Here is a 40,501-nt window from a genome sequence, read left to right as displayed (position 1 = left end):
GTACATAAAAATGGTGTTGATGGATTTCATCCATCAACACCAAATATCATAGAACCAAAAGAAATCGGTTCGCAGTGCCCATCAAGGACGTTGCGGACCGATTTTGAGTTGAGTGGGACAAGGAAGGTAAAGGAAAGATTCTGTCTAGCTGCATAGTTGTGGCCGGCGAATCATGTCTGCCGGCAACTATGGTTCTCATTTTAGGCCGATTCGCGCGGAGCACAAGCTAAGCGTCTTACAAATTAATTTATGATGGGTGGACAGATACAGTGCAGAAACGGGCACCCCAAGGCAGCCAGCTCCGCTTACGGCGTTACTACGCGTTGGCGCACGCTACTTACTTGTATTTAGCTTCTAGTCGACTCATCCACCAGCCTAACGCGGCCCCGGCGATGCAGGCGACCAGACTAGCCAGCCAGGTGGTCAACGTCACGTGGGCGTAGGAGATACTTTCGGCGGCGGAAGGGTTGGGCACCAGGATCAGGACAGTGCTGGCCACGACTAGGCCCAGGATAAAGTGGTGAACCCGGGAGTGGTAATGCTGGAGTAAGAACTCCACGCCTTTGGCGAAAACGGCCAGCGTGATCAGGGCACCAATGGCGATGGGCAGGTATACGCCCAATAAGTCGAAGCGCTTGAACCCGGTCAACATTGGCCCGAACAGCCCCAGAATCAGTAAGAGGTTAGACGGGCTCAGGCCAGGGACCAGCACCCCTAAAGCAATCAAGCCGCCGGCCACTAGGAAGCCAATGAAGTTGGCGGGGAGGGTGCCCAAGAGGTCACTCATAAAATACAGGCCGAAGCCCCCGATGACCAGGGTTCCCAGGAACCAGAGCCAGTCGATCCCGTCACGGGGCGACCGAGCGGTTGCCGTGGCGGTCAGTGCGGGCAGGGTTCCGATGATGGCGCCCGCGAAGCCCCAGAGGACCACCACTTGGGCGTGGGTCAACAGGTAGGCTAGGGGTGCCGAGAGTAGGGCGATGCCCAACAGGCCGCCGATACCCACGGGGAGAAAGAACGGAAAGTCCTCGCGCCAGCGCTTAGTTGGGTGGGCCATGAAACTGAGTAGGCGTTCGTAAAGGCCTAGGATGGCGGCTAGGACACCGCCGGAAACACCGGGGAGAATGAAACCGAGGGCGATGATCATGCCTTTCAGGCAGCGGCTTACAAATCCGGATTTACGTTGCGTCATAGGGTCCTCCTTGGCACCGAAAACGGTGGTCGTCAATGACGTCAGTGTATCAAGGTTAGCGGGGGGAAGCAACAGAATTCGTCAACCGGGGTATAAATTTAGCCTTTTCTTGAAAAAGGCGTGCGCTCCAGCGAAAAATCAACCCGCATTGCCGGAACTAGTCTTTGTCCCACATAAGAGGTGTTCATTCGTCTTACCGGGTCCCCAGAGTTGGGGGCTCCCATCCGGTCTCGCCAGCCGATTGGCAGGGCCGTGACGCCAGTGGGCACGACTTTGAGCTTCGCCAAGACCGCGAATCTCAAAGCTCGGCCTTAGCCTAAGGCCAGAAGCCCGCTGGCCTAACGCTAATTTCACTGGCTGGGCCCTATCGGCTGGCGAGACCGCACACAGTAAATATTTCTAACGGGGATGCCCCCCATTACCCGTACAACCGTAAGCCGTGAGGGTCCCCAGACAGGGCTCAGCCGTGAAATTATTCTTAGTCGGTGTTCCTTAGCCGGCTTAGAATAAGGCCCAGCTTCGAGACCGCTCTTTGGCTCGAAGTGGTGCCCACGGCGTTCCAGCCCTGTCTGGGGACCCGGTAAGGCGAATGACAACGCACATCGACGCCAACAAAGCAAACAAAGCCATCAAAAAGGCCGGCAAACAAAGCTTGCCGGCCAGAAAAATCAATTAGTTTTTGGGTGCCTTCCAATAGTGCGCGTTGGTCAATAAGTCACGGGAGCGTTCATCCGCGGGAACGAACCCTTTATTGAACAAGTGCTTGAAGTACATCATGTTGTAGATGAACCCCCACAGAAGTTCCAGGCCCAGTTGAACCAGGCCGACAATTTCGGCGTTATTGCCGACAGTCATCATCAGAATCATCTGCACGCCGGCATTGACCCCTAAGATACACAGGAGGTTGTACCAGTCGGCCCGAAAAATGGGCGGAACGACGGGGAATAGAAGGGCAATCCACGCAAAGCCGACTTTGGCGATCCGCATGTTCCCGGTCTCCGGGTTCACCACGGTCGCGTAGTTCGGGGGCAACGGTAGTCCTTGAGGGCCATTACCGTTGTTATTGTCGTTGTTATCGTTAAAGCCCTTAAAAGGATCTTGCATGTCATTAGCCAACTTTCTAACTAAAATCGTTAATAAAAGTCTAACACGAAATGCGAGAACTGCCTATTAATCTATCGTTGCGACAGCTTGACGACGGCTTCACAGCGTGCCGTCTGGGGCATCATGTCGACGGATTGAATGTAGTCGACGCGGTAATCCTCGGTTAGCGTGACCAGGTCTTTGGCTAACGTGGACGGGTTACAGGAGATGTAGACCAGCTTTTCGGGGTGGACGGCTAGGATGGTGTCCATCAGCGTCTCGTCCAGGCCGGTGCGGGGCGGGTCGACCACGATGGCGTCCGGTCGGAAACCAGCCACGGCCCACTGGGACATCACGTCTTCGGCGGTCCCAACTTCGTAGTGGGCGTTGGTGATGCCGTTGGCTTCCGCGTTAGCGTTGGCGTCCGCGACGGCTTCGGGGATGACGTCCATCCCCCGGACTTCCTTGGCGGTGTTGGCCAGGGATAACCCGATGGTTCCGATTCCTGAGTAGGCGTCCACGACAGTTTGCCCCGGTTGTAGGTCTAGGGCCTTCCGGGCCTGGTCGTAGAGGACTTCGGTTTGGGCTGGGTTCAACTGTAGGAATGCCCGGGCGGACAGCTTGAAGGCCAGGCCGCCCAGCTTTTCGGTGATGGCGTCTGCGCCAGCCAGATGCAGGGTCTGGTCGCCCCAGATCAAGGACGTCTTCCCCGGGTTCACGTTCTGCATCACGGACGTGACTTGCGGTAATTCGTCGGCGATCCGCAAGAGCAGTTGGTGCTTGTGCGGGAGCTTTTGGGAGTTGGTGATGAAGACCACTTGCACGTCGTTGGTGTTGGCGGCCGCGCGGACCACTAGGGTCTTAACGATACCGGAGTTGTGTTCCTCATCGTAGATCGGCACCTCGAGGTCTTGGAGCATGGTGACCAGGGCGCGCATGACCGTCATGGTCACGGGCATCTGGACGGAACAGGTCGGCAGGTCGACGAGGTCGTGACTGCGTTCGGCGTAGAGCCCGGCTTGAACGGTCCCGTCAGCGGTCTTGCGGACCTGGAACTGGGCCTTGTTCCGGTAAGCGTAGGGGTCGGCCATGCCCAGAGTCGGTCGAACATCGTAGTCCTTGAAGCCGCGGGGCTGGTAGCGTTCCAGTGACTGACGGACGATGTCGCGTTTGAATTGTAACTGTTGGGGGTAAGCTAAGTGTTCCAGTTCGAACCCGCCGACTTGATCGGCGTAGCTGTCGCGGGGTTCCACCCGGTAGGGGCTGACCTTGCGCAGCCGGTGGATCTTCCCGCGTAAGAACCGGTGGGCAACGGTGGTGACTTCGACCACGGCTTCTTCGTTGGTCAGTGCGCCGGGAACGAAGACCGCCATGCGCTTGTAGTACCCGATACCTTCTCCGTTGATGCCCATACGTTTGATGGTCAGGGGGAAGCGTTGGCCGACTTCCACGTCGATCTGCGGGGTTTCGTGCCGGTCGTGACGCTGGTGACCGGAGCGGTAGTTGGAACGGTGTGATTCGTATTTTGCCATTTAATTTCTCCTATATACTGTTGACGTAAAACCTAATAATCCTGCCCCATTATACCAGAGATTCCCACTAGGCGGGGGCTTAGCGATTAAGGGGTGAAAAAGATGAAAAAATGGAGCCGCTTCCATAGAAAAATGGCGGTCGCTTGGGTACAATTAGAGTATCAACTCATTACTCAAGGGGGCTTTCTTATGCATCATCGTAAAGTGGCGTTGGTCACGGGCGCGTCTTCGGGAATCGGGAACGCCATTGCGAAGAGTCTGCATCGTAACGGGGTCACCGTCTATGCCGGTGCCCGGCGGGTCGAACGGATGAACGACCTCGACGACCTGGGAATCACCACGTTGCCGCTAGACGTGACCGATGCGCAGAGTGTCGAGCACACGGTCAATCGCATCGTCAGTGAGACGGGGCGGATTGACATCCTGGTCAATAACGCCGGCTTCGGCCTCTTAGGGGCCCTAGAGGACCTGACCATCGACCAGGCCCAAGCCCAGTTCGACGTGAACCTGTTCGGTGCCGCCCGGTTGATTCAATCGGTCCTGCCCATGATGCGCCAGCAACACGCCGGCCGGATCATCAACGTGACTTCGGTTGATGGCAAAGTAGCCCAGCCGTTGGCGAGCTGGTACGTGGCTTCCAAGTTCGCTTTGGAAGGCCTGTCGGATGCCTTGCGGTTCGAACTGCGGCCCCACGGCATTGACGTGGTGGTGATCGAACCCGGAAGTATCCAATCCGAGTGGGCCGATATTGCCAGCGACCATTTACAAGCCGCGTCGGGAACGGGACCTTACGCCGCCACGACCACCCAGGCTGTGGCAATCTTAAAGGCTGCCAAGCGCTTTGCGAGTGGCCCCCAGGTGATTGCGCGCTTGGCGGACCGGGCGGCCTTATCCCGGCGGCCCAAGACCCGCTACCACGCGGGTGCCGGAAGCTCGATTCTTTGGTTGCGGCAGTGCTTGAGTGACCGGGCACTCGACCGCATCTGGCGGGTAGTTGGTCAAGCCGCCCAACGGATTACCCGTTAACGCGAGAACCGTTGACGCCGTTGACCAAGACGGATATGCTAAAGATAATCTAACACTAGGGGTGCCCGTCACGGGCTGAGATGCAGAGCTGCGATCCCTTGGAACCTGTTCAAGTTAAGACTTGCGAAGGGAACGTGTTTTGTGGAAACAACGCCACCAGACCACGACCTGTTCGTGAGCTGGTGGCGTTTTACGTTTAGGGTTAGACCAACGGCGTGCCGGGGCCGAAACGCGTTTGGAACTGGCCGCCAACTACTTAATACGGGGAGTAATACTTATGAAGTTAACTTTACTGGATCAGTTACGCGAACAAAATCCAATCGTTTTTAACATTTCCAACTTCGTCACGGTTCAAGACGTGGCCAACGGGCTTAACGCCTTGGGGGCGTCACCCATCATGTCCGAAGAGGTTGCCGAGGCCGGTGAAATGGTCGGCCTGGCGGGGGCAGTCTGCCTGAACCTGGGGGCGTTTACCGTACCACAGGTCAAGCAGATCACCGCGGTCGGTCAATTGGCCAACCAGGCCCACAAGCCGCTGGTCATCGACCCGGTCGCCGTGGGCGCGGTGGCTTACCGGAAGCAGGTCGCCACGGAACTCTTGCGGACCGTCCACCCCGACGTGATTCGGGGAAATGCGGGCGAAATCGCGGCTTTAGCTGGTCTGGACTGGCAAGCCAAGGGCATCGATGCCGGCGAAGGCGCCGGGGACCTGGTCACGATTGCGCAGACTTGTGCGCAGAAGCAACGGTGCGTGGTGATTTTATCCGGGCCGACCGACGTCATCACTGATGGGACGCGCACGGTCCAGGTGGAAAACGGTACGCCACTGTTCCAGACCCACGTGGGATCCGGCGACATGCTGTCTAGCATCGTGGGGGCCTTCTGTGCGGTCGAAGACGATGCCTTTGAAGCGGCCCAGACCGCGTGCTTAGTCTTTGCGGCGATTGGCCAGTCGGTGGCTAGCAGTCAGGACCGGATGGGGTCGGGAACCTTTATCGTGAAATTATTAGATGCCTTACAATTCACCACGGTGGCGGAGATTCAAGCCATCGCTAATTACCATTAAGTAGGGTGCAGGAAGGATGAGTAAGTATGACCAATGAATTTCCACAAACACTAACCATCGCGGGAACCGATAGTGGCGGCGGTGCCGGGATCATGGCCGACTTGAAGACCATGCAGGAGCGCCACGTCTTCGGGACGGCGGTGGTCGTGGCGGTGACGGCCCAGAATACGTTGGGGGTCCAAGACTTCATGGCGTTGCCTAAGCAGCTGATCGACGAACAATTCGCGTCTCTGGCCGCTGATTTTAAGATTCGGGCCTGCAAGACGGGGATGCTGGCGGATGCCGAACACGTCCATATCGTGGTCGAGAACTTGAAGAAGTACCACTTTGGCCCGTTGACGGTCGATCCCGTCATGATTGCTAAAGGGGGCGCGGCGTTGTTAGCCGATGACGCGGTTGCCACGGTCCAAAAGGAGCTGGTGCCACTGGCCGACGTCTTGACGCCCAACCTGCCGGAAGCCCAACGCCTCACGGGTCTGACCATCACCACTTCGGAGGAGATGGAACAGGCCGCCGTTAAGCTCCAGGAGATGGGGGCCAAGAACGTCCTGATCAAGGGCGGTCACGAGGCCACACCGGACAAGGCCAGTGATTTCGTGTTGTTGGCCGACGGGCGGTCGTTCTGGTTAAGTGCGCCGCGAATCGATACGGTGCGGACTCACGGAACTGGCGACACCCTGTCATCGTGCATCACGGCTGAACTCGCCAAGGGTAACGACTTTGAGAGCGCCATTCGATTAGGGAAAGACTACGTGACCGCAGCCATCGCCCACCCAATTGAGGTGGGCCACGGGCACGGACCGTTGAATCATTGGGCTTACGGACAAGGAGGCACCATCTAATGTCAGTGACGTTTGAACCAGGCCTATTACGGGCCTACTTTGTGGCGGGGAGCCAAGACGTTCCCGGAAAAGACCTCCGCGTGGTTCTAGCGGAGATGTTACAAGCCGGCATCACGGCTTACCAGTTCCGCGATAAGGGCGCCAGCACCCTGACACCCGCGGAACGACTCGCGCTAGGCCGCGACTTACGCGACCAGTGCCGGGCCGCCAGCGTGCCGTTTATCGTCGATGACGACGTCGACATGGCCCTGGCGTTGGATGCGGATGGCGTCCACGTGGGCCAGAGTGACGAGCGGATCCAACAGGTCTTGGCGGCCACGAAGGACCGGCAGATGTTCGTGGGACTGTCCTGCTCGACGTCCGCGGAAGTCGCGGCGGCGAACCAGTTAGCGGGCTTAGCCTACATCGGTAGTGGGCCCATCTACCCCACGGTCTCCAAGGACGACGCCGACCCCGTGATCGGAACGGCGGGTCTGCAGGCCTTGGTGGCCCAGGCTAACGTGCCAATCGTGGCCATCGGCGGGGTCACCCAAGAGTCGTTGCCGGCGATTGCTCAGACTGGTGCGGCGGGGGTCGCGGTGATCACGCTGCTGACTCGCAATCCGCAACCAGAACGCGCGGTTCAGGGGATGCTGGCGGCGTTTTAGGGTGCGAGGTGCCGGTGAATTAATTGCTTTTAGCGGGTAAAAAGGTTATCGTGTAGGTCATTATGTTTTTAAAGGAGTTTAATCTATGAGCTTTCTAGAACTAAAGGATATCCGCAAGTCCTACCGGATGAACAAGTCAGAGTTCCCCGTGTTAAAGGGCATCAGCCTTGAGTTCGACCGCGGCGAGTTCGTGTCGATCTTGGGCGAGTCCGGTGGCGGGAAGACCACTTTGATGAACATCATCGGTGGGTTGGACGCCCAGTATGAAGGGGATGTGCTGCTCAACGGCCAGTCGTTGCGTCAGGCGTCCACCAAGCAACTGGATACTTACCGGCGCCAGACGATTGGGTTTATCTTCCAGAACTTTAACCTGATTAGCCACTTAAGCATCCTGGATAACGTGATGGTCTCCCTCCAGATGACCAAGCTCAGCCGCAAGGAGCAACGCGACCGGGCCACGGACCTACTGGACCAGGTCGGCTTAAAGGAACACCGGCACAAGCACCCCAACCAACTGTCCGGGGGCCAGAAGCAACGGGTCGCCATCGCGCGGGCGTTAGCGTCGGACCCGGACATCATCATCGCCGACGAACCGACCGGGGCGCTGGATTCCCAGAACACGAAGGAAATCTTGGCGTTGATGGACGACATCGCGGCCAGCGGGAAGTTGGTCATCTGTGTGACCCACTCCCAGGAAGTCGCTGACCACGGGACGCGTATCGTGCACATGGCCGACGGGGTCATCGACCACGATACCGCGCTAAAGGATCCGTTCCCGGTTAAGGACGGCGCTGAGATGCCGGCCAAACACTTGGGCTTCGGCGCCACGGTCCGGATGGCCCTGCAACATATGCGCTATAACCTAGGGCGTAACCTGTTGATCATTTTCGGAGCCTCCATCGGGATCTTCAGTGTCATCCTGATGCTGGGACTGGGAAAAGGGGTCAAGGGCTACATTAATCACGAAATCTATTCGCAGATTAAACCCACCGCGGTTCAGGTGGCCCAGAAGACCGATAGTGAGAACGTCAAGAAACTCGAGATCAAGGACGCCGACGTGCAGCGACTGAAAAAGCTGTCCCACGTGAAGAAGGTCCAACTGGGCTTCTTCACCCAGGGTGCCCAGGTCCAGAGTAACGGGACCACCTCGACGGCGCAGATGGTTCAGACGGTCAGTGACCAGTTGCTGGCTAAGAGCGTCAAGAAGGGGACCCGACCAGCGACCGGTGAAGTCATGCTGGGCAAGGCCTTCGCCCAGAAGTTCAATAAGAAGCATCCGTACCGCCTGATCGGTAAGAAGGTCAAGGTCTCGTTGACGGCGATGGATCAACACCATTTGCCAGTCGTGATGACCAAGACGCTTAAGGTCAGCGGGGTCAGTGACGGGAGCGGCGGTCAGGTTCAGACCAACCTCCAGACCATCAAGAACATGTACCAGAGCAAGAACTTGACCTTCCGGGCCAACTTCGCGACGGTCATGATCGATTCCTTGAGCAACGTCACGAAAGTCCAAGATAAGATTCGGGCGATGAAGAACAGTGATGGCAAGGCCCAGTATCAATTAACGGGGGCGGGCGCCATCGTCTCGACGCTGAACACCTACATCCAGTTGGCGTTCTACGTCTTGGCTGCGATTGCCGGAATCTCGCTGTTAGTCTCCGCCATCATGATCATCGTGGTGCTGTACATCAGCGTCTCCGAGCGGACCAAGGAAATCGGGATTCTGCGGGCGTTAGGGGTCCGGAAGCGCGACGTCAAGAACCTGTTCTTGTCGGAAGCCTTCTTCCTGGGACTCTTCTCCAGTATTCTGGCATTGGTCTTTACCGAGCTAGTCGCACTCTTCGCGAACAACATCGCGAACAAGTACATCGGCTACGCCATCGTTTCCGTGACGGGCAATTACCTGGTCTTCGGGATCGTGGTCTCCGTAGTGATCAGTCTAATCGCGGCCCTGGCACCGTCCAGTCGCGCGGCTAAACTGGATCCCATTGAAGCCTTAGCTTACGAATAAGCATGCGTTACGAAAAGCCTTGAGGGGCAGGACTCCTCAAGGCTTTTTTACATGGTTTAAGGACTTATCGTAACGGTTGAGTAAAAGTGTCACCCCAAAAAGTAAGCGAAAAAACAACCAATCACGCCACAAGATAGGTACGGTGGCGTGATTGGCTACGGTGTTATAAATGAGAAGTCAGGATGACTAAACCCGGCTTTACAAGTACATAGTAGCATGAAACCGCTTCATTGCCAATTAACTTGGCTCGCTAAAAACCGGTCCGCGAGAACGTCTAGGCAATTAAATCTTGCACAAACTAGTTTAGGGAATGAAACGGCTGATGGCTGGCTGATTAAGGGCCTAATGAACCGCTAAAAAGTCGTGACGGGGGTTGGTTAAGTGACCGATGAAACCAGCACCAGGATCGGGTTCGGGGCGGACAACCGAAAATTCTGGGGGTGTTCCCGTGTTCCCCGCGCGAGGAGCGTGCTAGAATGGAAGAGTTGTCGTCAACTCACCGGCAGTTATTCGGAAGCTGACGACACCCCCGGTCACAGGTTCCGCCTAAGCGGGCGGGTCGTTCGAACCGGAGCTGACCACAAGCTGGTCTTGGTAACGTTGATCAAGTTGTCGTCTGTGTGGCCGACCGTTCACCGGGAAGGGTCGGCCAGGTGTGAAGACCAGATTGTGGGACGCCTGGTGGTGGGAAGCCACCCGCCACTAGACCGGAAATCACGTCGGGATAACGGGATTTCTACGACGAACCGCCGCAGTACTCAGGGATTGAGTGCTGCGGCGGTTTTTTGTGGTTAGTAAGTCTTTTGCGTCGTCTTCATCACTTGGGCGGATCGGTTGGTTAAGAGGTAGCCGGTGCCGTTGCTGGTGAACTGGAGTCCTTCGAACTCACGACGGCCGTTGAAGTTGGTGGCTTCGACTTGGCGAGCTTTGAGGTGCCCCAGTTTACTGACAGGGATGGAGGAGATACTGCCATCGCTGACGAAGTAGAGCCGGTTACGCTTGGGATTGTAAGCCAACGATTGGTTTTTGGTTCCGGGGCGGTGCCGGAGACCCTGCATGATTAAGTGAAACTTGACGGATTTTTGACCAATTTTTCCTTGGTAGAGTTTAACGGTGCCCTTAGGTGCCCAGCCGCCGTTAGAGTAGGTGTAGAAGTAGGCGTTACCGTGTTTGTCAAACGTTAAATTTTCTCCCATTGGAACGGTATGCTTTAAGGTGAAGTTGATGCGTTTGATGGGCTTGAGGGTCCTGGTACTGACCTGCTGAACGTTACTATGAACGGCCTTGGCGCCTACAAACCAAAGCTGGTGGTTCTTGGGGTTCAAGGCTAGTGACTGACCGTGACCGCAAGCAAACGTGGGGCCGATATGGACGTGCTTTAAGATTTGACGGTCTTTAGGCGATAAGGACTGGGTCGCGTGGTCTGCGCCAGCGGTGGCCAGTGCAGCGACATGTTGGCCCGTGATTCCCAGCCGCATAAGAGCGGCGAGGTCGTACTTGGCGATGAATCCCCGGTTGGCGTGATTGGTGCTTAAGATGTAGAGGGTCTTGCCGTTGGGGGTTAACACCATGCTTTGCGGGTTACGCCAGTTCTTAGCCGAGCGGTCATAGTCTGAGGGGAGGAGAAAGTTAGTCTTGAAGGTGGCACGTTTGCCCCGGGTACTGGTAACCGTTGAGCCCGTTCCTGTAAAGGCGTAACGCTTAACGAAAAGGTTACGGTTATTGACGGTTGAATAGCGCGAAACGTTATAGGCCCGCAAGGCGTTACCGGATTGCGTGTAGGTCTTGACCGCGGCTGTTGCGGTGGTGCCGCTTAAGTACAGGGCGCCAGCCAGGGTCGCGGTTAACCAGGCCAGCTTGATGAGATGTTGCATTGATCATCGTCTCCTAAAAATAATTTATGTGCTTCTTTAGTTATACCACAACCTAAAAATTTAATTGTAGCAATCGGGACGCCGATTTGCAGAAAAAACGCTTTCGGAGGTGCGGGTAGCAATCCCTAATGGTTAGCCAACCGTTGGAGGCTATACGAATAATTTAATTTTTAGACTCCTAGATATACGGTTTTACCCGTCAATGCCAGTGGTTCGCGGTGGTTGGAGAGATTCGCTAAACTGGTCTCGACCATAGCGCTATGGATCATCAGATAAAAGGATGGTTCAAAAAAATGACGAACAATACCGATGCCGTGGCGTATGCCTTTCTCTTCAGCGGGGACCACGAACAGATTATTTATGGTGCCCTGAGTCGCTTACACCTCTCGCCAGTTCATGCCGACTTTGACGACTACGTGCAGGAGTGCCGCTTGGCGTTTCCCGCCATCTACCGGGCCTTTCCGGAGGACCCGCAGACCAAGCCCCACCAGTTTTTAGCCTACGCCCAGCTAGCCCTGTACCGTCGAATCCTGGACCAGTTGCGGAAGGCTTGGCGCCACCAGGACCACCAGGAGACAGGCGACCCCGAGCTTGCGTTGGCGGCGGTCCCCGTTGCCGAACGCTTAGAGGACCTGGTCCACGCCCGGCAGTACCGCTTGCGGCTCTTACAAGTAGTCGGGACCACCGGGACGCTGGGGGAATGGCGGTACCTGGTGGGTACGTTGATCGACCACCGGAGCGCTGCCGAACTCGCAGCCCACCACGGGGTCAGTCGCCAGACCGTTTACCGTTGGCGGCGGGCCCTCTTACGCCGGGTGACCCAAGAGTTTTTCGACCAATTTTAAAAAAGTGGGAATTGGGGGTGACAAACGTCCCGCGAATTTCGTTAGTAGGCATGTAAGGGTTGGCCAACCGACTTACACACTACGGATTCGAGAGGAGATTCACCCATGCAAAGTACTTGGAAGAAGACCACCATCACGTTCAACCTGGGCACCGACCCGCAACATCCCATCCGCATCACGCTGGCTAACGGGATTGCGAACCCCACGCCCGAAGCCGTTGAGACGTTTGGCGGCTATCTCGCCACTTTGACCGGCCTGCCGTTCCAACATGCGGCGGTCACCACGCAAAATGACGTTGCCTAGGGCCTAACGAAAGGAAGATTCCATGAAAACTTTAGAAATGAGCTTCAAGAGTGCCGACACCCGGATCAAGTACCTGCGGTTGAAATACGTCAACGAAACCTTGAGTGCCGAAGACGTCCAGGAGACCATGTTGAAGATGGCGGCGGCCAAGTTGTTCGCCAAGGGCGACGTAGCCCTCTACGACCAACCTGTCGCGGCCAACATCGTTGAGACTACCAAGACCCCGTTCCCAGCGGCGGAGCCCGTACCAGCCGCTTAACGCTGGCGGTCTAGGAATTAAGTCCGTAAGTCAGATCAGAAATATCGCGACACAACCGAGAAAGTCGGTCATCCTGGGGATGGCCGACTTTTTTGGTTAACTCATATGGGGGTGGTGCAAGATCTTATCCGGGTAATGCTGGGTCACGTAGCTGGTGATGGCCTTAATCATTTTAGCGGTCGATGGCGCCTTGGCCTGTTCACTGTTGACCACCAGGCAGATGGTCCGGTAGAAGCGGGTGTCAAACGGGTAGACGTTGACGTCCCCGCTGATGCGCTCGAGGGCCAGTTCTGGTAAAATGCCCATGCCCATACCGGCTTCGACCATGGCCAGGATTGATTGGTCGTCGATGGAGAAGCGCAGGGCGTTGGGTTGAATCTGGTAGTGGTCCAAGGCGGCTTTGGTGTCCTTGTCGTAGTCGCCCCGTTGGAGGATGAAGTTCTGGTCGACCAGGTCGGCTGCGGTGACCGTGGTCCGGTTGGCGGGGATGAAGTCGGTTGGCGTGATGCAGTAGATTTCATCCTTGATCAGTGGTAGGACCGTTAGTTTTTCGGTCACCGGTAATGCGGAGAAGCCCAGGTCGAGACGGCCGGTCTTGACCGCGGAGGCGATGCTACTGAAGTCGGCCTGTTCGACGTTGATGGCGATTTTCGGGTAATCTTGTTTGAAGTTTTGAATGATGGGGGGCAGCCAGTTGATGCAGACTGACGAGAAGGCGCCCAGCCGTACGGACCCGGCGTTGAGCCCCTTGATGTTCGCGGCGGCTTGTTCCAGCCGGTCCTCGGCGTTGATGATGTCCTGGATCAGGGGCTGGATGGCCTGGCCGTCCGGGGTCAGTTCGACGCCCGAGCGACTGCGGATGAAGAGGGTGAAGCCCAGCTCCTTTTCCAGTTGGTTGACGGAATGGCTGATGGCCGATGGGGTCACGTTTAGGACCTGCGCTGCCCGATAAAACGTATGCTCTTGAATAATGGCCTGAAAGACACGGTAGGCAAAGGGAAGCACGCCTAACACCTCCAAAATTAAGGTTGAATAAAGTTCACGTAAAAACGGTACACATGAATTGTACTTTCTATTAGAAGTATTCTATCATGATTGGTAACAGGATGATAGTCCACAAGGATGGTTAGGTCAGCGTGTGACCCGACCCAGAAAGGTGTGTCTTCTCAATGAAAGAATTATTAGCGCAACGGGTGAACCCGGATGTTTCTTCAGCGTTAGCGGGGTTGTTTCCTAAGGACCCGGATCCTTCGGCGGTGACCTTTGCGGCCGGGAGTCCGAACGAGCAGTTGTTCCCAGTTAAGGCCGTTCAGGCAGCGTTCAACACGGCCATTGAGACCCAGGGCGCCCACCTCTTTCAGTACCAGTCGTCACAGGGGAACCTGGCGTTACGTCAGAAGTTAGTGGCGCGCATCGCGAAGTGGGGCCAGGTGACCACTAAGGCGGAGAACATCGTCTTGACGGTCGGGGGTCAACAGGGAATCGAGCTGGTGGCCAAGGCATTGCTGGATCCGGGGGATGACATCGCCGTGGAAGTCCCGACCTACATCGGGGCGTTGGCGGCCTTTGACCTCTATCAGCCACACTACCACGCGGTTCCGCTGCAAGCGGACGGCCTGGACTTGGACGCCCTGGAGGCGACTTTGAAACGCTACCCTAAGACCAAGCTCCTCTACACGGTCCCGGATTATCATAACCCGACTGGTATCACCATGAGTGTGGCCAAGCGCCAACAGCTGGTCGCCTTGGCGAACCGGTACAACGTCGTGATCTTAGAGGATACACCGTACCGGGACTTGGGTTACGAAAGCACGCCGTTACCGGCAATCAAGAGCTTCGATACGGAAGGGCGGGTCATCTTCTTGTCCAGTTTTTCGAAGATCCTGATGCCCGCCTTGCGGACTGGGTGGCTGGTGGCCGACGGTGATATCTTGCAGGCCATCTTAAAGGTCCGGTTAGCCAGTGACCTGGAAGCTACCGGGGTGACCCATGCGGCCATCAACGCCTACATGGACGCCAACGACATCGACCAGCACATCGCCCACATGACGACCCACTACAAGCAACAGCGGGACGCCATGTTGCGTGGGTTGGCGGCGTACTTCCCGGATGGGGCAACTTACACCAAGCCGGCCGGGGGCTTCTTCGATTGGGTCACCTTACCGCAGGGCATTGATGCGGATCAGTTGATGTATGACGTCATCAGCCCGCAAGCCCACGTGACCTACGTGCCGGCGACGAATTTCTACCCGAACCGTGACGTGCACAACGCGTTGCGCTTGAGCTTTAGTGGCTTGGCGCCGCAGACCATCGATAGCGGGATGCACCGGCTGGGTGACCAGCTGAAGGCTGCTATTCACGCGGCGAGTCCCGTGATTTAACTTAAAAATGCTAAACGAAAAGCCAGTGACCACAACAGTCGCTGGCTTTTTAACGTATACTTTTTACTTCAAAACGGGGGAAACAAAGCGCTTGTTCCCGGTCAAATACTGGCCGTTGGTGAGTTGGTAACGGGTAGTCATCCCGTGGTGGACCAACTTTTTGACTTTAACCGTGGTGCCAGGCTTCAAGAACTTTCGCCGGTTCTTTTGGGTGAAGCTGGTTCCCCGGTATTGGTAAGCGCCTTTAGGGGTGGCCACGGTCAGCTTGGTGGAATGGATGCCTTGCCAGTAAAGGTTGGCAACGAACCGTGGTTGAGCCGTGATGTAGGTGCCGTTGGCCAACTGGTACCGAAGAAGGCCTTGCTTGGACCGCGCTGTGCCGACTACGGTCAAGGTTTGGGCCTTGACCCGGGGCCGTTTGACGTAGTGCTTGACCCGTTGGTTGGCTTTAAAAGTCGGGTGCCGGTAAGCATAAAGGTTGTGCTTGACGTAGAGCTTGAATGGCTTAAAGGCCGCTTGATTAGCGTTAGAACTTGGCGTTGTCGTTGAACTCTGGGCACTTGATGAACTGGTAGTCGCCGCGGAAGACGTCGGCGTAGTTGGACGGTTGACGGGTGCGGGAGTACTACTCGAAGTAGTGGCGCTACTGGTGCTGGTTACACTGCTAGTCGTGTTGGAGCTAGTACTAGTGGTGGCACTGCTAGTGGCGGAACTTTCGCTAGAGGTACTTACACTAGCGCTACTGTCACTAGCGGAGCTTTCACTGGAACTACTCGACGAGGAAGAAGCCGGTGGTGTGATCGGGTCCGGGTTCTTCTGGTAAGTGAAGGTCAGTTCCTGTTTAGCGGCGGTAAACGTTGGCGTCAAAGCAGCCTGATTCGGCGTGTAGCCGTCAATTACTGGGGCCGTGATGGTGGTCGATGAGTCCGCGGGTCCGTGGTAGAGTTGGTCGGCCTGGGCCGTCTTGCCATCCGCGTATTGGTAGTGCACCAAGATCACGCTGTCATCTTTGGGGATGATGGTGTAGGTGTGGGTGGCTTGCCCGTCTAGTGGAACCGGAAGGACTTCGTTGAAAGGCACACCAAAATCTTCCGTAAAGTTTTCGGAGATCAAGCTAACGGGATCACCAGTAGCGTCGACGATTTTAGCGGTCGTCGGGTCGAACGGCACTCGACTGGCGCCCACCACGAAGTTCGCGTGGGTGTCGGCAAGCCCCATCAAGCGAAATTGTTTAGTAGTCGGCGTTGTCGTAGTCTCATCGTGGAAGACGGCCGTCGTTGCGCCAGTACACTTTTCAGCTTGCATGTAGTAGTTGAGCGTCTGATGGTCGACGGACCACTGGGGATGACTCGCGAGGAACACCTTCTGGTTAGCAGCCGTGACCACGTAACCCTGGAACTGGTCAGTGAGGGTCTGAAAACGTTCGCGGAGGGATTGCACGTATTCGGGAATCGGTTTTGCGGTAGGATCCGCCCGAAGAGAGAGCACGTAGACGTCGTCGAAGGTGAAGTCGTTGTTGCCTAAGTCGTTGGCGTAGGTGAAGTCGATGGAATAGGTGGCCAAATCCGAATACTGGAAAGCGGGATTATCCAGGACACTGGAAAAGGGGGTGTCCAGGGTAATGATTCCCTTTGAATTGGGATCCGTCAGTAGGGCGGTGGCGGGTTTGCCGGCTTTCGCGGCGGCGACACTTACGGGAGCGTAGAGATTCACCGTCGTTGAGGCGTGAACTGGTGTGGGGGCCAGAAAGCTCAGTCCGATAGCCAGGAGGAACCCTAGCGAGAATGACCAAAACGTCCGGTAAAATCTTCTCATGTTTGTCAGTTCTTTCTATAAAATAGTTTCTAGACAAGTCAAGTCTAACCCCAATCGTGTTGAATATAAACTATTTGGTAAACCGATTACAAAACTGATGATACCGGCGTTTAGGTTCCGTTACCTGAAACGAACCCAGAAAAGGGCCGTTAAGTCGGCCGGTAGCGTCCCACCGACCCCCTGGTCCGCTAGTTTAGTGGGGAGTGGGGCAACGAACATCTGGTGTCCGGCCGGAAAATCAGATGCCCGGTTTAGCGGACGCTACGCTTAAACTGGGGGATTAAGGCTAAGCTCAATGTAATAGTAGAAAAGGGTAAAGTGGTCAGAAAGTGGGCTCTGACAAGAGATGGTGAGGACTTGACAGCGAAGCGGGTAAGCTTAAAGAATTTTAAGATAACCTCGAAATCGCGAATGAAGTCGGTGGCTTAAATGACAAATGAAATACTTTAAGATCCCCTTATAATAGGAAAAAGCCCACCCGGTATGCGTAGTCGATGGGACGACCAACGCATACCGGGTGGGCGGTTGGTGGGTTGAGCTCTCAGTCCAACGCCACTGACAGATCAGGCCATCAACGGAAGAGAATCTGGTACTTCTGAGTACCATCGATACTGCGGACGGTCTCTTCTAAGCCGTCGGTCAGCGCGCCTTCGTGCCAGAAGCTCGGGTGGGCGTGGCCCGTGAACGTGAAGGTATACCGGTCGGCGCCATCGGTTTCGGGTTGAACGGACAGGTAGCCGCGGTCTTGATCAGACAACTGAACAACTTGATTTTGCTTCTTAGGATCAACGTAAATGGTTAACATATCCCGCACCTCCAGTGATTAGTATAGGTAGCTACGGGTAAAGTTACAATGAATTGGTGTTTAAGATTAGGGATACCTCAACTAATTAACCAATTAAAAATAGGCAAACTAAAAGGCCGGCGAGATCATTTCGCCGGCCAATCCTGAAGGTTAATCGTTTCCGTTCTCCGCGGAAGCGATGACCTTAAGGCTATTTCCTGTAGCCAAAAAGCATCACCCCCTTTCATAAGATATGGTCAGTCTAGCAGTAAATAGAATGAAGAACAAGTAAAGAGATTCTTTTCAAAGCGGGGGTTAGTGAATATGGAGGCTAGACATAACTTAGCCTTAAGATTATTGGTTTCTTAAATAAGCATCGTAAACAGGCTGAATATAACAGGTTTGTTACAAGACGACTGTTTTTATTTCAATCGAGCTACAATACAAGCGGATTCCTTGTCTAATTGCGAAGAACTAGCTATAATTTACCTGTAGTTGAGTAGTGGTAAACGTTTATCAGGTTGGTTGGGAATATAAATCTTAACAAATTTTCTGATTTAATGTATACTATTACTGCTTGATAGATTACATACAATATGTTTGGAGGAAAATAGATTATGCAATCAAGTTTAAAGAAATCTCTTTACTTGGGTCTTGCTGCATTGAGTTTTGGTGCCGTTGCAACGGTTTCCACGACTGCTTCAGCTAAGTCCTACGCTACTGCTGGTGCTTACAGCAAGCTGACTACTGACGCTACTAAGCGTAACGTAGAAGCTACTGGTACTAACGCACTTTACACTAAGCCTGGTACTGTTAAGGGTGCTAAGGTAGTTGCTTCTAAGGCAACGATGGCTAAGTTAGCTTCTTCTAAGAAGTCTGCTGACTACTTCCGTGCTTACGGTGTTAAGACCACTAACCGTGGTTCTATCTACTACCGTGTTGTAACGATGGACCAAAAGTACCGTGGTTATGTTTACGGTGGTAAGGTTGCCGACACCTTTGGTGGTGGTATCAAGGCTGCCGAAACGACTACGACTGCTACTAACCCAACTCGGACTATTGGTTACTACTTGAAGGATGTTACTAAGAACACTCTTTGGAGTGCTCCTAAGTACACTCAATACAAGGCTAAGAAGGTTAACATGTACGGTGCCAAGGCTACCGATACTTTCAAGGTAGACCAAGCTGCTACTAAGACGCGTGAAGGTTCATTATACTACCACGTAACTGACGTTAACAATTCTGCTATTTCCGGTTGGATTTACGCTGGTAAGGGTTACGTTGCCAACGCTACGTCTCAAGACCTTGGTGGCCTTTCCTTGACGATGGCCGATGCTGCTGCTACTAACGACAACAGTGTTAAGGTTGTTTACCGTGCTAACGGTGCTCAAGTAGCTACTGCTACTTGGATCACTAACGCTTCTGGCACTAAGGCCGGTGCTACGGTTGGTACTGATGCTACCAACGCTGCTGGTACTAAGTTAGCTGAATTCGTTACTAACTCATTACCAAGTGGTTACACGACTACTGGTACTGTAGATACTTCATCTGCTACTTACGGCAACACGGTTTACGTTGACGTAACGGCTGCTGCTACTTCTAAGGTACAATTGATTGCTGATAAGGTTGACAACACGGCTGCTACTGTTGCTAACCCATTAGCTGTTGGTGCTAAGTTATCTGCTTCTGACTTAACTGCTACCTTGAGTGATGCTGGTATCAAGGCTTTGACTGGTACTAAGGGTACCCAAATTGGTGACAACTTGGCTACTATCCAAAGTGCCTTCGGTACTGCCGCAATCACTGGTACGAAGACTTATTATGCGGATAATGGTGATGCTTACCACTACGTATTTACCTTCGAACCAACGAACTTCACTTCTGACAACCGGACTGCCACTTATGGTGACAATTTGACTGCCAGCTTCTCAGCTGTTTTGACTAAGGGTGCTCCTAAGAACACTTCTTCAAACAGTAACTGGATTGCTTAATTTAAGTTAACAGTACAGTGAGAAGGTTTGTTGTCGGTGTATACTGATAATAAATCGAAAAGGGATTCAATTCTTAACAGAATTGAGTCCCTTTTTATTTACCAAAAAATGGTTTTAAAGTTATGAGAGGAGGGTTAGTGTTGTCGACACAAGTGTGTGAGATTATAAAGAGGGCGCCGAGGTTACATAAAGGAATTGATGAAGTTTTTATGTGTCTGGTATTTGCGATTATTGTTGGATGGAGCGGCATTTTATATCAGAAAGGAGTTGTTGCAATAGTAGGCCTAGTTATTGGTTCTTGTGGTTTTGTTTTATTGAGACGCATGGTCATTTATGATCATCAAGCAATTAAGAATTATACATCCTATCTAAAAGATGATGTGCTCAGCGGGGTTCCAAGTGAGAAAAAGATTGACTATTTGGATAAGATATTGGATGAGCTGAGAGAGGGCCGTGTTCTGACCCAAGTAAGCACTTGGTTTACTTGGATACTGACATGTCTGGTTGCGATACAAGCTAGTTTGTTAGCCTTTGATTCAGTCAGGATAAGTGCAGTGATTGCCGCGAGTGGAAAAAATCGAGCTTCTATTTTGACTGATATAATTTCGGGAATGAGCACAGACTACGCGACTTTTGTAACCGTATTTGCGAGTGTAATAATTATTTTAATTGTATGTGGAATTTATTCGCGTTTCTTTTCGAAACTAACTGTGATTCGAAAATCTATATATGAAGTCATCTATGAATTGCTTAAGAAGTAGTCGCTAATGCTTTTGTTTAAGTGGCTCGCCCTTAATAAAATTTTAGAGTAAAGTTTTTGCGATGTAATTTGACGAGAGTTTTTAAATAATCTAACGCTTCTGTAAATTATCTGATATACTTAGGTTCGTCACATACTTTAATTATTACCAGAGGAGAGTACATCATGCAATCACGTTTAACTAAGACATTGTACCTTGGTTTAGCTGCATTAAGTTTGGGTGCCGTTACGGCGGTTTCTACAACTGCTAACGCTGCTTCTAAGGCTAAGGTCACTTCTACCAAGAAATTAAGTTCAGCACCAGAAACTCGTAATGTTGTTGCGACGGGTAAGAATGCACTTTACACGAAGCCAGGGACGGTCAAGGGTGCCAAAGTTGTTGCTTCAAAAGCCAAGATGGCCAAATTAGCTAATTCCAAGAAGTCTGCAGACTATTTCCGGGCTTATTCCATTGCAACGACGAACAAGGGGTCTGTTTACTACAAGGTCGTTACCATGAATGGTAAGTACCGGGGCTACGTTTACGGTGGTAAGAACGCTGATGCATTTGCAGGAGGGATTACTTCTGCAGAAACGACTAAATCAGCGGCATTACCATCACGCACTGCTGGCTTTAAGCTAACGGATGTTAAGAAGAACACTTTATGGAATGCACCTAAGTACACGCAATACAAGGCTAAGAAGGTTAGCATGTATGGTGTGAAGGATACGGATACTTTTACGGTTTCTAAAGCTGCTACCAAGACCCGTGAAGGCTCTTTATACTACTACGTGACTGACGCGCAACGTCCATCTGTTTCTGGCTGGATTTACGTCGGTAACGGGTATCAGGATGCAACTACGGTAACTTTGGGTGGACTGACTTTAGGAACTGCTGAAGCGGCTGCTACAAACGATAACAGCGTTAAGATTGTTTATCGTGATGCTGCAGGTCAATCGGTAGGTAATGCTACTTGGATCACCGCCGCTGCTAAGACTAAGGCCGGAGATAAGGTTAATGATGCTAAGAACGTTGCAGGTGTTAGTCTGTCTGACTTCATTGCCAACTCCAAGCCAGCAAATTACAAGTTGAATGCTACGGTTGATACAGCCAATGCTACTTACGGCAACACCGTTTATGTTGACGTGGTAGCCGCTGCAACATCTAAGATTCAGATGGTTATTGATAACGTTGATGCCAAGGCCGGGACGGTTACAAATCCACTTGGCGTTAATGATGTATTATCTGCCAGTGATTTATCAGCAACGTTAAGCACGGCTGGAATTAACGCTTTGACGGGGACGCAAGGCCAAGCCTTCTCAACTACTGATCTTAATGCTGTAAAGACGGCCTTGGGTGCTAATAATGCGGTTAAGGGTGCTAAGGTGTACCATGATGCTAATGGCAAGTCTTACTATTACGAATTTACCTTTGAACCTGAAAACTTTAACGGCGATAACCGGACTAAGAATTACGGTGACACGTTGAAGGCCAGTTTCAAGGCAACTTTGGTTGAAGGTAAGCTGAATACGACTACCTCAAATAGTAACTGGATTGCTTAGTTAATTATTTTTATAGTGTAAATGAATGGCATGCTGGCTTTGGCTGGCATGTCATTTTGTTTTGGAAAATTTAGGAGTTGTCTTGAAAGCATTAGTTTCGGTATAATTTGCTTCTGTGTTTAAAATTGAAGTACACCACTTAAGTAATAAGGCTAAAAATCATGACAAAGCTCGCCATTTTGTCATGATTTTCTAGTTACGCATTTGCTTTTAGAGAGGAATAGCAATGACCGTGGATGCTTTAGCGAAGCGCATCATCGGCGTTGTACGGCAACGTAATGTCCCGGTGACCAATCTGCAGTTACAAAAGGTTCTGTTCTTTACACTAAAACAGGCGCTTAACCAGCAACTACTTAATGAACCTGCGATTGAAAAGACTTATGATCAGCCGTTTGAGGTTTGGCGGTACGGGCCAGTTGAGCGTGAGATTTACGAGAAGTACAAGGTCTATGGTGCTGATCCAATTACGGAGCGAGACACTGAGAATTCTGAGTATCAGGTATTGAATTCTGTGATTTTTCAATTTTTGCAACGGGACACTTTCGAGCTTATCCATATTTCACATCAGGAGAAGTTTTGGAGTCAGCATGAAACGCATCTAATCGGTTGGCGAAGTCAGATTGCCTATACTTTGGACGACGTTGCGATGGAAGATTAATTTTGATGATCAAGCCAATGCAAAACTGAAATTCAGATTGATAATCAAAAGGCACGATTCTCAGACGGAATCGTGCCTTTTTAACGTGCCAGCCAACTTAGCCACACTCAGGGGGTTAATGGTTGTTAGACGACTTGAATAGTATAGTTACTGACCTTACGAACTTGGGTATGGTCAATCGATTTGTTGGTGGGTTGATTGCTGGAGGGCGAAGCGCATCAGCTGGTCTAAGTCGGGCGTTTGGGTGAACGTGGTCAGGTCGTCGGTGTTGAGGAGGGTGCAGAGCCACTGGTCGATCTCGTCGCTAAGCGGAATCAATCCTACCTCCATCTGCCAGTAAAGCAGATCGGGAAGCTCGAAGTAAGCGGCCATGTGGGCGACCGTCCATTGGGAAGCCAAGCGGACGTAACGCAAGATATCCTCCGGCCGGTGCGTGGCCTCAGGCCTGGTCGTGGGGTCCGTCAACTGGGCGGCGGTCATAGCGCTATCCGGCCAAGCTAACCGTTCGCGACGGTGTTGCCACTGCTGGTGCGCCCGAATAGCTTCGGTGTGGGCGTGAACCGCGGCGGAAAGGTCGGGGGCAACCTGGAGTTGCGCGAAGCTTTCCGGAGTCAGGTCATAGATCTGGCAGACCAGCGCCAGACGTTCCTGGTCCAATTGACCCGCTCGTTGGCGTTCTAGGTACCAATAAGCCCAGGGTTGAATGTCATAGATGGTGCGGATATCGTACTCAAAGTCAGCGGTGCCGGCTGAGTCGCCATATTTTTCGAGGCGCAGGGCCTTCAGTACGGCACCAATCGTATGTTTTGTCATGGAACAGCTTCCTTTCCTATTTAGCACTTCCCATCATATCAAGTCCGGTCAGCAAGTTCATGTGATTTCGTTAAGAATTTACGAAGAAGTCGAATATTTCTTTTATAAATATATTTATAGTTCGTTGTACTAGTGATTGAAATGTTGTGCCTAAACACTTAGATAGCCCAACAATATCAATCCCTGTGCAAATTACATTTTAAATAACAAATGAGCTAATATCTTGCCATTGTTCGTGATTTATGACATTATAGCGGTGGTAAGGATAACTGCTTAGGCAGTTAAATACCCTTACCGGTCAGGTTGAAGCAAGGAGTTTTTGGAGGCGGTTTCGATGATTTCTCTTAGAGGACTCACGACTGAATTCCGGACAGGACTTCAACGAACGGGGGTCTTAAACCTTGTGGATTTACATCCAGAAGATGTGACGATTGAAGTTCCTGGTGATGATCCTGAGATTGATTGGGAACATGTGCTGTATATCAAGAATTGTCGGGGATATGACAAGTATTCGGGCAGTATCGTTTGGACGACTACTGGAGGGTTCTTCCGGACGCCGTTAAGTGCGATTAAGGTCATTAATCTGCGGGCTAATACCGGTGTTGTTTGCTGGTTAGACATGAAGGTGTATCGCGACCTGATGAATCGGGAGTACCTGCACCAACAAGTCTCGACGTTGCCCTATGTTTTAGGGAATTTGCAACTGGTAACGATTGGCGCAAAAGTCAACAGTCAGTACAGCTGGCTGAACTGTACGATTATCAACACGATTAATCGAACAGCTTATGAGACACATTCAGAGGTTTTATTGGATGATGGGTTTGATGAGAGTTTAATGATCGAAGTAGGAGAACGTCCGGGTACGTTGAAGAAGAAGGCTCGTTGCGCAGCTTATATTCATCGTAATGAGCAACAGCACCTCGGGTTGATTCAAGCCCAACATCGGGCTGGGTACGGTGTCCGTCGTGGCGCTCATCCCAATGATACTTATCTGGCCGATATTCGGGCCGCGTTACACGCATTACATATCAGTCGGGATGTTAGGTTAGTTCGTCAGGCTTTTGATAATATTCAATATCCGATGCCGGATGATCAATTGCGTAAATTAGTGATTACGATTCGACAGGACGAACGCTTAAATTAATGAGAGCTAAGAATCCACTGGAGGAGATGACCGCAGTGGCTGGATTAGAAATCAAATTTGAGCAAAAAATTCACACTCCCGTGATTTTTTTACAGTGTAGCTGTTTGTTCTATGTTACAATACGAAGAGTATCAACTTAGTCCATCAGTATTTTGGGTTCTAGGTTGGTTTGCGATGACTATGTTTTAGCGGCCATGGCTGGGCCAACCACCTAGGCCATGACTGCCATGAGGAGGAAGAGCGTCATGACAGATGTTGACGAAATGGCCGTAGACATCGAGCGGATTCACCAATTGAATTCGGTGCTACGTCCCTTTATTAAGCGGCCAAGCAGTGGGGATGCGGTCACTTTTGAACAATACCGGATCTTACATGAATTGATGAAGGAAAAGACCAGTACCAGTGAATTATCCCGGCGGTTGAACGTCGGCCAATCGATGATTTCCATTCAAATCAGTCGGTTGCTGAAGAACGGGTACATCCAAGACGAAACGTTACCGACTGATCGGCGGTACCACGTCTTCCAGATTACCGAACGCGGAGAAGCGATTCACGAGCACGTTAGTCTGGTCTTAGCCCACGAATTGCCGCAATTGATGTCAAAGTTATCATCATATGTTAAGTCATAATCAAAAAGCGCTGGTAGACGAATTGTCCATCAGCGCTTTGTTGTGTGTTCAACGAAACTTATTCAGCGGCCTCTAACTTTTCTTCTGGTTCTGGTAAGGGCGCGCCATTCTCATCGACTAGTTGTAATTCGGTTTGCCGAATGACCACTAAGTCCCCGAAAGAGTCAATTTTATCGGTTTCCTTTTTCTTCAGTTGGTCTGGTTCAACTTTGACCAACGCAGCGTGTTCGTAGATCTTGGTGATGGTGCCGTAAAAGGCATCGGAAAACAGTTCGGTTTCCTTGCAGTAAACCCGGTCATTTTCGTGTAAAGCCATGAATGATCGTCCCCCATTGAAAGTATTTCTAACAGGGTAAAGGTAAACCGCGAAAATGTCAAGGAATAATCTTAAAATTGTTCGAGAAATCTAACTGGCCGGGCTAAGTGGGGGAACGGCGCGAAGATTTACTTGCGTCGCAACCGTTCGATGCGGGCTTGTGTCTGGAAATTCTGCAGGGTTTCGGTCTGCTTGGCGACCTGAGCGGCCATGTCCGTAAGGAAGGTGATCTCCAGGTCGTCTAGGGGCGCCGTCTGTTGCGCGGCGTCTAAGAGTTGATCCATGCGGACGGTCAGGTCCTGGGTGGCTGCCTGGAGGGTCGCGAAGGCGGGGGTGCCCACTAATCCCGTGGCGGGCAACGCGGTGGTCCGCAGGGGTTGGGTGACGCGCGGCGTCGCGGCAACGGGCCGGCTGTTCGCCGTTACCTGGACGTTGCTGGGCCGGGCAGGTGCCGCGGCCGCTCGTTTGGGTTTGGCCGCCGTTGCGTCAAAGTAATAGTAGACTTCGCGCGGTTTTAGGGCCGCTTTCTTGATACGGTGGTCGATCGACGGGGCGGCGGAGACGGCCCCCATCACCACGGAAGCCACGTAGCCCTGTTCCCCCAGCATCTGCCGCAACTTGACGGCCCGGATGCCCCGAATCCCCGGGAACTTTTGCTCGGAGACCGTTTCGACCTCTTCTGGATCTTGCAACCAGGCGATGATTTGTGCGCGAATCTTGGCCGCCTGGCTATTCTTGGTGTTTGCCACGAAATTCACCCTCCAATGTGGAATTTAGTCATTGGTTCTATTAGACCATGTTTAATTGGGTGGGTGCAAGCGTCGGTGCCGGGTTTCCGTGGTTTTTTCGCGCTTTTTTAGCCGACTGCCAAAATTCGCGGTGAAGTATGGTACAATCGACTTACACAGAGAATTTTAAGAGTCGTGTCGGGTCTACGGCACAGGCTGAGGGTTCGTGGCGTCACGGCACGGATCCATGACGGGAAGCTTCCACATAAGCGCCAATGCGGGGAGGCCGCACAGTGACGTGCGCCTGCCTTTTTTGTTTGGGACGTCGTCAGCCAGCTTGAAAGAATATAGGAGTGAACGATTTTGCATATTTTTAGAGATGAAAACGGTATTCGCCTCGTGGTGTCACACCAACTGGGTCACTTTGCCGCCCGTTTCGCAGAGTACGCCCCTGAACAGGAGTTTATCAACTACGCACTACGTAAGGATGCTAAACGTGGCCGTTATCATCTGACCATTGAAAAGACCAACGTTCCCGAATTAGACCAAAACGTCTTCAAGCAAGAATTAATCTTCGGTGACTTGGGAGACAGCCTCACGCCAGTTCCAGGCGTTACGTTAATGTTAATCTAGGAATTCACGACCAGCCGGTTTGACGGCTGGTTTTCTTTTGGCCTCGATTTACTGATAAAAAGTTAGCCATTTGGCTTGCATACTGTAATTATTAGCGTTACAGTATGGTCAGAAACCAATAGAAAAGGGGTTATCTTATGACAAATATCCTAGTTCTGGGCGCCCACGGGAAGATCGCCCAATTGGCCACGGCCATGATGGTCCAGCACCACGACCTACACCTGACGTTATTCTTGCGGAACGCGCAACGGTTGGCGGACCAAGCCAGCGACCAGGTCAAGGTCGTTGAAGGCGACGCAGGTCAACCGGCTGACCTGAAGGCGGCCATGACGGGAATCGACGTGGTTTACGCGAACCTCGCCGGCAGCAATATCGAAGACCAGGCCAAGAACGTGGTGGCTGCGATGGACGCGGCGGGCGTGAAGCGGTTGATCTGGATTTCCACGTTAGGCATCTACGACGAAGTACCGGGTAAGTACGGTGAGTGGAACCACCAACAACTGGACGGTGGCTACCTGGAGACCTACGCGGCAGCGGCCAAGGTCATCGAGGCATCGGATCTGGAGACCACCGTGATTCGGCCGGCCTGGTTGAGCAACCACGATGAGATCAACTATGAGACTACTCAAAAGGGTGAACCCTTCAAGGGAACGGAAGTGTCTCGTAAGAGTATCGCGGATCTGGTCACGAAGCTAGTGCTGGACCCTAGTCAGGCGATTCACGAATCCCTGGGGGTCAACAAGCCCAACACCGATGGCGATAAGCCGGCGTGGTATTAAGCTGGCGGTCGTCCCTAAGCTAAACGTGTGCAATACCGTAAGTTTCGCGTTATAACGAAGGTGAGTGGTGAGTCCCACCACCTAGAGACGCGTTTCTAATTAACGCCCGGTCAGCGCCTAAGCGGCTAGCGTCACTTTTCCTCCAAACAAGACCCCATAGCGGGGGCGCTCCACGGGTGTCCTGTACTGATGATTCGCCGATGACGGATCGTCAGTATTTTTTTATTTAGCGGGTGGTTTGGGGGTTAAACTGTCCAGGAAATTTTTTGTGTCTATTCTGTTGCAAACGCTTACAGCATGTGGTATATTACCAGTGTAGAAAGGATTAGGAGTTGCGATTCACAGCAACACTTGATCTAGTTGATACACTGCTTTAGTTAGAAACAGATTTCCGTTTTCACGTAAGTCTGAGTCAACAAAGTACCAGTTCCAGAATGCAACACATGTACCAGCGCACCAAGCTTAGATGTTTTAGGTTTCAGGTTTAGGCAACAGTAGAGGTACCTTTTCGAAACATGTAAGACAGGTAAACCTTCTAACGAACTCTAGAAGAATCAATTGGCAAGACACTTCACAGAAAATTGAATAGCTTTGTGGTAACTGAGATGTTTTAAGATTTAGCAAACAGAGTCACGAATGCAGTACTAGAGCTCGAATGTTGGTCTGGCAGGCAGCACAAAGATTTCAGTAAGAATCGTTACCAGTGACAGTTGGTCAGAACCAATGAAGGAATTAAGTTCTTCAGTATCACCGAGACGGTAGTCAGAAACTAAACAAAATGAAGAACGACTGCGGCAGCTCGGGAGAAATTAAAGTTTATGAGGCGATTAAGGATTAATACGATTACGAAACGGAAATTAACGGATCGCAACCTCCTTTCTACGAACTAATGGACTTCAAGCTGATTCCTAACCTTGCTTGAAGTCTATTTTTATGGTTTAGCTCCTCGGCGCAATTTGGATACATAGGATTTTGAGAATTGCTTCGCGGATTGTCAAAAATGAGAAAGGGATTAGTGTCATAGGTAAATCCTTTTAGCAAACACTGAGCAGGGATTGAGAGCGGTAACAACTTCCGAAGCCAATCGGTGAGTCTCTCAGATAATGTTCGGGAAAAATGCTTTTTCTTAAGTTTTCCCGCGAGAAGCATTTACAGCCCTCACCGGAAAAGGTATATTATTACTAAGGCCGGCGCGGGAAAGCGATTCTTTCTTGTCGCCGATGAGAAAGGAAGGGTGTCCGTTGGCTTTTCATCGCATTTTTGTCTTAGACCTTGCCGGTGTCGGCATGGGAGAAGCCCCCGATGCCAACCGCTTTCAATCCGTGGGTGCGGATACCATTGGCCACGTTGCCCAGCAATGGCTCGGAGACCTGAGTCTCCCAACATTACAGCAATTAGGCTTTGGCAATATTCGGATTACGAACCCAATCCCCGGAATTCCACCCGTGGAACAACCGACTGGTTATTTTGGTCGCTTGCACATGGCTGCACAAGATAATCGGCGGGCAACGGGTCTACGAGAGATGTGGGATTACACGGGTCCGATTCGTACCGAAAGCGTCTTCACGACGTTAACGGCGGCGGGGTACTCGGTAACCTTAGCCGGGCCGTTCTTGAGCTACCTGGCGACCCAGACGCCCGCTGAGCGGTTCCAAGTTGGGACCAATCAAGCGGCCTTCCAGATTTTATATGATCGGTTGAACGCCCCAGTCTCTGGTTTGACTTACGTGGTCTTGCCGGAATTTCGCTTTGCGGGGGAACATCAGGACTTGGAGGCCAGTGCGCAGGCGTTGCAGATGACGGATCAACATTTGGCCCAGGTGATTCATGACTTGGGGGCCAACGACCTGTTGATTCTGACCGCGACCCACGCCGCCGACCCAACCTTTGGGCCGACACCGACCCGTGAATACCTGCCTTTGTTGGTGTATTCACCATCCCGGCAAGCAAGTCACGCGTTGGGCATTCGCCGGACGTTAGCGGATGTGGGGGCTACGGTCCTCGAGAACTACGGCGTCGCCCCGACGACGACCGGACATAGCTTATTGAATGAATTAACGCAATAAATGAAGAAAACTGAAAGGGGGTGGGGCAACGAGTTCCAACCGGATATCGAATGATCACGAATGCAAGGGTTAGCGGTTACTGTCATATCACTTATTTTTTCACCAAAATCCCGCTAAGTTTCGTGGTCGTTGGTCACCGGTTTGTTGGTCGTAACAGAAATTATGCGTACATAGTTTCTGCAGCAGCATCGTGTCATAAACGTTGAACGTGGGGCGCCACGTTGCGTTAAACAATATCGGAAAGAGGTATTTTGACCAATGTTAGTCGCAATTAATATTTTAGGGGTAATTGTTTACCTCGCTATCGCTTTCCTGTTCTCTAAGGACAAGAAGCATATCAACTGGCGGTCTGTTGGGATCGTTTTAGTCATCAACCTGTTACTGGCCTGGTTCTTAACTGGGTTCCAGATTGGACGGGACATCGTGCAAGGTGCCGCGGACGGGTTCAACTGGTTGGTTGAAGTTTCCTACCAAGGGATCATCTTTGCCTTACCTAACTGGGTAACGCCAATGTATGGTGGGACTGCGAAGTCCATGAACTTCATTACCAGTGCTCTGCTACCAATCTTGTTGATTGTTCCACTGTTCGATATCCTGACTTACATCGGGGTATTGCCTTGGATCATCAAGTGGGTTGGTCGTGGCCTGTCCTTCGTTACCGGTCAACCTAAGTTCGAATCATTCTTCTCTGTTGAAATGATGTTCTTAGGGAACACGGAAGCCTTAGCCGTTTCCAAGTTGCAATTACAGACCATGCGTAAGGAACGTGACTTAACCTTAGCCATGATGTCGATGTCTTGTGTCACGGCGTCCATTTTGGGGGCTTATACCCAAATGGTGCCTGGTCAATTTGTTTTGACCGCCGTTCCACTGAACATTTTGAACGCGATTATTATTACCAACATGCTGAACCCTGTTAAGGTCGCACCTGAAGAAGATACGATCGCCAAGGTCGGCGGTGCTGGTGCTGCTTCTGAAGCTGCCGAAGCCGATGGGGCCGAAGAAAACGGGAAGCGCGAACCATTCTTCTCCTTCTTGGGTGACTCCATCTTGGGTGCCGGTCGTCTGGTTCTGATCATCACGGCTAACGTTATCGCCTTCGTTGCCTTAGCGGCCATGATCGATAAGATCTTGATGCTGTTCAACCCATGGCTGACTTTGGAACACATCTTGGGTGTAATCATGTTCCCATTTGCTTGGTTAATGGGTCTGAACGTCCACGACGCCTTCCAATTCGCCCAATTCATGGGTACTAAGTTAGTCACGAACGAATTCGTTGTCATGGGTAAGTTGGTCGGCAAGATCAACAACCCAGACCTCTTCTCCGCTCACTACCGTGCTGTTCTGACCGTCTTCATCACGTCATTCGCCAACTTCGGGACGACTGGGATGATCATCGGTGCCTTCAAGGGTATGGTTGACCGTGAAAAGAACGATTTGATTTCCAAGAACGTTGGTTACATGTTGCTTTCCGGGATTCTGGTATCCTTAATGTCTGCCGGGATCGTTGGTCTGTTCGTTTGGTAATCACCGTTTAACATCTGATTGATAGACAATCAGTGATATAGCCCAGAGGCGCTTAGTTTCTGGGCTATCTGTGTCTAATGGGCCCGTCGATTTAGGGGCTTGACGACCGTTGTGGGTTCAGTCTATGATGGTTGCACGGGTGCCGACCTTCCTAGTGGGGAGTGAAACCCAGCCGGATGCGTGAGACCATTCGGTTGCAATGCCCGTGAAGTTTGTACGGTGGGATTAGCCGTATTGAAAGCTAGGGAATTTGTATGGAAAAGGAACCAGTTCAGGTAGACCAAGTTGCGTCACTGAATGATCTTGCGAATGAGATGCCCATGCGTGAAGTGTGGCATCACAAAGATATTTTACGGAATGAGATTATCGCCGGCGTCACCGGCTTCTTCGCCATTTCGTACATCATTGTCGTTAATCCGGCAATTCTAAAGGACGCGGGGATCCCCATGGATCTCAGCATCTTCGCCACTATTTTCTCGTCGTTCTTCGGGTGTATGGTCATGGCCTTCTGGGCCAACGCGCCCATCATCCTGACGCCGGGAATGGGGGTCAACGCCTTCTTCACCTACACCATCGTGGTCAATATGGGCCTCAGTTGGCAGGAAGCGTTGGGAATTGCGGCGGTATCCAGCTTTGTCTACATGCTGATTGCGTTTACCCGGGTCTCCACGATCCTATCGGCGTCGATTCCGGAGTCGTTAAAGCACGGCATCACCGCCGGTATCGGCCTGTATCTGGTCGAGATTGGTCTGGAAAAAGCCGGCTTGATTGTGGCCGGTAAGTCGTCGTTGATTGAATTGGGGGATTTGACCCAGCCAACGCCGCTGTTAGCACTGTTCGGTTTGGCCTTGAGCTTGATTTTGTATCTGCGTAAGGTCAAAGGAAACTTCTTCATCGCCATCGTGGCGACCAGCCTCCTCGCGTTCTTCTTGGGCGTGAAGGATAGCGGGACCCCGACGGTCGACTTGGCCCGTTTAGGCCAGTATCACAAGATTGTCTTTCAGAATGATTTTTCAAGCTTCTTCACGATTCCGTTCATCCTGGCCGCCTTCTCGATGACCATGATTCTGGTCTTCGAGTCCATGGGGCTGGTCCAAGGTTTGTTACCGAACCAGAAGAAGTTCAAGAAGACCTTTGAGGGCGGATCGGTCACGACCTTTCTGTCCGGGTTCATGGGAACCAGTCCCACGGTTGCCGCGGCCGAGAGTGCCTCGGGAATCGAAAGTGGGGGCCGAACGGGGGTCATGGCGTTAGTCGCTGGCCTACTGTTCTTGCTCTCACTGCTCTTCGTCCCCTTACTGGCTTACGTGCCGTCCGCAGCGATTGCGCCCGTGATCATCATCACGGGGGCGCTGATGATGGCCGCCATTGCCGGGATTGATTTGAGCGACTTTTCTGAATGGTTTCCCGCGTTTCTGATTATCGTGTTGATTCCATTCACCAACAGTATTTCGACCGGGTTAGCGTTTGGTTTCGTGGCTTACCCGATTATGAAGCTGGCCTTAGGGCGGACTTACGAAGTCACCGGGCCACTCTACCTGTTGGGAGGATTGTTCTTACTAGACTTGGTGTTTAGCACCCTGCTGTAGTGGGGGCTTTCCTTTTGCGGGTAATCGTAAGCGGTTACGAGAATTACTTAAACCAAGTTTTATCCTGAGGAGGAAATCACAATGACAATTAAAATTTTGATGGATACCGACCCTGGTATCGACGATGCAGCGGCTTTGACGATGGCCATCAACGACCCGAAGATCGACTTGAAGTTGATCACCACGGTTGCTGGGAACGTTACGGTCGACAAGACCACTAAGAACGCGTTGAAGATCGTACGGTTCTTCAACCAGTCCATTCCAGTGGCTGCCGGTGCCGAACAACCCCTGTTCAAGGACTTCGAAGACGCTGCACGGATTCACGGGGAATCCGGGATGCCAGGTTACGACTTCCCAGAAGACCTGCCTAAGCCACTGAACAAGACGGCCGTTGAAGCCCTGCACGATGAGATCATGGCTAGCCAAGATCCCATTACCTTAGTGCCAACGGGTTCTTACACCAACATCGCCTTACTCTTCTCTGAATACCCAGAAGTGAAGAGCCATATCGACCGGATCGTGGCCATGGGTGGTGCCCTGGGTAAGGGGAACATGACCAGTGCCGCTGAATTCAACGTCTTCACCGACCCAGATGCGGCGGCTATCGTCTACAAGTCCGGGATTCCGATTGTCATGGTTGGCCTGGATATCACCATGAAGGCGCTGTTGACTAACGAAAACATCGAGAAGTTACAACACATCAACGAAGCTGGCCAGATGCTGCACGACATCATCATCAACGATGGTGACCACAGCGACAAGGGTAGCGCGATGCACGATGTGAACACCATCTTCTACCTGCTGCACCCAGAAGCCATCAAGACCGAAGATATGTGGGTCGACGTGGTTACCCAAGGCCCAGCTATCGGTGAAACGGTCGGAGACATCCGGGGGGCTTACCACAACGGCAAGACCAACGCCAAGGTTTCCGTCGACATCGACGACCAAGCCTTCAACGACTGGTTCATGCAAGAAGTTCGGAACATCAAGATGTAAGTAACATCACGGCTTAGTTGACACGGGTTAAGTTGACTAAGTTGAACGGCCCCGTCACTGCGGGCTTCCTAGCCGGGAAGTCGCGGCAGTGACGGGGCCGTTTTTTGTTTGTAATCTTTACACGAACGAAACGTTATCGATACGGTTTCGCGACACGCCCGTGCTACGATTAAGGTAATCGGAAGGAAGATGATTGGATGACGGTCATGCAAGGTGAGACGTTGCTTCTGATTATTTTGTCCTGGTTACCCATGCTGTGGTTTCGCCAGAAACCCGGCAAGTAGGTTGAAGATGGTCGATTGAGTTTGGCGCAATGGTTCCCGACTGCGAGCGGGGCGTTGCGCCTTTTTAGCGCACGGTGGGACGGGTAACTGTGAAAACTTTACACGATGTTGACACGGACCATACGAATTCTTTACATGATTCCGCTATCCTGAGAGGTAGCTTCACCATTGGTCGAGCTATGTAGTCGTCCGGGGGAAACACGACGACTGCCACTTTTTTGCGATGGGGGGACGCGCGAGCATGAATAAATTTACAGTGGTTCATTTATCCGATATCAAACTGACACCGGCAACCCGAGCGGGCGAGTCGCCGACCCCGGGACCGTTGGCGACCATTTGGGCGGATCTGACGACCCACGACCTGGACCCGGACTTGATCGTGATCAGTGGTGACTTGTTTCAGAGCGGGGCCACGACGGACTACCAGTGGCTCCGCACCTACTTACACCGACAGAGTCACCGATTAGGCGTCCCGATTCAGGTGGTCCTGGGGGATCAAGACGACCGGACGGCCTTTAACGCGGGGTATCTTCAGCGCACGGTGCCGTACTACGCCTATAAGCAGGTCTATCAGAACATGGACTTTTACTTTTTAGACAGTAAATGGCGTTCCCGGCGCACCGCCGGCTGGCTAGGCCGCGACCAGTTAGATTGGTTGAACAAGAACCTGCACCTGGCACCGCGGCGACGGGCATTTCTCTTCTTACATCACCCGCTAGACGCTCCGTCCTTGCGTGATATGCGCTATACGTTGCTCCAGAATAATCGCGAACTGTTGGCGATTCTCCACGGACACAACATTGGCGGGATTTACGCGGGCCACGTTGAGTTTGCGGCCAATTACTTAGTCGATAACGGGTTGCCCGTGACGGTGGTCAGTGGGGCAGCCAACTACGTGGATTGCCAAGATCCACACCAGCACCGAGTCCATCCGGCGACCAGCTACAACGTCATCACGATTCAACGCGGTGTCGCCAGTGTGACCACACGCCCGTTAGCGTTTGAGCCACAGGTCGTGCGGACAATCGACGTGGGGAACACGGGGTTTGCCAAGCACCGGCCACGGTTGAGCCAACCGTACCAGTAGCCATCAGATCAGTTCAGAGGATTACCGTGGGGGACTGCGGTAATCTTTTTTAGCGTCCACGCGAAGCGGCGCTATTAGCGGCAACTAGCTGGATTTTTGAACGAAAGAACAAAATTTCAAAAACCATCTTTACATTTGTTCAAGAATACGATATCCTATTGTTGAGCAAATGAAAGGGGTTTCATAAAAATGACATTAACAACTCAAGCACTCGCCAAATACATGGATCACACGAACTTAAAAGCTGACGCAACGGAGGCCTCCATCAAGCAGACTTGCGACGAAGCCAAGCAATTCAATACGGCTTCAGTTTGCGTCAACTCGTACTGGATTCCATTCGTGACTGAACAATTAAAAGATAGTGATGTTAATCCCATCGCCGTTGTAGGTTTTCCCCTCGGAGCCATGGCAACGGCAAGCGAGGTCTTTGAAGCACAGACCGCGATCGACCAAGGTGCCGAAGAAATCGACATGGTCATCAACGTGGGTGAATTAAAAGCCAGAAATGAAAGCGTTGTCAAGAACGACATTCAAGCCCTCGCCGAAGCCGTTCACGCCAAGGGCAAGCTCTTGAAAGTCATCTTAGAAACCTGCTTATTGACCGACGACGAAATTGTGCTGGGTTGCCAACTTAGTGAACAAGCCGGGGCCGATTTTGTGAAGACGTCGACCGGATTCTCCACGGCCGGGGCGAAGGTCGCCGACGTGAAGTTAATGCGGCAGACCGTTGGTGACCGGTTAGGCGTCAAAGCTTCCGGCGGGATTCACAGTAAAACCGAAGCCTTAGCCATGATTGAGGCCGGTGCCAGTCGGTTAGGGGTCAGCGCGACCGTGGCCATTCTGACGGACCAGACGGCTGACCAGAACGCCGGTTATTAGCGGGAACAGGGGGTAAGAACGATGGCATTTAAGCGAATTTTTGGATTAGTCATGGATTCAGTCGGTGCGGGAGCGGCGCCTGATTCCGGGAAGTACGGTGACCAGGGGGCCGATACCTTGGGCCACGTGGGTCAGTTCTACGAGGGAAACTTACAGTTGCCCAACCTGGCTCGCTTAGGGTTGTCCAACCTGCACGGCACGCCGATCATGGGCGTCCCCGTCAATCCTGACCCGCACGCCTACTACGGTAAGATGCAGGAAATCTCCGCCGGTAAGGATTCCATGGACGGCCATTGGGAAATGATGGGGCTGCCCGTGACCAAGGCGTTAAGCACCTTCCCTAACGGCTTTCCCCAGGACCTCTTGGACAAGCTAGAAGCCTTCTCTGGCCGTAAGATCATCGGGAACCGTCCTGAATCGGGGACCAAGATCATCGCGGAACTTGGCGAACAACAGATGCGGACCGGCGACCTGATCGTCTATACCTCGGGCGACTCCGTCATCCAGATTGCCGCCCACGAAGACGTGATTCCCCTGGCGGAACTCTACAAGATTTGTGACTATGCCCGTTCGTTAGTGAACGGCCCCGAATACTTAGTCGGGCGGATTATTGCTCGGCCGTACGTTGGACCGGACGCCCAGCACTTTACCCGGACGGCGAACCGGCGTGACTTCACCTTAGAACCGACCGGTGAGACGGACCTGGACCGCCTGCAAAGCGCCGGGGTCCACGTGGTGGGCGTTGGGAAGATCAACGATATCTTCTCCGGCCACGGCATCGACGAAGGCTACCATAACGAAAGCAACATGGATGGGATGGACCACGTGGATCACGTGATGGCGGAAGACTTTGAGGGCTTTTGCTTCATCAACCTGGTCGACTTCGATGCGATGTACGGCCACCGGCGGAATCCGCAAGGCTTTGGCCAAGCACTCATGGACTTTGACCGGCGGCTCGGGACGGTGCTGGCGAACCTGCGCGATGATGACCTGCTGTTAATCACAGCCGACCACGGAAACGACCCGACCTATACGGGGTCGGATCACACCCGCGAATTAGTGCCGTTGCTGGCCTACTCACCTAGTTTCAAGCAGGGGGGCAGCTTAGGCATCCGTTCACCATTTGCCGACTTTGGAGCCACGGTCCTGGATAACTTTAACGTCACAGGGAACGGCCGAGGCCACAGCTTCTTGGCAGACCTTAACTAGACAACCGACAGGAGGACGTCGATCATGAGTAATCATTTAGAAGCCCGAATGGGTGATATTGCCGACACCGTGTTGATGCCCGGTGATCCGTTACGCGCGAAGTACATCGCCGAGACCTTTTTGGACAACCCCGTTTGTTATAACCGGGTGCGCAACGCCTTCGGGTACACGGGGACCTACCAAGGCCACCGGATCTCCGTTCAGGGAACGGGGATGGGGATTCCTTCCATTTCAATCTACGCCAACGAACTGATCAATGATTACGGCGTTAAGAAGCTGTTTCGCGTAGGCACGGCTGGTGGGATGAGCCCAGACGTACAGCTCCGAGATGTGGTGCTCGCCCAAGGGTCCTCGACCGATTCAGCGATTATCCAAAACACGTTTGGTCCGGGAATCTATTACGCCCCCATCAGTGACTTTGGGTTGTTAGACACGGCTTACCACGCCGCGCAAGACTTGAAGATTCCCGTTAAGGTTGGTAACATTTTAGCCGAAGATCGGTTCTATAACGATGAGATGGACCGCCAGAAGTTGATTGACTATGGGGTGGTCGCTACGGAGATGGAATCGGCAGCACTGTTTATGCTGGCGGCCAAGTACCAGGTCAAGGCCCTTTCCGTTCTGACGATCAGTAACCATCTGATCACGGGTGAATCGACGAAACCAGAGGAACGGGAAAAATCATTTAACGATATGATCAAGGTGGCGTTAGAAGCCGCGATTCGTTAAACGAACCAGCAGACAAATTCGGATAGATGGGAAGTACCAGGGAATGGCAGAGACTAGAGACGAACGACTAAAACAAAGCTTGGTGGTGGCCAAGCTCTACTATCAAGGTGATCAGAGTCAAAGCCAGATTGCACAACAACTGGGCATCTCCCGGCCTACGGTATCGCGGTTGCTTCAGTTCGCCCGCCAACAGGGGTTGGTTCAGATTAAAATCGTGGATCCCATGCAGACGGTTCAGGCGCTGGAGACGGCCCTTAAGCAACAGTACGCAATTGAAGTTCACGTGGTGCCCACGCAGATGACCCCGTTAAACGACCTGGTCAACAAGGTCGGGCAGTACGCGGCACGCTACCTTGAGCAGATCGTGACCGAACACGATATCATCGGCATCGGGTGGGGGAAGACCATCTACGCCATTGGGATGAACCTGGAGCCGGACGCGTTGACCGGGGTCGAGGTCGTCCAGCTTAAGGGGGGCGTGAGCTACGCCAAGGAACACACCTACGCATTTGAAAGCCTGGAAGCCTTTGCGAACGCCTTCCACACGGTGCCTCAGTACTTGCCCTTACCCGTCATCTTTGACCATCAACAGACTAAGGAATTAGTGGAAAAAGAACAGCATATTCAACACCTGCTGGCTTTAGGGCGGCAGGCCAACATTGCCATTTATTCGGTGGGGACCGTCCGGAAAACGGCGCGGCTCTTCCAACTCGAATACCTGCAGGACCAGGAGAAGCAGTACCTGCAAGCCCATGCCATCGGGGATATCTTTTCCCGGTACATCGACCGACGGGGCCAGATTGTCGACCCCGAGTTGAACCAGCGGACCATTGGCATCTCGTTGGATGACCTCCGCAAGAAGCAACATTCGATCCTGGTGGCGGCCGGGGATGCGAAGGTACCGGCTGTTCAAGCAGCTTTAGAGGGCGGTTATCCCAATTGCCTGATTATTGATCAACACGCTGCGGCCGAGTTGCTGAAAGCAACGGCGGTTGACTAAGCGATCTTCAACAAGGAATGGAGTGATCAACCCATGCGAATGGTTGATATTATTGATAAGAAACGTAATGGTAACGAACTGACGTCTGCCGAAATTCAGACTTTCGTAGACGGCGTGGTGTCGGGGAAGATTCCGGACTACCAGATCAGTGCTTTTCTGATGGCCACTTACTTCCAGGACATGACGGACGCGGAACGTTCGGCGCTGACCATGGCCATGATGAAGTCGGGGGACCACCTGGACTTATCCGGAATTGACGGCATCAAGGCTGACAAGCATTCGACCGGTGGCGTGGGCGACAAGACCAGTATTCCGTTAGCGCCCATCGTCGCTGCCTTAGGGATTCCGGTCCCCATGATCTCTGGACGGGGACTCGGCCATACGGGTGGGACCTTGGATAAATTGGAAGCGATTCCAGGATACACCGTAGAAGTTGCCGAACAGGACTTTTTAAATCAAGTTCAGGATGTAAAGTGTGCTATCGTCGGGGCAACGGGGAACATCGCCCCCGCCGACAAGAAGATCTACGCCTTACGGGATGTGACGGATACGGTCGACTCGATTCCGTTGATTGCCAGTTCGATCATGAGTAAGAAGATTGCGTCCGGGACCGACGCCTTGGTCATCGACGTCAAGACGGGCTCCGGAGCCTTCATGAAGACGCTCGATGATTCCCGGGCCTTAGCGCACGCCTTAGTGGAAATCGGTAAGGGCGTCGGGATGGATTGCATGGCCATCATTTCGGATATGAATCAGCCGTTAGGGAATGCCATCGGGAACGCCTTAGAGATTCAAGAATCCATTGACATCTTAAAGGGTGAAGGACCGCAAGACATCACTGATTTAGTACTGACGTTAGGGGCCCACATGGTGGTAATGGCTAAGCAGGCTGACGACTTAGACACAGCCCGGGCCATGTGTGAACGGACCATCACCGATGGGTCCGCCCTGGCTAAGTTTGGGGACATGATTGCGGCCCAAGGCGGCGATCGGCAGGTGATTGACCACCCTGAAATCATGCCGCAAGCGACCTACCAGATTGCGCTACCGGCTAAGACCAGCGGCGTCGTTAGTCACGTAGCCGCAGATGAGATGGGGGTTGCGTCGATGCTCTTAGGTGGTGGTCGCCAGAAGGCGGATGACCAGCTGGACTACGCGGTCGGTATCATGATGAATAAAAAGATTGGGGATGCCGTGGAAGCTGGCGAACCCTTGCTGACCATTTACAGTAACCGGGAAGACGTCGATGACATCAAAGATCTGCTGTACCAAAACATCACAATCAGCGATCACGCGGATCCCGTCACGTTGATTCACGAAACCATTCGTTAAAGTTTTAATGTAAGCGGTTACCTTGATGGCCTTGGAACTTCACTGAATGGTTCGCTAGGCCAATTAAATATTCTAAGATGAGCTCTGTAAAACCTGCTATAGTCCCCTTAAGGTTGACAGATGAAAAACTATAATTCATCTATCAATTTT

The 40,501-nt window shown here is 52.4% G+C and carries 38 protein-coding genes and 1 riboswitch; of the genes, 28 read left to right on the top strand and 10 right to left on the bottom strand.

The window, feature by feature from the left end; translation table 11 throughout:
* Nucleotides 1–337 precede the first annotated feature (337 nt).
* From FD30_RS08465 to rlmD, 3 genes are all read right to left on the bottom strand, one after another.
* Nucleotides 338–1,192 carry a DUF368 domain-containing protein gene (locus FD30_RS08465; RefSeq protein ID WP_056944661.1) on the bottom strand — a complete coding sequence of 285 codons (855 nt, stop codon included), beginning with the start codon at nucleotides 1,190–1,192 and terminating at the stop codon, nucleotides 338–340.
* 672 nt (nucleotides 1,193–1,864) lie between these two features.
* Entirely contained in the window at nucleotides 1,865–2,296 is a 432-nt protein-coding gene (locus tag FD30_RS08460) for a DUF2628 domain-containing protein (RefSeq protein WP_024747195.1), read from the bottom strand.
* Between the two features lie 71 nt (nucleotides 2,297–2,367).
* Nucleotides 2,368–3,807 carry a 23S rRNA (uracil(1939)-C(5))-methyltransferase RlmD gene (rlmD, locus tag FD30_RS08455; RefSeq protein WP_082604868.1) on the bottom strand — a complete coding sequence of 480 codons (1,440 nt, stop codon included), beginning with the start codon at nucleotides 3,805–3,807 and terminating at the stop codon, nucleotides 2,368–2,370.
* Between the two features lie 189 nt (nucleotides 3,808–3,996).
* Here rlmD and FD30_RS08450 point away from each other — a divergent pair, with 189 nt between their 5' ends.
* The 6 genes from FD30_RS08450 (at nucleotide 3,997) to FD30_RS11565 (ending at nucleotide 10,194) form a co-directional block, all read left to right on the top strand.
* Nucleotides 3,997–4,833: an oxidoreductase gene (locus FD30_RS08450; protein WP_056944660.1), complete on the top strand. Its 837-nt coding sequence runs from the start codon at nucleotides 3,997–3,999 to the stop codon at nucleotides 4,831–4,833.
* 47 nt (nucleotides 4,834–4,880) lie between these two features.
* Nucleotides 4,881–4,983: riboswitch (TPP riboswitch) on the top strand.
* A gap of 127 nt (nucleotides 4,984–5,110) precedes the next feature.
* Nucleotides 5,111–5,899, top strand: a complete 789-nt coding sequence (thiM, locus tag FD30_RS08445; RefSeq protein WP_056944659.1) for a hydroxyethylthiazole kinase — start codon at nucleotides 5,111–5,113, stop codon at nucleotides 5,897–5,899.
* Between the two features lie 26 nt (nucleotides 5,900–5,925).
* Nucleotides 5,926–6,741 carry a bifunctional hydroxymethylpyrimidine kinase/phosphomethylpyrimidine kinase gene (thiD, locus tag FD30_RS08440; protein ID WP_056944658.1) on the top strand — a complete coding sequence of 272 codons (816 nt, stop codon included), beginning with the start codon at nucleotides 5,926–5,928 and terminating at the stop codon, nucleotides 6,739–6,741.
* Nucleotides 6,741–7,388, top strand: coding sequence for a thiamine phosphate synthase (gene thiE, locus FD30_RS08435; protein WP_056944657.1), 648 nt, complete (start codon nucleotides 6,741–6,743; stop codon nucleotides 7,386–7,388). Before thiD ends, thiE begins: the two co-directional genes overlap by 1 nt.
* Before the next feature lie 85 nt (nucleotides 7,389–7,473).
* A complete protein-coding gene (locus tag FD30_RS08430) occupies nucleotides 7,474–9,399 on the top strand; it encodes an ABC transporter ATP-binding protein/permease (RefSeq protein WP_056944656.1) in 1,926 nt (641 codons plus the stop codon).
* Nucleotides 9,400–9,867: 468 nt separating this feature from the next.
* Nucleotides 9,868–10,194 (top strand): hypothetical protein, encoded by a 327-nt coding sequence (locus FD30_RS11565; protein WP_147000023.1) that lies wholly within the window; start codon nucleotides 9,868–9,870, stop codon nucleotides 10,192–10,194.
* Here FD30_RS11565 and FD30_RS08425 read toward each other — a convergent pair.
* Nucleotides 10,191–11,273 (bottom strand): hypothetical protein, encoded by a 1,083-nt coding sequence (locus FD30_RS08425; protein WP_056944655.1) that lies wholly within the window; start codon nucleotides 11,271–11,273, stop codon nucleotides 10,191–10,193. The genes FD30_RS11565 and FD30_RS08425 overlap by 4 nt on opposite strands.
* Before the next feature lie 293 nt (nucleotides 11,274–11,566).
* Between FD30_RS08425 and FD30_RS08420 the strand changes: the two genes are divergently transcribed.
* The 3 genes from FD30_RS08420 to FD30_RS08410 all read left to right on the top strand — a co-directional run bounded on the left by FD30_RS08420 (nucleotide 11,567) and on the right by FD30_RS08410 (nucleotide 12,680).
* Complete coding sequence (locus tag FD30_RS08420) at nucleotides 11,567–12,118, top strand: RNA polymerase sigma factor (protein WP_024747202.1); 552 nt, start codon at nucleotides 11,567–11,569, stop codon at nucleotides 12,116–12,118.
* A 105-nt stretch (nucleotides 12,119–12,223) separates the two neighbouring features.
* Nucleotides 12,224–12,421: a hypothetical protein gene (locus tag FD30_RS08415; protein WP_024747203.1), complete on the top strand. Its 198-nt coding sequence runs from the start codon at nucleotides 12,224–12,226 to the stop codon at nucleotides 12,419–12,421.
* A 22-nt stretch (nucleotides 12,422–12,443) separates the two neighbouring features.
* Nucleotides 12,444–12,680, top strand: a complete 237-nt coding sequence (locus FD30_RS08410) for a DUF2922 domain-containing protein (RefSeq protein ID WP_056944654.1) — start codon at nucleotides 12,444–12,446, stop codon at nucleotides 12,678–12,680.
* A 96-nt stretch (nucleotides 12,681–12,776) separates the two neighbouring features.
* Here the strand turns inward: FD30_RS08410 and FD30_RS08405 are convergent, their stop codons facing one another.
* A complete protein-coding gene (locus FD30_RS08405) occupies nucleotides 12,777–13,685 on the bottom strand; it encodes a LysR family transcriptional regulator (protein ID WP_056944653.1) in 909 nt (302 codons plus the stop codon).
* Nucleotides 13,686–13,849: 164 nt separating this feature from the next.
* On the opposite strand from FD30_RS08405, the gene FD30_RS08400 reads away from it, so the two are divergent.
* Complete coding sequence (locus tag FD30_RS08400) at nucleotides 13,850–15,061, top strand: aminotransferase-like domain-containing protein (protein WP_056944652.1); 1,212 nt, start codon at nucleotides 13,850–13,852, stop codon at nucleotides 15,059–15,061.
* Nucleotides 15,062–15,124: 63 nt separating this feature from the next.
* On the opposite strand, the gene FD30_RS08395 is transcribed toward FD30_RS08400, so the two are convergent.
* Together FD30_RS08395 and FD30_RS08390 are read right to left on the bottom strand one after the other, a co-directional pair.
* Nucleotides 15,125–16,876, bottom strand: coding sequence for a DUF5776 domain-containing protein (locus FD30_RS08395; RefSeq protein WP_056944651.1), 1,752 nt, complete (start codon nucleotides 16,874–16,876; stop codon nucleotides 15,125–15,127).
* 571 nt (nucleotides 16,877–17,447) lie between these two features.
* On the bottom strand, nucleotides 17,448–17,681 hold the full coding sequence (locus tag FD30_RS08390; RefSeq protein WP_024747208.1) for a hypothetical protein: 234 nt from the start codon (nucleotides 17,679–17,681) through the stop codon (nucleotides 17,448–17,450).
* Nucleotides 17,682–18,277: 596 nt separating this feature from the next.
* Here FD30_RS08390 and FD30_RS08385 point away from each other — a divergent pair.
* The 4 genes from FD30_RS08385 to FD30_RS08370 all read left to right on the top strand — a co-directional run bounded on the left by FD30_RS08385 (nucleotide 18,278) and on the right by FD30_RS08370 (nucleotide 22,611).
* Nucleotides 18,278–19,651, top strand: a complete 1,374-nt coding sequence (locus FD30_RS08385) for a hypothetical protein (RefSeq protein WP_056944650.1) — start codon at nucleotides 18,278–18,280, stop codon at nucleotides 19,649–19,651.
* A 140-nt stretch (nucleotides 19,652–19,791) separates the two neighbouring features.
* Nucleotides 19,792–20,412, top strand: a complete 621-nt coding sequence (locus FD30_RS08380; protein WP_056944649.1) for a hypothetical protein — start codon at nucleotides 19,792–19,794, stop codon at nucleotides 20,410–20,412.
* A gap of 164 nt (nucleotides 20,413–20,576) precedes the next feature.
* The gene (locus tag FD30_RS08375) at nucleotides 20,577–21,953 is read left to right on the top strand and encodes a hypothetical protein (protein ID WP_056944648.1); all 1,377 of its coding nucleotides are present in this window, start codon (nucleotides 20,577–20,579) and stop codon (nucleotides 21,951–21,953) included.
* Nucleotides 21,954–22,179: 226 nt separating this feature from the next.
* Nucleotides 22,180–22,611 (top strand): Panacea domain-containing protein, encoded by a 432-nt coding sequence (locus tag FD30_RS08370; protein WP_056944647.1) that lies wholly within the window; start codon nucleotides 22,180–22,182, stop codon nucleotides 22,609–22,611.
* 174 nt (nucleotides 22,612–22,785) lie between these two features.
* Here the strand turns inward: FD30_RS08370 and FD30_RS08365 are convergent, their stop codons facing one another.
* Complete coding sequence (locus tag FD30_RS08365; protein ID WP_056944646.1) at nucleotides 22,786–23,424, bottom strand: hypothetical protein; 639 nt, start codon at nucleotides 23,422–23,424, stop codon at nucleotides 22,786–22,788.
* 403 nt (nucleotides 23,425–23,827) lie between these two features.
* Here FD30_RS08365 and FD30_RS08360 point away from each other — a divergent pair, with 403 nt between their 5' ends.
* Both FD30_RS08360 and FD30_RS08355 read left to right on the top strand, forming a co-directional pair.
* Nucleotides 23,828–24,568: a hypothetical protein gene (locus tag FD30_RS08360; protein WP_147000024.1), complete on the top strand. Its 741-nt coding sequence runs from the start codon at nucleotides 23,828–23,830 to the stop codon at nucleotides 24,566–24,568.
* A gap of 245 nt (nucleotides 24,569–24,813) precedes the next feature.
* Nucleotides 24,814–25,197, top strand: coding sequence for a MarR family winged helix-turn-helix transcriptional regulator (locus FD30_RS08355; RefSeq protein ID WP_024747215.1), 384 nt, complete (start codon nucleotides 24,814–24,816; stop codon nucleotides 25,195–25,197).
* A 58-nt stretch (nucleotides 25,198–25,255) separates the two neighbouring features.
* Here FD30_RS08355 and FD30_RS08350 read toward each other — a convergent pair whose 3' ends face one another.
* Entirely contained in the window at nucleotides 25,256–25,513 is a 258-nt protein-coding gene (locus FD30_RS08350) for a hypothetical protein (protein WP_024747216.1), read from the bottom strand.
* 128 nt (nucleotides 25,514–25,641) lie between these two features.
* Complete coding sequence (locus FD30_RS08345) at nucleotides 25,642–26,262, bottom strand: hypothetical protein (RefSeq protein ID WP_056944644.1); 621 nt, start codon at nucleotides 26,260–26,262, stop codon at nucleotides 25,642–25,644.
* Nucleotides 26,263–26,604: 342 nt separating this feature from the next.
* Between FD30_RS08345 and FD30_RS08340 the strand changes: the two genes are divergently transcribed.
* The 12 genes from FD30_RS08340 (at nucleotide 26,605) to FD30_RS08285 (ending at nucleotide 40,351) form a co-directional block, all read left to right on the top strand.
* Nucleotides 26,605–26,874 (top strand): hypothetical protein, encoded by a 270-nt coding sequence (locus FD30_RS08340; protein ID WP_024747218.1) that lies wholly within the window; start codon nucleotides 26,605–26,607, stop codon nucleotides 26,872–26,874.
* A gap of 137 nt (nucleotides 26,875–27,011) precedes the next feature.
* A complete protein-coding gene (locus FD30_RS08335; RefSeq protein WP_056944643.1) occupies nucleotides 27,012–27,653 on the top strand; it encodes an SDR family oxidoreductase in 642 nt (213 codons plus the stop codon).
* A 1,241-nt stretch (nucleotides 27,654–28,894) separates the two neighbouring features.
* Complete coding sequence (locus FD30_RS08330) at nucleotides 28,895–29,719, top strand: alkaline phosphatase family protein (RefSeq protein WP_056944642.1); 825 nt, start codon at nucleotides 28,895–28,897, stop codon at nucleotides 29,717–29,719.
* Nucleotides 29,720–29,977: 258 nt separating this feature from the next.
* Entirely contained in the window at nucleotides 29,978–31,246 is a 1,269-nt protein-coding gene (locus tag FD30_RS08325) for a NupC/NupG family nucleoside CNT transporter (protein ID WP_024747221.1), read from the top strand.
* 254 nt (nucleotides 31,247–31,500) lie between these two features.
* Complete coding sequence (locus tag FD30_RS08320; protein WP_024747222.1) at nucleotides 31,501–32,835, top strand: NCS2 family permease; 1,335 nt, start codon at nucleotides 31,501–31,503, stop codon at nucleotides 32,833–32,835.
* 81 nt (nucleotides 32,836–32,916) lie between these two features.
* A complete protein-coding gene (rihC, locus tag FD30_RS08315; protein WP_024747223.1) occupies nucleotides 32,917–33,831 on the top strand; it encodes a ribonucleoside hydrolase RihC in 915 nt (304 codons plus the stop codon).
* 525 nt (nucleotides 33,832–34,356) lie between these two features.
* The gene (locus FD30_RS08310) at nucleotides 34,357–35,202 is read left to right on the top strand and encodes a metallophosphoesterase family protein (protein ID WP_082604865.1); all 846 of its coding nucleotides are present in this window, start codon (nucleotides 34,357–34,359) and stop codon (nucleotides 35,200–35,202) included.
* Between the two features lie 189 nt (nucleotides 35,203–35,391).
* A complete protein-coding gene (gene deoC / locus FD30_RS08305; protein ID WP_056944640.1) occupies nucleotides 35,392–36,081 on the top strand; it encodes a deoxyribose-phosphate aldolase in 690 nt (229 codons plus the stop codon).
* A 21-nt stretch (nucleotides 36,082–36,102) separates the two neighbouring features.
* Complete coding sequence (locus FD30_RS08300; protein ID WP_056944639.1) at nucleotides 36,103–37,290, top strand: phosphopentomutase; 1,188 nt, start codon at nucleotides 36,103–36,105, stop codon at nucleotides 37,288–37,290.
* 24 nt (nucleotides 37,291–37,314) lie between these two features.
* Nucleotides 37,315–38,019: a purine-nucleoside phosphorylase gene (gene deoD / locus FD30_RS08295; protein ID WP_056944638.1), complete on the top strand. Its 705-nt coding sequence runs from the start codon at nucleotides 37,315–37,317 to the stop codon at nucleotides 38,017–38,019.
* Nucleotides 38,020–38,062: 43 nt separating this feature from the next.
* Entirely contained in the window at nucleotides 38,063–39,019 is a 957-nt protein-coding gene (locus FD30_RS08290; RefSeq protein WP_056944637.1) for a sugar-binding transcriptional regulator, read from the top strand.
* A gap of 33 nt (nucleotides 39,020–39,052) precedes the next feature.
* On the top strand, nucleotides 39,053–40,351 hold the full coding sequence (locus FD30_RS08285; RefSeq protein WP_056944636.1) for a pyrimidine-nucleoside phosphorylase: 1,299 nt from the start codon (nucleotides 39,053–39,055) through the stop codon (nucleotides 40,349–40,351).
* Nucleotides 40,352–40,501 lie beyond the last annotated feature (150 nt).

Source organism: Levilactobacillus namurensis DSM 19117 (genome assembly GCF_001434785.1).
GTDB classification, from domain to species: Bacteria; Bacillota; Bacilli; order Lactobacillales; family Lactobacillaceae; genus Levilactobacillus; species Levilactobacillus namurensis.
Note: the sequence above shows the minus strand (reverse complement) of the source record. Positions and strands in the feature narration are given on the sequence as shown.

Bases quoted from the DNA above. Each gene is read 5' to 3' on its own strand.
- FD30_RS08465 (WP_056944661.1), bottom strand. From the start codon at position 1,192: ATGACGCAACGTAAATCCGGATTTGTAAGCCGCTGCCTGAAAGGCATG.
- FD30_RS08460 (WP_024747195.1), bottom strand. From the start codon at position 2,296: ATGCAAGATCCTTTTAAGGGCTTTAACGATAACAACGACAATAACAAC.
- rlmD (WP_082604868.1), bottom strand. From the start codon at position 3,807: ATGGCAAAATACGAATCACACCGTTCCAACTACCGCTCCGGTCACCAG.
- FD30_RS08450 (WP_056944660.1), top strand. From the start codon at position 3,997: ATGCATCATCGTAAAGTGGCGTTGGTCACGGGCGCGTCTTCGGGAATC.
- thiM (WP_056944659.1), top strand. From the start codon at position 5,111: ATGAAGTTAACTTTACTGGATCAGTTACGCGAACAAAATCCAATCGTT.
- thiD (WP_056944658.1), top strand. From the start codon at position 5,926: ATGACCAATGAATTTCCACAAACACTAACCATCGCGGGAACCGATAGT.
- thiE (WP_056944657.1), top strand. From the start codon at position 6,741: ATGTCAGTGACGTTTGAACCAGGCCTATTACGGGCCTACTTTGTGGCG.
- FD30_RS08430 (WP_056944656.1), top strand. From the start codon at position 7,474: ATGAGCTTTCTAGAACTAAAGGATATCCGCAAGTCCTACCGGATGAAC.
- FD30_RS08425 (WP_056944655.1), bottom strand. From the start codon at position 11,273: ATGCAACATCTCATCAAGCTGGCCTGGTTAACCGCGACCCTGGCTGGC.
- FD30_RS08420 (WP_024747202.1), top strand. From the start codon at position 11,567: ATGACGAACAATACCGATGCCGTGGCGTATGCCTTTCTCTTCAGCGGG.
- FD30_RS08415 (WP_024747203.1), top strand. From the start codon at position 12,224: ATGCAAAGTACTTGGAAGAAGACCACCATCACGTTCAACCTGGGCACC.
- FD30_RS08410 (WP_056944654.1), top strand. From the start codon at position 12,444: ATGAAAACTTTAGAAATGAGCTTCAAGAGTGCCGACACCCGGATCAAG.
- FD30_RS08400 (WP_056944652.1), top strand. From the start codon at position 13,850: ATGAAAGAATTATTAGCGCAACGGGTGAACCCGGATGTTTCTTCAGCG.
- FD30_RS08395 (WP_056944651.1), bottom strand. From the start codon at position 16,876: ATGAGAAGATTTTACCGGACGTTTTGGTCATTCTCGCTAGGGTTCCTC.
- FD30_RS08390 (WP_024747208.1), bottom strand. From the start codon at position 17,681: ATGTTAACCATTTACGTTGATCCTAAGAAGCAAAATCAAGTTGTTCAG.
- FD30_RS08385 (WP_056944650.1), top strand. From the start codon at position 18,278: ATGCAATCAAGTTTAAAGAAATCTCTTTACTTGGGTCTTGCTGCATTG.
- FD30_RS08375 (WP_056944648.1), top strand. From the start codon at position 20,577: ATGCAATCACGTTTAACTAAGACATTGTACCTTGGTTTAGCTGCATTA.
- FD30_RS08370 (WP_056944647.1), top strand. From the start codon at position 22,180: ATGACCGTGGATGCTTTAGCGAAGCGCATCATCGGCGTTGTACGGCAA.
- FD30_RS08365 (WP_056944646.1), bottom strand. From the start codon at position 23,424: ATGACAAAACATACGATTGGTGCCGTACTGAAGGCCCTGCGCCTCGAA.
- FD30_RS08355 (WP_024747215.1), top strand. From the start codon at position 24,814: ATGACAGATGTTGACGAAATGGCCGTAGACATCGAGCGGATTCACCAA.
- FD30_RS08350 (WP_024747216.1), bottom strand. From the start codon at position 25,513: ATGGCTTTACACGAAAATGACCGGGTTTACTGCAAGGAAACCGAACTG.
- FD30_RS08335 (WP_056944643.1), top strand. From the start codon at position 27,012: ATGACAAATATCCTAGTTCTGGGCGCCCACGGGAAGATCGCCCAATTG.
- FD30_RS08325 (WP_024747221.1), top strand. From the start codon at position 29,978: ATGTTAGTCGCAATTAATATTTTAGGGGTAATTGTTTACCTCGCTATC.
- FD30_RS08320 (WP_024747222.1), top strand. From the start codon at position 31,501: ATGGAAAAGGAACCAGTTCAGGTAGACCAAGTTGCGTCACTGAATGAT.
- rihC (WP_024747223.1), top strand. From the start codon at position 32,917: ATGACAATTAAAATTTTGATGGATACCGACCCTGGTATCGACGATGCA.
- FD30_RS08310 (WP_082604865.1), top strand. From the start codon at position 34,357: ATGAATAAATTTACAGTGGTTCATTTATCCGATATCAAACTGACACCG.
- deoC (WP_056944640.1), top strand. From the start codon at position 35,392: ATGACATTAACAACTCAAGCACTCGCCAAATACATGGATCACACGAAC.
- FD30_RS08300 (WP_056944639.1), top strand. From the start codon at position 36,103: ATGGCATTTAAGCGAATTTTTGGATTAGTCATGGATTCAGTCGGTGCG.
- deoD (WP_056944638.1), top strand. From the start codon at position 37,315: ATGAGTAATCATTTAGAAGCCCGAATGGGTGATATTGCCGACACCGTG.
- FD30_RS08290 (WP_056944637.1), top strand. From the start codon at position 38,063: ATGGCAGAGACTAGAGACGAACGACTAAAACAAAGCTTGGTGGTGGCC.
- FD30_RS08285 (WP_056944636.1), top strand. From the start codon at position 39,053: ATGCGAATGGTTGATATTATTGATAAGAAACGTAATGGTAACGAACTG.